This window comes from Mycobacterium sp. NGS11 (genome assembly GCF_059813315.1).
The window spans coordinates 1-57,671 of record NZ_JCALEJ010000013.1 but is presented as its reverse complement, the minus strand read 5'-3'; the positions used below and the strand labels follow the sequence as shown (position 1 = coordinate 57,671).

The window sequence follows — 57,671 nt, the reverse complement described above, 5'->3', positions numbered from 1 at the left end:
GCGGCGCTGCTGCTGTCGTTCGGAGCCTCGATTGCGACCGGCGCGATCGGTGCTGTCGGCCTGCTGAGCACCGACGTCCCGGCCGCCGGCTCGCTGGCATTCGGGGCCGCGCTGGCCTGCACCGGCCTGGTGTTCACCGCCGTCGCCGCGGTGGCCGCCCAGCTGTCGCCGAGCGCCCGGTTCGCCCGCGGGGCGGCCTTCTGCGTGCTGGGCGCCGCGTTCACCCTGCGTGCCGTTGGTGACGCCGGTGCCGGCACGCTGTCGTGGCTGTCTCCCCTCGGTTGGTCGCTTCAGGTCAAACCGTATGCCGGCGATCGCTGGTGGGTGCTGCTGCTGCACCTGGTGACGACGGCCGCGCTGACCGCCCTGGCGTATCGGCTGTTGGCCGGCCGCGACGTCGGCGCCGGGCTTGTCGCGGAACGCCCCGGCCCCGCCACCGCGGCGCCCGCGCTGGGCGACGCCTTCGGGCTGGCGTGGCGGCTCGACCGCGCCGCGCTGCTGCTGTGGACAGTGGGACTGTGCCTGTACGGCCTGCTGATCGGCAGCGTGGTGCACGGGATCGGCGACGAGCTGGGTGACAGTGGCGGGGCGCGCGACATCGTCGCACGGATGGGCGGCACCAGTGCTCTCGAGGAGGCGTTCATTGCCGTGGCGTTCGCGATGATGGGCATGGTGGCCGCCGCGTTCGCCGTCTCGCTCACCCTGCGACTTCACCAGGAGGAGTCGAGCCTGCGGGCCGAAACGGTGCTGGCCGGCGCGGTGTCGCGAACCCGTTGGCTGGCAAGCCATCTGGTGATTGCCCTAGCTGGCTCCGCGGTCGCGATACTGGCCAGCGGAATCACCGCCGGTGTCGTCTATGGCGTCGCGGTCGGCGACGTCGGCGCCGAACTGCCCACCGTCGTTGCAAGCGCGGCCGTCCAGCTGCCCGCGGTGTGGCTCTTGTCGGCCGTCACCGTCTGCGTGTTCGGCATTGCGCCACGCCTGACGCCGGTGGCCTGGGGTGTCCTGATCGTCTTCATCTCCCTATACCTGATCGGGTCGTTGGCCGGGTTCTCCCAGTGGTTGCTCGACGCGGAGCCCTTCGCGCACATACCGCGGATCGGCGCCGATTTCACCGTCGTACCCCTGCTCTGGCTGTCGGCCATCGACATAGGGCTGATGACGCTGGGGGCCATGGCTTTTCGACGCCGCGATCTACGCAACTAGGAGCATGATGAAAACCGGCATCCGTATAGCGGCGTCATCGGTGTGGGGCATCCTCTCGCTGGCCCTGATCCTGCTACTGCCAGCCGGCACGCTGCACTACTGGCAGGCGTGGCTCTTTGTCGCCGTGTTCACGGCTGCGACGCTGATCCCCACCGTTTACCTGGCCCGGACCAATCCCGCGGCCCTGCAACGCCGCATGCGCGCGGGTCCGCGGGCGGAACCCCGGAAGGCGCAGAAGTTCATCATCACCGGCTCGTTTCTCGGCCTTTTCGCGACGATGGTGTTCAGCGCTCTCGATCATCGGTTCGGCTGGTCGTCGGTGCCTCCCCTGGTGTCATTGCTCGGCGACGTGCTGGTGGCGGCGGGCCTCGGCATCGCCATGCTGGTGATCGCCCAAAACAGTTATGCCGCAGCCACAGTCACGGTGGAAGCCGGCCAGACGGTCGCTTCCCGGGGCCTCTATCAGTTCGTCCGCCACCCGATGTACGTCGGGAACGTGACCATGATGATCGGTATCCCCTTGGCGCTGGGCTCTTATTGGGGTTTGCTCTTCGTCCCCGCGGGCGCCCTGGTGCTGGCGCTGCGCATCCTCGACGAGGAAAAGCTGCTCGTCCGGGAACTACCCGGATACCGCGAATACGCGCGGCGCGTGCGCTACCGGCTGGTGCCCTACCTCTGGTAGCCGCCGGATCAGCCGCCGAAGGCGTTCGCGCGCTGCGCTACGCGCTGCAAATCAACGTCTTTCGCGCCCGGATCAAATCGCATCGCCGGTGCGTTAGATCCAGACGCCCTTGCCCACCGCGACCACACCGCCGGCGCTGATCGCGAAGCGCTCCCGGTCCCTTTCCAGATCCACACCCACCATCTCGCCCGGCCCCACGACGACGTTCTTGTCCAGGATCGCGTGGCGCACCACCGCGCCGCGGCCGACCCGGGCGCCGGGCATGATCACGCTGCCCTCCACGATCGCTCCGTCGTCGACCACCACGTTGGACGAGAGCACTGAGTTGCGCACCGAGGCCGCCGAGATGATGCTGCCCGCGCCCACCACCGACTCCTGCGCGGAACCGCCGTTGACGAACTTGGCCGGCGCCAGGTTCTCCGACTCGCCGCGGATCGGCCAGCGCTTGTTGTACAGGTTGAACACGGGATGCACCGACACCAGGTCCATGTGGGCGTCGTAGAACGCGTCCAGCGTTCCCACGTCCCGCCAGTAGGCGCGGTCACGATCGGTGGCGCCGGGCACCTCGTTGTCGCTGAAGTCGTACACCGCGGCCATCCCGTCGTCGACCAGTCGCGGGATGATGTCGCCGCCCATGTCGTGGTCGGAGTGGTCGTCGTCGGCGTCCGCGCGGATCGCGTCGATGAGCACCTTGGTGGTGAAGATGTAATTGCCCATCGATACGAACGTCTGCTCGGGGTCGTCCGGGGTCCCCGGCGGATCCAATGGCTTTTCGATGAAATTGCGGATGCGGCCCGACTCGTCGGAGTCGATGCAGCCGAACGCGGTCGCTTCGCTGCGCGGCACCCGGATGCCGGCCACCGTCGCGCCGGCGCCGCTGTCGATGTGGAACCGGACCATCTGCTCGGGGTCCATCCGGTACACGTGGTCGGCACCGAAAACCACGATGTAGTCGGGGTCTTCGTCATAGATCAGGTTCAGCGATTGGTAGATCGCATCGGCCGAGCCGGTGTACCAGCGCGGGCCGAGCCGCTGCTGCGCGGGCACGGGAGTGATGTACTCGCCGGCCAGACCGGACAACCGCCAGTTCTGCGAGATGTGACGGTCCAGTGAATGCGACTTGTACTGGGTGAGAACGCAGATACGCAGATACCGGGCATTGACGAGGTTGGACAGGACGAAGTCGATCAGTCGGTAGGCCCCGCCGAAGGGAACTGCGGGCTTGGCGCGGTCCGCCGTCAGCGGGTACAGCCGCTTGCCCTCACCGCCGGCCAGGACGATGCCCAGCACGTGTGGCGCTTCCCTCATGGTTTCAAACCTATCGGCCGTTGCGGAGGGCTGCCAGGGGGACGGGGTGATTGGCGACGTTCTGTGGGGCTGTCCGTCAAGGTATTTGGCTGCGCACACCGCGGAGAGCGCCCCACGGTGTGGCGAACCCGACTCGCGGCGGGCCCGGTCGCCGAACTACCGTTCGGGTATGCGGGTGGCCATGATGACGCGCGAGTACCCACCGGAGGTGTATGGCGGAGCGGGAGTACACGTCACCGAACTCGTCGCCCAGCTGCGCCGGCTCTGCGCGGTCGACGTGCACTGCATGGGAGCACCGCGTCCGGGCGTTCCGGGAGTGCACGTTTATGAGCCCGACGCGCGGCTGCGGGGCGCGAACCAGGCGGTGTCGACTCTGTCGGCCGACCTGATGATGGCCGATGCGGCGAAGGGGGCCAGCGTGGTGCATTCACACACCTGGTACACCGGCATGGCCGGGCATCTGGCCTCCCTTGTCTACGGCGTCCCGCACGTCTTGACCGCGCATTCGCTCGAGCCGCTGCGCCCGTGGAAGGCCGAGCAACTCGGTGGGGGTTACCGGATCTCGAGCTGGGTCGAGCAGACCGCGGTGCTGGCCGCGGACGCCGTCATCGCGGTCAGCGCCGCGATGCGCGAGGACGTTCTGCGTGTCTATCCCGCACTGGATCCCAGCGCCGTGCACGTCATCCGCAACGGCGTCGACACCGACGTCTGGTACCCGGCCGGGCCGGTTCGAACCGGATCGATGCTGAGTGAACTCGGCGTCGATCCGGCCCGGCCCATCGTGGTGTTCGTGGGCAGGATCACGCGACAGAAGGGACTGGCGCACCTGGTGGCGGCCGCCCACCGATTCAGCCCGGAGGCGCAGGTGGTGTTGTGCGCCGGCGCTCCCGATACCCCGGAGATCGCCGCCGAGATTCGCGACGCGGTGGCCGCCCTGGCCGCCGGCCGCACGGGGGTGTTCTGGATCCGGGAGATGCTGCCCATCGGGGATCTGCGCGAAATCCTCTCGGCGGCATCGGTTTTCGTGTGCCCTTCGGTGTACGAGCCGTTGGGCATCGTGAATCTGGAGGCGATGGCCTGCTCGACGGCGGTGGTGGCCTCCGATGTCGGTGGGATTCCGGAGGTGGTCGCCGACGGGGTCACCGGGACGCTGGTGCATTACGGTCCCGACGACCCGCGGGACTATCAGGCCGGATTGGCCGATGCGGTCAACGAGTTGATCGCCGACGAGGAGAAAGCGCAACGCTACGGCGAGGCAGGACGCCAGCGCTGCGTCGAAGAGTTCTCCTGGGCCCACGTCGCCGAGCAGACCGTGGAGATCTATCGGAAGGTGTGTGCATAGCGCCGCCGGCGGCAGGCCCTAGGTGGAGCTTGTGACACCCTTGAGTTCGTCACCGAGGGCAGCGGCTTCGTCGGGCGTCAGCTCGACGACAAGTCGACCGCCTCCCTCAAGTGGTACTCGCATCACGATGCCGCGCCCCTCCTTGGTTGCTTCCAGAGGACCGTCTCCGGTCCGGGGCTTCATCGCCGCCATCGAGTGCTCCCTCCGGGTTCGAGCTGGCCCGCCCGTGCGGACCTGGTCGGCGCCGAGCATGCCCCGCCAGCGAAATTCAAGCCATGCCCGGCATCGAACTGCCTTATCACCCCCCCATTGTTCCCTATCCAGGTCGCCACTTGAACAAAGACCCGCATCTGTGTGCTCAACGGGCGGTTGCGGGCACCCAGCAATCACGAATGTGATCGTCGACCATCCCGGTCGCCTGCATCAGCGCATAGGCGGTGGTCGGGCCGACGAACCGGAACCCGCGCCGCTTGAGCTCACGGGCCATGGCCCTCGATTCGTCGGTGGCCGAGGGGATTTGGGACGGGTCGGCCGGGCGTGACCGCGGCGATGGCGCAAACGACCACAGCAGGTCCGCCAGATCCGCCGGACCGCCCAGCTCGGCGGCCGCGCGCGCGTTGGCGATCGTCGACTCGATCTTGGCGCGGTTGCGGACGATTCCCGGATCCGCCATCAGCCGCTCCACATCCGCATCGGAGTATTCAGCGACCGTGGTGATGTCGAAGTGGGCGAACGCGCGCCGGAAGTTCTCCCTTTTTCGCAGGATGATCAGCCAGGACAGGCCGCTTTGAAAGGCCTCCAGGCTCATCCGCTCGAACAACGACACGCCGTCGCGCACCGGTTGGCCCCATTCGCGGTCGTGGTAGTCGCGATAGAGCTCGAAATCGGGTCCGGGCCGCGCGGTCGCCCAACCGCAGCGAACCAGTTTGTCTTCATTCACACTGAATCCTGACGATCCTCGCCGTCGTCTGGTTCCCCCGATTCGTCCTCGGTCTGGTGTCCCGCGCTCGACGCGTGCACAGCTTCGAGTTGTCCGCGCAGCGCCTCGAGCTCGCGCGCGAGCCGATCCAGCACCCAATCCACCTCACTGGTCTTGTAACCGCGCAGGACCTGGGTGAACTTGACGGCGTCGACGTCGGAGCCGGTCACCCCGAACGCGGGGAGGACGGTGGCCGTCGTCCCCCGCGGCAGGGGCGGCAGCTGCTCGCCGCGACCGAACAACAGGCTGGCGGCGCCGAACAGGACGACCGCCACCAGCACCAGGACCACCAGGTACAGCAACACCAACGCCACGTGACCGATATTGCCCTACGCCGCCGACAGGGCGGCGGTCAGCGTGACCTCGCGCGCGGCTAACGCGGCCTGATCGCCTGCATCGGCGGTCGGTCCGCCAGCGACACCGGCGACGTGTGCTGTGTGTAGCCGTAGCCCTCGGGGCCGTCGGCGGTGAACTGCGTCAGCCCTACGCCCGAATCCGGGATCCCGCAACGCGACAGCAGGGTCGCGATGACCTGTCGGCTCATCACGCCAAGCTCGGCCAGCGGCCGGTTGCGGTGCGCGCGGACCCCCAGGTTGGCCTGGGCGATCGCGTCCAGCCCCAACCGGTCGAACGTGTCCACCAGCAGGCCGATCTCCACGCCGTAGCCCGGGGCGAACGGCACCGAGGTCAGCAGCTCGCGGGTGGCCGCGTATTCGCCGCCGAGCGGTTGCACGATGCAGCCCAGTTCCGGACGCAGGGCCGCGAGCAGCGGCCGGGCCACCAACTCGGTCACCCGCCCACCGCCGGTGGCACTCGCGTCGGTCGGCACGTCGCCGAGATCGGCGAGCTCGCTGCCGCGCAACGGCCGCCGATAGAAGCTCTTGACCAGGTGGATGCGGTCGTCGGTGAGCAGCGGAGCGACCAGCCAGGGCACGAACATCGGGTGCGGATCGATCAGGTCGGAGTCGACGAACACCACGATGTCGCCGCGGGTGGCCGCCAGCGAGCGCCACAGCGCCTCGCCCTTGCCGGGCCGGATCGACACTTCGGGCAGCGCCTGCTCGCGGCTGACGACGCGGGCGCCTGCGGCGACGGCGCGGATCTCGGTGTCGTCGGTGGAGCCGGAGTCCAGCACGATCAGCTCGTCGACCAGCCCATCGACCAGCGGTGAGATGCTCTCGATCACCGACTCGATGGTTTCTTCCTCGTCGAGGGCCGGCAGCACCACCGAGATGGTTCGCCCTGCCTTCGCGGCCTCCAGCTCGGCGATGGTCCAGCTCGGCCGGTTCCAGCTGCGGTCGGCTAGCCAGACGTCGCCGGGGCGTGCGGCGAGCATGCCGGCGTCGGCGACATGGCCGGCGACGAGGTCAGATGTCGTCATGCCAGGCCCCGCACGGTGCGCGCCGGCGGCCGGGTGCCCTGGATCGAGGCGACCATTTCCAGCACCCGCCGGGTGGCCGCGACCTCGTGTACCCGAAACATCCGGGCGCCGGCGGCCGCCGCCAGCGCGGTGGCCGCCAACGTCCCCTCGAGCCGCTCGGTCAATTCCACCCCCAGAGTCTCCCCGACGAAGTCCTTATTGCTCAAAGCCATCAGCACGGGCCACCCGGTCTCGACAAGATCGCTCACGTGGCGCAACAGCAGCAGCCCGTGGAAGGTGTTCTTGCCGAAGTCGTGGGTGGGGTCGATCAACACCCGGTCGCGGGCCACTCCGCACGCCACCGCCCGCTCGGCGGCCGCGGTGACCTGGGCGATGACGTCGTCGACCACGCCGCGTGTGGTGATTCCGTAACTCACCCGGAAGGGGCGCGTGCGCGGCAGCGCGTTGCCGGTGTGCGAGCACACCAGGCCCGCCCCGAACTCGGCGGCCACCTCCGGCAGCGCCGGGTCGATGCCGCCCCAGGTGTCGTTGATCAGATCCGCCCCGGCCGCGCAGGCCACCTTGGCCACCTCGGAACGCCAGGTATCGGCGCTGATCAGCTGGTCCGGGTAGGCGTCGCGCAGCCATTCGATGAACGGCACCAGCCGCGCGATCTCGGTGTCGGCATCGACCTCTTGACCGGGGCCGGCCTTGACACCGCCGACGTCGATGACGTCGGCACCGTCGGCGACGGCCCGGTGCACGGCCGCCCTGGCAGCCTCGTCGCTGAAGGTCGCGCCCTTGTCGTAGAACGAGTCCGGGGTGCGGTTGATGATCGCCATGATCAGCGCACGATCGCCCGCGACCGGGCGGCCGCACAGAGTTGGACGGCCGGCTGACGCCGGCGGTGTCGAGTGCACACGTATATGGTGCCCGGTCGCCGCGTCGCGCGCGGCCCGGGGGATCGAGTGTGCGGCCAGGGCGCGCTGTCGCGGCGTGTCGTCGCCGCGAGCGCACGCGCGACGTCAGCGCAGGGGTCGCGCCCTACGGACGCTTGCCCTCGGCTACCTCGTCGGGGTACTCGTCGTAAAAGGGCACGTAGCCCTTATCGCGCCCGGCCAGCACGTACAGCGGGTCCTTCACGTCGGAACCGTAGGCCTGCTCGCGCAGCTCCACCTTGCGGCTCTTGAAGGTCGTGGTCTGCTCGATGGACTCCACCACCCGCACGAACAGCGGCAGCGCGTAGGCAGGGAGCTGGTCGTACACGGCGCGGGCCAGCGACTGCCCGTCGAACTCGGCGCCCCCGCGCAGTTTGACCGCGGCCATGCCGGCGCGCCCGCCGGTGCGCGGAACCTCGACCCCGAAGACCGTGCAGTCCTCGACGGAGTCGTCGGACGCCAGCGCCGCCTCGACCTGCGTGGTGGCGACGTTCTCGCCCTTCCATCGGAAGGTGTCGCCGAGCCGGTCGACGAACGCGGCGTGGCCCATGCCCTGCGGGCTCATCACATCGCCGGTGTTGAACCAGCAGTCGCCCTCACGAAAGGCGTTGCGCACCAACTTCTTTTCGCTCGACTCCTGGTCGGTGTAGCCGTCGAAGGGCTGCAGCCGGTTGACCGGGCTGAGCAACAAACCGGGCTCGCCGGCCGGCACGCGGCGCACCCGCCCGTTGTCGTCGCGCAGCGGGGCACCGGTGTCGGGGTCGTACTCGACGTAGGCCAGCGGCATCGGGAAGACGCCGGTGGAGCGGGGCACGTTGAAGACGTTGATGAACGCCGCGTTGCCCTCGCTGGAGGCGTAGAACTCGCAGACGCGCGCGATGCCGAATCGCTCGGTGAATTCGTCCCAGATCTCCGGGCGCAGCCCGTTTCCGGCGATCACGCGCACCTTGTGCGCGCGGTCGGTGGGTTTGGCCGGCTGGTTGAGCAGGTACCGGCACACCTCGCCGATGTAGATGAACGCGGTGGCCTCGTTGGCGATCACGTCGTCCCAGAACTTCGACGCCGAGAACGACTTGCCCAGCGCCAGCGTCGCCCCCGAATTGATCACCGACGACAACGCCACCGTCAGCGCGTTGTTGTGGTAGAGCGGCAGGCAGCAGTAGAGGGTGTCGGAACTCTTGAGCCGCAATCCGATACCGCCGAACGCCGCGAGCGCCTTGAGCCACCGCAGGTGCGTCATGACGCTGGCCTTGGGGAATCCCGTTGTGCCCGAAGTGAAGATGTAGAACGCGGTGTCCCTGGCGTGCACGGCCGACGCCGAGGCGGGGTTGGTGGCGGGCGCGCTCAGCGCGAACCGCTCCAAGTCCTCGACGGTCAGCGTCTCGGTTCTGCCCGAGCCGCCGCACTCGGCCACGGCGCTGACCAGATCGGTCTCGGCGATGAGCACCTTGGCGTCCAGCAGACCGAGGCTGTGCGCGAGCACCTCGCCGCGTTGGTGGTAGTTGAGCATGCCGGCGACCGCGCCGCACTTGACCGCGGCCAGCATGGCCAACACGGTGTTGGGCGAGTTGCGCAGCATGATGGCGACGACATCGCCCTGACCGACGCCGCGCGCGGCCAGCACGGCGGCGTATCGGTTGGCGGCGGCGTTGGCGTCGCGGTAGGTCAGTTGCTGATCGCCCATCCGCAGGAAGATCCGGTCGCCGTAGCGGGCGGCCCGGTCGGCGAACACCGTGCCGATCGACTTCTTGGAGCCCGGCTGGGCCAGCAGCCCGGTCATCGCGCCACGCGCGATCACCGGCAGGTCGGCCAGCACGGCCGGCGCCCGGAATGCGATGTCGGTCAGTTTGACCGCCGTGCGCGCTCCACCGTCACGATCGGACACGTGATCCCCTCGATTCGTTTCCAAAGGCAAGCTCGGCGGACAGCCTAGTAGGGGTGGCAAACCCGTCGGCGGCCTCAGCCCGGTGCGCAGGCTTGCAGCGCCGCACTCACCTTGTCGACCAGCACCAACCGGTCCATCGCCGCCTGGGAGACATAGCCGCTGTTCAGCAAACCGCACAACCAGGTCCACAGCCCTTCGTAGTGGCCGAAGGGATCCAGCAGCACGATGGGTTTGTCGTGCAGACCGAGGAAGGCCGTCGTCCATGCGTCGAGCAACTCGTCGAGGGTGCCGATGCCACCGGGCAGCGCGATGAACGCGTCGGCGCGGTCTTCCATGGCCTGCTTGCGTTCGTGCATGGTGTCGCTGACGATCAGCTCGTCGGATTCCACGTCGGCGATCTCGCGGCGCATCAAGACCTTCGGGATGACGCCGACGGTTCGGCCGCCCCGGGCGCGCGCCGCGCTCGCCACCGCGCCCATCGCCGACACCCGGCCCCCGCCCCACACCAGCGTCCAGCCGCGCTCGGCGATCGCCTCACCGAGTTCCGCTGCGACTGAGAGCAGTTCGGGATGTTCGGGGCCTGATGCGCAGTACACGCACACCGACCACTCGGCTGATGCATCGCGTTGGCCGGGCATATCCGCCAAAGGTAGACCAACCGCATCCGGGCCGTCATATCTGGGGCTTTCGCCTTGCCGCCCGGCTCTCGCACCATAAAATTCGGCGGTGCCGATTCGATGGAACGTCCCCCGACATGCGACGGCCTCAGAGCGGCTGGATGCGGCTCTGGCCGACGGGGCCCGGGGGGCGGTGGTGCTGGGGCCCGACGGCGTCGGCAAATCCACCCTGGCCCGGGTGGCCGCCGAGCGTTTCGCGGATCGGCACCCGAACACGCTCGTCCGTTGGGTCACCGGCACCCCGACCGAACGCGCGGTCCCGTTCGGGGCGTTCAGCCATCTGGTGCAGATCTCCGACATCGGCAAGCCGGCCGCACTGCTGCGGGCCGCCCGGGCGTCGCTGGGCGGTGACGACCTGTTGCTCGTCGTCGACGACGCCCACCACCTCGACGTGCTGTCGGCCACGCTGGTCTACCAGCTGGCCCGCGACGGCGCGGGACGGCTCATCGTCACCGCCCGCGCCGATCCCGCTCCCGAAGCGATCGCGGCGCTGTGGAACGACGGGCTGCTGACCCGGGTCGACATCGAGCCGCCCGCCGGGGCGACCGCGCCGGCGGAGATCGATACCTTCCTCGACGAGCTTCCCGCCGCGGCGCGCTCGGTCCTGGAGTATCTGGCCGTCGCGGAGCCGCTGACGGCCGCCGACTTGACCGCACTCGCCGGCGACGGCGCGGTGCACGACGCGGTGACGTGGGGTGCCGCGGAGACCCGGGCGCGGGGCGGATCCTCCGACGACCCGGTCGTCTACACGGCCCACCCGCTGTTCGCCGAGCGGATGCGGGCCGCGCTCGACCCCGACGAGGCCCGGCAACGACGCACCGACCTCGTCCGGCTGCTGTCGCAGCGACCGTCCGAGCACCTCAGCGACCGGTTGCGGCTGGTGTCGCTGGCGCTGGACAGCGACACTCCCCCGCGCGTGACCGACGTCGTCGCCGCCGCCCAGCAGGCGCTGCGGCTGGGCGACCTGACGCTGGGCGAACGACTGGCCCGTTGGGCGCTGCTGCGGTCCGGCGGGTTATCGGCGCGGCTTGCGCTGGCGCATGCCCTGGGCTGGCAGGGCCGTGGCCGCGAAGCCGATTCGGTGCTGGCCGAGGTCGATTCCACCGCGCTGACCGAAGCGGCGCTGATGGACTGGGCCCTGCTGCGCGCGGCCAACCAGTTCTGGATGCTGAGCGAACCGGAGCGCGCCACCGCGTTCCTGCGGACGGTGCGCAACCGAGTCACCGACATCGGCCCGCGGACCACCCTCGACGCGCTCAGCGCGACCTTCGCGATGAACGCCGGCAATGTCGGGCATGCCGTAAAAGTCGCCGCCGAGGTCCTCGCGTCGCCGGCGGCCGATGACCAGGCGGTGGCCTGGGCGGCCAGCGCGGCCGCGTTGTGCGCGGCACGCGAGGGTCGATTCGACGACGTCGAGCCGCTGGCGCAGCGCGCCTTGACCGCCGAACACCCTGGGCTGCTGCGCTTCACGATCGGACTGGGCCAGACCACCGCTCTGTTGATGGCCGGGCGGCACGAGCAAGCCCGCCACGTCGCGCAGCAGTTCACCGACTTCGCCGAACTGCAACAGCCGGGCCGCGCCATCGGCGAGGTGCTGTTGGCGCATGCGCTCATCGCCGGTGGCGATTTCGCCGCTGCGGCAGCATTATTGGTCCCGGCAGCCGCCACCCTGGAGCGCACCGGTTACTCGTGGGGGCCGCTGTCGCTCACCCTGCTTGCCACCGCGCTGGCCCAGCAGGGCGACACCGCGGCCGCGGCAAAGGCATTGAGCAGGGCCGAATCTCGGCACGGAACCAAGTCGGCCCTGTTCGCGCCGGAGCTCGGTGTGGCGCGGGCATGGCGGCTGGCCCTGGTACGGGACACGCACGGCGCGGTGACCGCCGCGCGTGACGCCGCCCGGATGGCCGAACGCGGCGGGCAGCGGGGTGCGGCGGTGCGGGTCTGGCACGAGGCCGTGCGGCTGGGCGACATCCGGGCCGCCGATCCCCTGGCTCGGCTCTGTGGTGAGATCGATTGTGTCGCAGGCAGACTCGCGTTGTCCCATGCCCGCGCGCTGGCCGCCGGCGACGACGCGGGGCTGCGGGCCGTGTCGGAGGAGCTGACGTCGATCGGCATGCACGCGGCCGCCGCCGACGCCGCCGCCCAGGCGCAGCGGTGTGCGGCGGGGGAGGCTCAGCCGCTCAGGTAGCCGCGCAGCACGTCCACCGCGGCGGTGATGTCGGCGACCGCGACCCGCTCGTCGCGCTTGTGCGCCAGGTTGGGATCACCGGGCCCGAAATTGACCGCCGGTATGCCCAATGCGGCGAACCGCGCCACGTCGGTCCAGCCGTATTTGGCCCGGACATTGCCACCCGCCGCTTCGACCAGGGCCTTGGCGGCGGGCTGGGAAAGTCCGGGCAGCGCGCCCGCCGCCGCATCGGTCTGTTCGATGTGCACGTCGAGCCCGGCGAGCACGTCGTGCACGTGTTGCAGCGCGTCGGGCAGCGAACGGTCGGGCGCGAAACGGAAGTTGACCGTCACCGCGGCCGCGTCGGGAATGACGTTGCCCGCCACGCCGCCGTCGATGCGCACCGCCGACAGGCCCTCACGGTAGACGCAGCCGTCGATGTCGACGCTGCGCGCCTGGTACGCGGCAAGCCGCTCGAGCACGGCGCCGAGCTTGTGAATGGCGTTGTCTCCCAACCAGGATCGCGCCGAATGGGCGCGGGTCCCGGTGGCGCTGACCACCACGCGCAGCGTGCCCTGGCAGCCGGCCTCGATGTAGCCGCCGGTCGGCTCACCCAGGATGGCCACGTCGGCGGACAGCCAGTCCGGCAGCTCGCGTTCGATGCGGCCCAATCCGTTTGCGGCGGCCTCGATTTCCTCGCAGTCGTACATCACCAGCGTCAGATCGTGCACCGGGTCGGCCACGGTGGCGGCGAGATGCAGAAAGACCGCGTCGCCGGATTTCATGTCCGCCGTGCCGCAGCCGTACAGGTCGCCGCCCTCGCGCCGGCTGGGCAGGTTTGCGGCCACCGGCACGGTGTCCAGGTGCCCCGCGAGCAGCACCCGCGACGGCCGCTGGTAGTGCGTGCGCGCCAGCACGGCGTCGCCGTTGCGCATGATCTCGAACCCGGAGGTCTGGGCCCGCAGCGCGGCCTCGACCTCGTCGGCCAGCCGCGCTTCGTCCCGCGATTCGCTGGGGATGTCCACCAGCGCCGCGGTCAGCGCGATCGGATCGCCGCGTAAGTCCAGCACGGTCTTTAGGGTAGGCGATCGCAAGCGCGGGCTAGACGAGCAACTGCGTGGGCATCACCTTGGGCTTGACGCCGTAGCGCGGCCCCACGCCGTAGCCGCCCCGCCCCGCCGAGGCGACCGCCGGCATGCCGGACGCCCACGTGGTGTGCGCGTCTTCGGTGGGTGCGGTCCACCCAGTGCCCGCGACCGTCGCGGCGGGGACCCGAGGCGTGGCCGCCGACCATGTGGCCGGCGTCGACAATCCGCCGACCGGGGACGCCGAGCCCATGCTCGCCAGCACCGGTGCGGCACCGACGCCCGCGGTGCTGACCGGCGCCGGGGCACTGACCAGGGCGCCGGAGCCGATCACGCCGCCCAGGTCGCCGGCCACGCTGGCGGAAGCCGCCGCGTCGAGGGTGTGGTTGTACAAGATGTTGGACACCATCGTGTTGAACACGTTCCACGACACCACGTCGAATCCGGCGTTGCCGATATTGGACACCAGCGGGTCGCCCAGCACGCTGTCCAGGGCGCTCGCGCCCGGCGCGGCGGGTGCGGCCGGCGCCGCGAACGACTGCACGGCGTTGGGCACATTGGAGACGACCGAGCGCAGCCCACTGGTCTGCGCGGCCGTGGCCGCCGTCTGCGCGTCGAGCCCACCCGGGCTGTTGGTGGGCGCGGGCGATGTCAACGGGCTCAACTTGGCCGCGGCCGCCGACGCCGCGGCGTAGCCGTACATCGCGGCGGCGTCTTGGGACCACATCTCGCCGTACTGCGCCTCGGTGGCCGCGATGGCTGGGGTGTTCTGTCCCAGAACGTTGGTCGCGACGAGGGCCGCCAGCTGGGCCCGGTTGGCCGCGACCAGCGGTGGCGGCACCGTCATCGCAAAGGCCGCCTCGTATGCGGCCGCGGATGCCATGGCTTGGGCGGCCGCCTGTTGCAGCTGCGCGGCGGTGGTGTGCATCCACATCACGTACGGCGCGGCGGCGGTGGCCATCGCGGTCGACGACGGTCCGATCCACTCCTCGCCGGTCAGATTCGCAATCGCCGCCTGGCTGGCCGAGGCGGTCGTGCTCAGCTCGTCGGCCAGGCTGCTGAAAGCCGCGGCCGCGGCCATCATCGGACCGGCGCCCGCGCCGGTGTACATGCGCAGGGAATTGATTTCTGGGGGCAGTGCTCCGAAGTCGAAAGTCATTGTCGTGCTCCTGTTCTTGCTGACGTTGCGGGTTGTTAGACGGCCGGCGTGGGCATCACGGTGGGCTTGACGCCGTAGCGGGGCGCGCCGAGGCCGTAGCCGCCGCGTCCGGCGGTGGCCATCGACGGCACGCCACCCGGAATGGCGCTCACCGTCGTCGCCTGGGGCGCGGCGCTGGTGAACCCGGCGCCGGTCAGCGTCACCGGGGTGGAGCTGACCTCGGGGACACCACTTGCCGCCCAGCTCGGTGGTACCGACAATGCGCCGATCGAGGGTCCGCGGCCCATGCTCGCCAGCAACGGCGCCCCACCAATGGCTGCCGGCGCCGCCGGGGCGGGCGCGCTTGCCGGGGTTGCTGACGTGAGCCCGCCGGTGAAGTTGGGGATACCGGCCGCGCCGGGGACGGGAGCGAATTGCCCCTCGCCCAAGGTGATGAAGTCCGAGGCGGCGGCACCGGTGTTCTGACCCCACTCGATGAGGGTGCCGGCCGCGGCATCCCCGGGGGGTGGGTCGGCGGCAGCTGCCGGTGCGGCGGGCAGCGCCGCGGCGCTGGTGGTGACTTTGTTCGCGGCTTCCGTCGTTCCATACGAGCCGGCGTTGCTGTCCAGGTTGTTCACCAGCGTCTGGTGAACAGCCTTCGCCTGGGCGCTGACCTGCTGGTACCACGCGCCGTAGGCGGAGAATTGCGCCGCCTGCAAAGCGGACACCTCGTCGGCGGCCGCGGGAGCGATGCTCGTGGTGGGAGCCGCGGCCGCGGCGTCCTGGGCGGCCATCGAAGAGCCGAGGCCTTCGAGGGTGCTCGCCGCGAACAACAGCGCCTCGGGCCGTGTGGTGACAAAGGACATGTTCTTCTCCTCGCGCAATCGGGCGGCCACGACGGGCCGGCGACAAAGGGGCCTGCGGCTAGGCCGGTAACGACCCCGGAAGCTGCGTACCCGATACGCCGAAATTCACGCCTTGACCTGCTGAGACCGGCCACTGCCGAGCGTCCCCCGCCGCGGGCGACGCATCCCGCGGTGACGAATTATCTTGCGCGCGTGGGTCTTTGGACGCAGGCCGGGGTGACTGCGCGGCCCCCGGCTTCGCCCTTGCGCAGGGCGGGCGGGGCCCGATGCCGGCCCACGAAGTAACCTTTGCGCCGTGACAAGAGCAGCAGGCGCCGAAGGAATAGGCCTGGCGACGCTGGCCGCCGACGGATCGATCCTCGACACGTGGTTTCCCGCACCGGAACTGACCACCGCGGGCACCAGCGCGACGTCGCGGCTGGCGCTGTCCGATGTTCCCCCGGAGCTGACCGCGCTGATCGGGCGCGACGACGACCGCGGCACCGAGACCATCGCCGTGCGCACGGTCATCGGCTCGCTGGATGACGTGGCCGCCGACGCCTACGACGCCTACCTGCGATTGCATCTGCTCTCGCACCGATTGGTGGCGCCGCACGGGCTGAACGCCGGCGGCTTGTTCGGGGTATTGACGAATGTGGTCTGGACTAATCGCGGACCGTGCGCCGTCGAGGGTTTCGAGGCGGTCCGGGCCCGGCTGCGGCGCCACGGGCCGGTGACGGTCTACGGCGTCGACAAGTTCCCGCGCATGGTCGATTACGTCCTGCCGACCGGTGTGCGCATCGCCGACGCCGACCGGGTGCGCCTGGGCGCGCATCTGGCGCCGGGCACGACGGTGATGCACGAGGGCTTCGTCAACTACAACGCCGGCACCCTGGGGGCGTCCATGGTGGAGGGACGGATCTCCGCCGGCGTGGTGGTGGGCGACGGCTCCGACATCGGTGGTGGGGCCTCGATCATGGGGACGCTGTCCGGCGGTGGGACCGAGGTGATTTCGATCGGCAAGCGCTGCCTGCTCGGCGCCAACGCGGGCCTGGGCATCTCGTTGGGCGACGACTGCGTCGTCGAGGCCGGCCTGTACGTCACCGCGGGCACCAAAGTCGTTACGCCCGAAGGCAAAACGATGAAGGCGCTCGAGCTGTCCGGCGGCAACAACCTGTTGTTCCGCCGCAATTCGGTGAGCGGGGCGGTGGAAGTCGTGGCCCGCGGCCGTCAGGGCATCGCCCTCAACGAGGACCTGCACGCCAACTGAGGGTGCCCCTATAGGTCGGCGGGCACCCGCTCGGCGGCCGGGGCGGCGCCGAGCGCGGTTCCTTTGGTCTCGGGCAGCAGAGCGACGCACACGAGGCTGGTCGTTACCAGGGTCGCCATCATGAGCCCGATCGCCCAGCCGCCGTAGGTCGCCAACAAGGTGCCCGCCAACAGCGGCGGCACCGCGGCGCCGAGGATGCCGGCCAGGTTCATCGCCACCGCCACGCCGCTGTAGCGGTAGCGCGTGGCGAACAGCTCGGGGACGAAGGCCCCGGTGGGACCGTTGGCCATCGCCGCGCAGGCGAACATGCCGAGGACGGCCACCGCGTACGTGGCGGGGCTGCCGGTATCCATCAGCGGGATGACCACGAAGGACCACGGCAGACACGCCGCCAGCCCACACAGCATCACCCGGCGACGCCCGACGCGGTCGGACAGCCAGGCCCCGAACGAGACGAACACGATGCTGGTCAGCCCGGCCAGCGCGCCCACACCCCAGATGAAGCTGCGCGAATAGCCCAAGTGGGAGTGGGCGTACATGACGAGGAAGGTGTTGCCCAAATAGACGAAGCCCATGCCGCCCAGGAAGCAGCCCGCGACCAGCACGATCTCGCGGCGCTGCAGCCGCACCAGCTCGGCCAGTGGCGCTTTGGGCACCAGGTTGCGGGCCTTCTCCTCGACGAACAGCGGGGTCTCCTCGATGTTGAGCCGCACATAGAGGGCGATGCCGATCAGTCCGCTGCTGATCAGGAAGGGCACCCGCCAGCCCCATTCCAGGAACGCGGGGCTGCTCTCCCCCATGGTGAGGCTGACGGCGAGGAACGTCACGCTGGCCAGCACGCCGGCCGTGCCGCCGCCCAGCGAGGTGAACATGCCCCACCAGCCGCGTTTTCCGGGGGGCGCGTATTCGGCGCTCAGCAGCACCGACCCGGCCCATTCGCCGCCGACGGCGAAGCCCTGCAGCAACCGCAGCACGACAAGGATCAAGGGCGCCGCGACCCCGATTGACGCCGTGGTGGGGACCAGGCCCACGCAGACGGTCGACGCGCCCATGATGAGCAGGGTGGCGACCAGCGTCTTCTTGCGGCCCAGCCGGTCGCCGAAGTATCCGAAGACGGCCGCTCCCAATGGGCGGGACAGAAACGCCGTCGCGAACGTCGCCATCGAGGCGATGGTGGCCACCGTCGGCCCGAGGTGCGGGAAGAAGACCGCGGGAAACACCAGTGCGGCCGCGGTTCCGTAGATCAGGAAGTCGTAGAACTCGATGGCCGAGCCCACCAGGCAGGCCGCCGCGATCCGCCGCATGGGGGTCCGCCCGGCGGCGGCCGCGGACCGCGCCGGCTCACCCATGGTGGCGGCTCGCCGTCCGGTTGCGTCGATACACGGATACGACGGTAGGTGAAGCTTCGCGGGCACGCTCGGCCCTGAAGCTGGCAAATTGCTGCGTGTCTCGATGCTGACCGGGCGCCGCCCTGTTGAGCGCCCGCTCAGCCGTCGGTCAGCAGCTGCTTCTTGAGGACCTTGCCCATGGCGTTGCGCGGCAGCGCGTCGACGATGCGCACCTCGCGCGGCCGCTTGTGCACCGAAAGCTCTTGGGCGACATAGTCGATCAGCTCGTCGCCGTCGGCCGACCCGACGACGTAGGCGACGATGCGCTGGCCCAGGTCCGCGTCGGGCATTCCGATGACGGCGGCCTCCTGCACGCCGGGGTGGCCGAGCAGCGCCGTTTCGATCTCGCCCGCCCCGATGCGGTAACCGCCGGACTTGATCAAGTCGACCGACTCGCGTCCGACGATGCGGTGCATCCCGCCGGCGTCGATCACCGCGACGTCGCCGGTGCGGTACCAGCCGTCGGTGTCGAACGCCTCGGCGGTGGCTTCCGGCCGGTTCAGGTAGCCGTCGAACATCATCGGCCCGCGCACGTGCAGCTTCCCGACGGTCTCGCCGTCGTGCGGCACCGGGCCGCCGTCGTCGTCCACCACCCGGGTCTGCACACCGGACAGCGGCAGGCCCACCCACCCCGGGCGTCGCTCGCCGTCGGCGCGCGTGGACACCGTGATCAGCGATTCCGACGCGCCGTAGCGTTCGATGGGTTGATGCCCGGTGAGCCCGGCCAGCCGGTCGAACACCGGCACCGGCAGCGGCGCGCTGCCGGAGACCAGTAGCCGCGCGGGGCGCAACGCCCGGGCGGCGGGCTCGTCGGCCCCCACCCGCGACCACACCGTGGGCACCCCGAAAAACAGCGTGCCCCGGTGCTCGGTCGCCGCCTGCGCGTAGCCCGCCGGCGTCGGCTTGCCGGTGTGGATGAAGCGATTGCCGATCCGCAGCGAGCCGAGCAGGCCAAGCACCAGGCCGTGCACGTGGAACAGCGGCAGGCCGTGCACCAAGACGTCGTCGGCCGTCCATTGCCAGGCTTCCGCCAGGGCATCGAGGTCGGCCGCGATCGCCCGTCGGCTCAGCACCACGCCTTTGGGTAGCCCGGTGGTGCCCGAGGTGTAGATGATCATCGCGGTGGCGTCCGGCGACGGCTCGGCATAGCGGTGCCAGGAGCGGGCGTGCAGCCGGACCGGGATGTGCGGCAGGCCTTCCGGCTCGTCCGGCACCGGGCCCAGCCACGCCTGCACAGCCGAGTCGGTGAGGATGTGCCGGCGTTCGGCGGCGCCGACGTCGGCGGGCACCGGGACGAACGGCACCCCGGCGATCAGGCACCCGGTGACGGCCAGCACGGTCGCGGCGCTCGGGGCGGCGAGGATGGCAACCCTGCCCGCACCGCCCGCCCGCTCGGCCACCGAGGTGGCGGCGCCGACGAGGTCGCTACGGCTGAACACGGTTCCGTCGATGCGCACCGCGTCGGCGATATCGGTGGCGGTGAGCGCCGCGGGATTCAGGGACGCCAGCAGCACGTGAGCAGGCTACCCCGCTGCCGAGAGGGTCAGCCTCGCTCGTCCCAGATCTTCGTCAGGGTGGACAGGATCTCCTCGCCGCGGCCCAGGCCGCCGAGGTGGCTTTCGCCGGGGAGCACGATGAGCTCGCAGTCGGGCAGCCGGTGCACGACGTGCTCGCCGTGCGCGAACGGCACGATGTGGTCGCTGTCGCCGTGCCACCACCGCACCGGGACCTTGACCTCCTCGAGCCGGAATCCCCAGTCCTGGGTGAACAGGATGATGTCGTTGAACGGGGCCGCCAGCTGCTTGCGGCTCCCGTTGAGCAGGTCGTCGAGGAACATGGCCGCGAACTCGGGCCGGGTCAGCAGGCGCCGGTCGCCCTCGGGCGATATCGCGGCATAGAGATAGAGCGCGGGGTTGGCGACCGGACGGATGGACCGGATCACCAGGCTCGCGCCGATGCGCAGCGGGTCACCGCCCAGCCGCAGCAGCGGGGCCACCCGCTTGCCCAGGTTCATCAGGCCGCTGGTGATCCCCTCGTCGCCCAGGAAAGGCGCGACGCCACCGAGCACGCCGAGGGCTATTACCCGGTCCGGCAGCACCGCGGCGGACGCGAGCGCGTACGGGCCGCCGCCGGACAGGCCGATGACCGCCATCTTGTCGATGCCGAGGATGTCCGCGATGGTGCGCAGGTCGTCGCCGAACGCGCGGATGTTCTCGTATCGGTGCGGCGTCGACGAGCCGATCCCGGGCCGGTCCAGGCCGATCAGCCGGATCTTGTGCCGTTCGGCGTACAGGCGGGCCTCGACAGGGATCTGCCGACGGGCGCCGGGGGTGCCGTGCAGCCAGAAGAACGCGCGGCCCTGCGGGTCACCGAACTCGGCGAAGCCGATCTGGCGGTCCTCACCTACGGCGACGTTTCCTTCGAGCTTGGGGCGGGCGATCTCGATCATGTCGAGCAGCTTGACATGTCAGGTGTGGTTCACCCAAGCGGGCCCAATCGCTGGCGCGCGGGTCACCTTACGCGGGAACCCCGATGGCCATCGGTTCCATGTACTGATGCAATCCGCCGATGCCGCCGCCCTCGCGGCCCAGCCCGCTGAGCTTGAAGCCACCGAACGGCGCCCCACCGGGACTGACGCCGTTGACGGCGATCTGGCCGGTACGGATGCGGCGGGCCACGCCGACGGCGCGGTCCACGTCTTCGCCCCACACCGCACCGGAGAGCCCGTACTGCGAGTTGTTGGCGATGGCGACGGCGTCGTCATCGTCCCGGTAGCGCAGGACGGTCAACACCGGCCCGAACACTTCCTCTTGCGCGATAGTCGAATTCGGCTCCACATCGGACAGGATCGTCGGTTCGACGTAATAGCCGACGTCCAAGCCGGCGGGCCGGCCGCCGCCGGTCACCAGCTTCGCGCCGTCGCTGCGCGCTCCGGCGACGTGCGCCTCGACCCGGTCGCGTTGCGCCGCGCTGATCAGCGGACCCATCTGCACGTCGGGATCGGTGGGGTCGCCCACCTTGACCTCACGGGCCAACGCCGCAAGGCGATCGACGATGTCGTCGTGCAGCGAATCAGGCAACAGCAGCCGGCTGTGCAGAATGCAGGCCTGTCCGGCGTGCAGCGAACAGGATTCGAACAGCATCTGCTGCAGCATCTCGTCGCTGATGTGCGCGTCGTCGAGGACGATGCTGGGAGATTTGCCGCCCAGTTCCAACAGGATTCGCTTCATGGTGTCCCCGGCGGCGGACATGACCTGGCGTCCGACGACCGAGCTGCCGGTGAAGCTCACCATGTCGATGCGCGGATCGGTGGTCAGCAGCTTGGCCGCCTCGACACCCGAGGGCGTGACCACGTTGACCACCCCGGGCGGGATGTCGGTGTGCTCGTCGATGAGCCGTGCCAGCGCCAGCCCCGCCAGCGGTGTCAGCGGAGAGGGCTTGAGCACGACCGTATTGCCCGCGGCCAGAGCGTGATTCAGCTTCATCACGTTCAGGCAGTGCGGAAAGTTCCACGGCGTCAGCACCGAAACGACACCCAGCGGAGCATGCCGGAGCAACGTGGTCCCGGCGCTGATGCCGCTGACCTCTTGGTCGACCAGCTGGGTGGCGAGCTGAGCGGCATGCATGGACATGAACCCGGCACCGTCGATCTGCATCATGCGCTCGTTCGAAACGCAGCCCCACTCCGCCTGGGCCAGCGCGAAGAAGTCGTCGGCGTGCTTGGTCAGCGCCTCGCCCAGCTGGTTCAGGCACGCGGCGCGCTGCTCGGCGGACGTGGTGCCCCACGGTCCGCTGTCGAAGGCGCGCCGCGCGGCCGCTATCGCGTCGCCAACCTGCGCGACGCTCGCGTTTGGTGCGGAGGCGATGACGGCCTCGGTGGACGGGGACACGTCGTCGTAGCGGCCGTCCTGCGGCTCCACCCAATCGCCGTCGATGTAGAGCTGGTAGGTCTGGACAAGAGCGGGCGAATCGGCCATGTGCTTCCTCCGGTCATCTGATCACTTGGTGTACTCGCCCCGGCAGCCGCCGTCAATCATCATTCGCGCGAATTCCCCGCTGTCGCCGTGCTTTGCTGTCGTATTGACAGCGCGCGACGGCGCAGAGTACACACATTTCGTCGAGACAGATCGCATCAATCTGTCGGATCACCTGTCCTGCGAGAGGGGCTTTGCCAAGTGGCCGACTCAGAAACCGTCAGCGCCAAGGTGCGGGCCCTCGTCGGGCAGCCGACCGGCGGTACCGAAAAACCCTCGCTGGCACCGGACCCGGTGAACCAGCCGATGATCCGGCACTGGGCGTACGCGATGGCCGACATGAACCCGGTATACCTCGACCCGGAGTTCGCGGCGTCGTCACGGTTCGGCGGCATCGTGTCGCCGCCGGTGATGCTGCAGACGTGGACCATGCCGTCGCCCAAGCTGGAAGGAATCGGCGAACGGGGCGGGGCTCCAGTTGAAATCCACAGCAATCCAACGGCGTTCCTCGATGAGGCCGGCTACACCAGCACCGTCGCGACCAATTCGGAGTTCGAGATCGAGCGGTACCCCCGACTGGGCGACGTGATCAGTGCGACGACGGTCTACGAGGCGGTCTCCGACGAGAAGAAGACGGCGCTGGGCACCGGCTTCTTCCTCACCTGGCTGACCACCTACACCGACCAGAACGGTGAAGTGTTGGGGCGGCAGCGGTTTCGGGTGCTGCGATTCAGGCCGGCGAACTGATGGCGGCTCGTCTCGCGCCGGCGATCACCCCGGACACCGAATTCTTCTGGAATGGGTTGCGGGAGAATAAACTTCTGATCCAGCGCTGCGGTGGCTGTGGGAAGCTGCGGCATCCGCCGCGCCCGATGTGCCCGCACTGCCGTTCGCTGGAGTGGACGACGATCGAATCCTCCGGCCGCGGAACGGTCTACAGCTACGTGATGCCGCACGAGCCCAAGTTTCCGTTCTTCGAGTACCCCTACGTCGTCGTGCTGGTGGAGCTCGAAGAGGGCGTCCGTCTGGTGTCCAACCTGACCGGCGTCGATCCTTCCGATGTGACGCCAGGGTTGCCGGTCGAGGTCTACTACCAGGCGTTCGACGACGGCCTCGTCCTGCACCAATTTCGGCGCGGCGGCCAGGCGTCGTCATGAATTTCGGCTCCACCCTCGGTCCGGCTTCGGCCCAGCCGGCCCACCCCGGCGCAACCTACTCGGAAGGACCCGCATGACGCCAACCGCCGGCCGCACTTTGCAATGGCAGGACATTTCGGTCGGTGACGAGGTCACGCCGCTCGAAATCCCGATCACCACAACGATGATTGTCGCCGGCGCGATCGCCACCCGCGACTTCATGCCGGTGCACCACGACCGCGACTACGCCAAGCAGCAGGGCTCGCCCAACCTGTTCATGAACATCCTGACCACCAACGGCTACTGCGTCCGCTTCCTCACCGACTGGGCCGGCCCCGAGGCGATGGTGAAGAACCTGTCGATTCGCCTTGGGGTGCCGTGCTTCCCCGACGACCCGCTGCGGTTCACGGGCGGCGTCACCGGCAAGATCGAAGGGTCGGACGGCGAAAACTTCGTGGAGGTGTCATTCGCCGGCGCCAACAGCCTGGGCGACCACGTGTCCGGCACCGCGGTGCTCAGCCTGCTCGACGGGTCGGGCGCATGAGCCGGACGCGTCCGGGCAGCCTTCCCGGAAGTTGCGCCATCGTCGGGATCGGCCAGACGGAGTTCTCGAAGGAATCGGGGCGTAGCGAGCTGCAATTGGCTTGCGAGGCGGTCAGCTCCGCACTCGACGATGCCGGCCTGGCCCCCGGCGACGTCGACGGCATGGTCACGTTCACCATGGATGCCAGCGACGAGATCGACATCGCCCGCAACGTGGGCATCGGCGACCTCAGCTTCTTCTCCCGCGTGCACCACGGCGGCGGTGCGGCCGCGGGCACCGTCGTACACGCGGCGATGGCCGTCGCCACCGGCGTCGCCGACGTCGTGGTCTGCTGGCGCGCGTTCAACGAGCGGTCGGGCTTCCGGTTCGGTGGCAGCGGTCGCAGCATGGCCGAAACACCCTTGTTCATGGCGCATTACGCGCCGTTCGGGCTGCTCACCCCCGCGGCCTGGGTCGCCGTGCACGCGCAGCGCTACATGTCGACGTACGGTGTCACCAACGAAGACTTCGGCAGGATCGCTGTCGTCGACCGCAAGCACGCGGCGACCAACCCCGACGCGTGGTTTTACCAGCGCCCGATCACCCTGGAAGACCACCAGAATTCGCGCTGGATCGTCGAACCCGTGCTCCGCCTGTTGGATTGCTGCCAGGAGAGCGACGGCGGCGTCGCGCTGGTCATCACCAGCGCCGAGCGCGCCCGCGACCTGCGGCAGCCGCCGGCCATCATCGCCGCCGCCGCCCAGGGCGCGGCCCATAACGGCGAGATGATGACGAGCTACTACCGCGATGACATCACCGGGCTGCCCGAGATGGGTGTGGTGGCCCGTCAGCTGTGGCGCGACTCGGGGTGCAAGCCGCAAGACATCCAAACCGCCTTCATCTACGACCATTTCACGCCGTTCGTGTTCGTCCAACTCGAGGAACTCGGATTCTGCGGGCGCGGCGAGGCCAAGGACTTCGCCACCATCGAGCGGCTGTCGCTGGGCGGAGAGTTCCCCATCAACACCAACGGCGGCCTGCTCGGCGAGGCCTACATCCACGGCATGAACGGCATCACCGAGGGGGTGCGCCAGGTGCGCGGCACCTCGCACAACCAGGTCGGCAACGTCGAACACGTGCTGGTCACCTCCGGAACCGGCGTGCCGACTAGCGGTCTGATTCTCACACCGGCCGGCTGAGGGAGAGTTGATTCCGTGGCTCGCGCTCCTGACCGCCCGCGACGGCGTTGAGCTTGAGCGCGAGCGTCGAGCGTGCATCCTCGGCGGGCTTCATCGGCGTGTCGCCTACCGGTGTGCACGCTCAACGCCGCTGCGCCAGCGCCCGCAGGAAGAACGCGAGATTGGCCGGCCGCTCGGCCAGCCGTCGCATGAAGTAGCCGTACCACTGGGTGCCGAAGGGGACGTACACCCGCAGCTGGTTACCGGCCGCGACGAGACTCCGCTGCTCGTCGTCGCGGATGCCATAGAGCATTTGATATTCGAATTCGCCGCTGCGGCGGCCTGATTCGCGCGCCATCTCCGGCACCGCGCTGATGATCTCCGGATCGTGGGAGGCCACCATCGGGTAGCCGGACCCGGTCATCAGCACTCGCAGGCAGGCCAGGTAGGAGTCGTTGACCTCGGCGGGCGCGCGGTGAGCCAGCGAGGCGGGTTCGTCGTAGGCGCCCTTGCACAGCCTGACCCGGGCGCCGGAGTCGGCGAACTCTTCGCAGTCGTCCAGGGCGCGCCGCAGGTAGGCCTGCAGAACCACGCCCAGCCAAGGAAATTCGGTGCGCAGGTCGCGCACGATGCGCAGCGTCGAATCGGTGGTGGCGTGGTTCTCGGCATCGACGGTGACCCACACAGCCGCGCGCTGGGCGGCCGCGCAGATCGACCAGGCGTTCTCCCGCGCGATCTTGTGCCCGTCGCGTCCCAGCGACTGCCCCAGCGCCGACAGCTTGACCGAGACTTCCAAAGGCCGGACTACGCCGCTCGTGGGACCGAGCCCATCCAGCGCCTCGATCAGGTCCAGGTAGACCCGCACCGCCGCGTCGGCGCCGTCGGGGTCGGCGACGTCCTCGCCTAGATAGTCGACGCTGACGAAGCGACCCGAATCACGCAGGGCCGCCGTGCAATTCAGGGCCGAGTCAATCGTCTCCCCGGGGATGAACCGGTGCACCACTTTCCGGGTGACCGCCAGCCGTTCGGCGGTGCGGCGCAAGCCATCGCGGCGGCTCGCGGCCATGATCGCCGGGCGCAGCGTGGCGGCGAACAGCCCGGCCATCAGTCGGCGCCCATATGCGGATAGGTGTGGTCGGTTGCGGGGATGAAGGTCTCCTTGATGGTGCGAGCCGACGTCCAGCGCAACATGTTCAGCATCGATCCGGCTTTGTCATTGGTGCCCGAGCCACGCGACCCCCCGAACGGCTGGCGCCCGACGACCGCGCCGGATGGCTTGTCGTTGATGTAGAAGTTGCCGGCCGCGAACCGCAGCCGATGCTGGGCGGTGAGCACGGCGTCGCGGTCCTCGGCGATGACCGCGCCGGTCAACGCGTAGCGAGACCCGGTGTCGACGACGCCGAGGATCCGGTCGTAATCGTCGTCGGGGTACACGTGCACCGACAGCAGCGGGCCGAAGTATTCCGTCGCGAACGACTCGTCGCCCGGATCGTCGGACAGTAATACCGTGGGCCGGACGAAATAGCCTTCGCTGTCGTCGTATTCGCCACCGACGGCGATGGTGACGTGCGGCGCGCCCTTGGCCCGTTCGATGGCGTCGACGTTCTTGATGAAGGCGCGCCGGTCGATCAGCGCCCCCCCGAAGTTGGTCAGATCGGTGACGTCGCCGTAGCGCAACGCCGCGGTCTTGCCCAAAAAGTCGTCACCCATGCGGCGCCACACCGACTGCGGTATGAAGGCCCGCGACGCCGCCGAGCACTTCTGGCCCTGGTAGTCGAAAGCACCGCGGATCAGCGCCGTGCACAACACGTCCGAGCGCGCAGAGGCGTGTGCGACGACGAAGTCTTTGCCGCCGGTCTCGCCGACCAGCCGCGGATAGCTGTGATAGCGGCCGATATTGGCGCCCACCCGCTGCCATAGCTGCTGAAACGTCGCCGTCGACCCGGTGAAGTGGATTCCCGCCAGCCGCGAGTCGTCCAGCGCCACATCGGACACGGCGAAGCCGTCTCCGGTCACCAGGTTGATCACCCCGGGCGGCAATCCGGCCGCCTCGAGCAATCGCATGGTCAGGTAGGCCGACAACGTCTGGGTGATCGACGGCTTCCACACCACGGTGTTGCCCATCAGCGCCGGAGCGGTCGGCAGATTGCCCGCGATCGAGGTGAAGTTGAACGGCGTGATCGCGTACACGAAGCCGTCCAGCGGCCGGTATTCGCTGCGATTCCATTCCCCCGGCCCGCTGATCGGCTGCTGCGCCAGGATCTGCCGCGCGAACGCCACGTTGAAGCGCCAGAAGTCGATCTGCTCGCAGGGCGCGTCGATCTCGGCCTGGTAGACCGACTTGGATTGGCCGAGCATGGTCGCGGCGGCGATCTTCTCCCGCCACGGCCCGGCCAGTAGGTCGGCGGCGCGCAGGAATATCGCGGCACGCTCGTCGAACGGCATTGCCGCCCAATCGGATTTCGCAGCGGTTGCGGCTTCGATGGCGGCGGTCGCATCCGCGTGCCCGGCGTTGGTGAGGGTGCCCAGCGTCGCGGCGTGCCGGTGGGGCTGGACGACGTCGATGCGCTCGCCGTCGCCCATGCGGTGTTTGCCGCCGATGACATGCGGGAGGTCGATCGGGTGGTCGGCCAGAGCGGCCAGTTCGGCGTTGAGGCGGGTGCGCTCCGGGGAGTGCGGTGCGTATTCGTGGACCGGCTCGTTGGCCGGCATCGGGACCTGGGTTATCGCGTCCATGCCGCAAGGATCCCCGCGGCGGGCGCGCAGTGAATTAGCCGATCGGACAAGATGAGCCGCTAGCGGTAGTAAGATCGGACAACATGTCCGGCGTGGGGCTGGGACAGCTGCTACTTGCGTTGGACGCGACCCTGGTGAGCCTGGTTGACGCGCCCCGGGGCCTGGACCTGCCGGTGGCGTCGGTGGCGCTGATCGACTCCGACGACGTGCGGCTCGGGCTGGCGGCCGCGGCGAGTTCCGCCGACGTCTTTTTCCTGTTGGGTGTCGTCGGCGACGAGGCCCTGCGGTGGATGGACAGGCAGACGCGCGAACACGTGCCGGTGGCCATCTTCGTCAAGGAACCCTCGAATGCCTTGGTGGCCAAGGCGGTTGCGGCCGGCTCGGCTGTGGTGGCCGCCGACCCGCAGGCCCGCTGGGAGCGGCTCTATCAGCTGGTCAACCACGTCCTGGAGCATCACGGTGACCGCGCGGACGCGACGGACGACTCGGGTACCGACCTGTTCGGGTTGGCGCAGTCGCTCGCCGACCGCATCCACGGCATGGTCAGCATCGAAAACGCCCAATCGCACGTCCTGGCCTATTCGGCCTCCAACGACGAAGCCGACGAATTGCGCCGCCTCTCCATCCTGGGCCGGGCGGGTCCGCCCGAGCACCTCGAGTGGATCGCCCAGTGGGGCATTTTCGATGCGCTGCGGTCGGGAGGTGACGTGGTCCGCGTCGCCGAGCGGCCCGAGCTGGGACTGCGACCGCGACTGGCCGTAGGGGTCTACCAGCCCCCGCCCGACGCGCGGCGATCCCCGGTGTTCGCCGGCACCATCTGGGTACAGCAGGGCTCGCAACCGCTCGCCGACGACGCTGAGGAAATGGTGCGCGGTGCCGCCGTGCTGGCTGCCCGCATCATGTCGCGGTTGGCGGCCCGACCATCGACGCACGCCCGCCGGGTGCAGCAACTTCTCGGCCTCGCCGATGCGGATGCGGATGCGCATGTCGACGCGGCCGCCATCGGCCGTGAACTCGGTCTTGCCGCCGGCGGCGATGCGGCCGTGATCGGATGGGACGTGGCGGACGGCTCGCCGCGCCAGGCTCGGCTCGCTGACGTCATTGCGCTGAGCGCCAGCGCTTTTCGTCACGACGCCCAGGTCGCCTCGCACGGTGCGCGAACGTATGTGCTCCTTCCGCAGACGCACAACCGGGCCGTCACCTCATGGGTGCGCGGCACCATCGGCGCCATGCGCGCCGAACTCGGGGTGCAGCTGAGGGCGGCGATCGCCGCACCGATCGCCGGCCTTGCGCGGGCCGCCGCCGCGCGCATCGAAGTCGACCGCGTGTTGGACAGCGCAGAGCGGCATCCGATTTCGTTCGGACAGGTCACGTCACTGGCCGAAGCGCGTACCGCCGTGCTGCTCGACGAAATCGTGACCCTGGTCGGTAGCGACGAGCGGTTGATCGATCCTCGGATCGCGGCGTTGCGCGCTGACGATCCGGTGCTGGCCGAGACGCTGCGGATCTATCTGGATGCCTTCGGCGACATCACCGCGGCCGCGCAATCGTTGCGAGTGCACCCGAACACGGTTCGCTACCGGGTGCGCCGGATCGAGAAGTTGTTGTCGGCGTCGCTGGCCGATCCCGAGGTGCGGCTGCTCTTTTCGCTGAGTTTGCGGGTGCTGGAGAGCGGCTAACGCGGTCGGCGACGGCCCCTATTGGCTGTTCGCCGTCTCGGATTCCTCGAGAAAGTGACCCACCACATCCGGGCCGGTGGAGTGCATCTTGATGGAAAGCTCCAGCAGCCTGTCCTTGGCCTGCTTCGGGAGCAGTTCGATCGAGCGGGTGGTCGCCGAGTCGTACTTCGCCCCGGGAAAGCGCTGCAGCAGAACGTCTTTCTGCTCCTCGGTGGCGTAGATCTCGAGCAGCTTCATGCCGGCGAACGCCTCGATCGCCCGGTCCGCCATTCCCGCATTGGCCAGCGCTTCCAGGCGTTCCTCGTTGATCCAGACGTTGACCTTGATCCTCTTACCACCCGCGCTCATGAGTTCTCCAATTGGTTCAGCGTAAAGACCGGCAGTCTGTCTTTCAGATACTCCTCGGTGACGAACGGCGAACCCTGGCCGTACTTGGCGGCGCTGTCCATCACCACTTCGAACACCTCGTGCCGCATCACCTTTTGGGTCGGCTTGACCTCGTCGGTCAGGATGCTGCGAATCAGGCTGCCGCTGAAGCTTTGTGACTTTTCGTCGTGGCCGCACAGCGCCGAGTTGGTGACCTCCTGGCAGACCGGGCAGTACCAGTTCTCCCGCAAGAACACCGGTTTGATCCCCAGCTCGCCGCGGTGCTGCTTGAGGATGTTCTGGGAATCGTACGGGTGGTAGAAATCCCCGACGCCGGCGTGGTCGCGGCCGAACATGTGATGCGTGCAGCCGAGGTTCGTCCGCAAGATCGCATGGAAGATGGCCTCCCGGGGCCCCGCATAGCGCATGTCCCACAGCGTGAACGACACCAGGTGGACGTCCTCGCGGAAATACCCGCTGGTCCGCAATGCGTTCTGCGCCAACAGGATTGCCTCGTCGATGTAGTCTCCTACACGTTTCTGGCCGATGATGGCATTGACCAGCACACCGGTGTTCAGGTTGTCGACGGGCTGGTCCTCGTTGGCCGCCAGCCACGCCTGCTTCATCAAGGCCTCGTGGCCGGTGTGCGGAACGTTTCGGGTCTGATGGGCGACCGCACGCTTCCAATCCTTTTTCGCCAGCGCATCCTTGTGCTGCCGCGGAGTCAACCAGAAGCTCTTGAACGGCTCGTTGAACACCGGCTCATTGATGAGCGTGATGTCACCGCCGATGAAGCGATTCGCGTAAGCCAGGGTCTTCTTGACTCCCGGGTGCCGCGGATCGGTGGTCCCGTAGGTCTTTTCGGCCATCCGCTCCAAGTCGTACTCGTAGATCTCGGAGACCTCGAAGATCGCCATCGGGGCATCGAGATATTCGAGCACGACGCGTTCGCCCTCTTTCACCCCGAACTTTTCGACGTCTTGCGCGGACAGATCGAAGACGATCGGGATGCTCCACAGCGTGCCGTCGGGCAGTTGAAAGTCGTCCAGCGTGCCATCCACTTCGCGCCGGCCCATGAACCCCGACAGCGGGGTGAAGAACCCGTACGACAGGCTGATCACTTCGTGCGCGGTGGCTTTGGAGATCGGGATGCGCGCCAGCCCATCGATCTGACTCGCCGCATTCTCCGTGGACACCCGTTCCACGATCGGCTTCCCGTTATGACCCTGATAGCTCATGAAAATGACCTCGTTTCGGTAATCAGCGACCGGACGACGCCGTCACTGCCGGACTGTCCGCTACGCGTCTCGGCGGACCGGGCCCGAGATGACACCGACCCGCTCGAGGTGGGCGATGACCTCCTCGGCCAGCGTGTCCGCGTCCTTGCTGCCGCCTTCGAGCCTCAGTTCCGGTCGCGCCGGTGCCTCATAGGGGTCGTCGATTCCGGTGAATCCCTTGATCTCGCCGGCCCGGGCTTTCTTGTAGAGCCCTTTCGGATCACGCTGCTCGCAGATCTCGATCGGGGTGTCGATGAAGATCTCCTGAAAATCACCGTCGTGCAAGGTGGCCCGAATGGCGTCACGATCGCGAACGTAAGGGCTGATGAAGGCCGTCAAAGCGATGACGCCCGATTCGCAGAACAGCTTCGCGACGGCGCCGATCCGGCGAATGTTCTCCTCGCGATCCTGGGCGGAGAATCCCAGACCGAACCGCTTCGCGAACTCGGGCCCATGGCGCTCTTCGAGCAGTTCCGGGCCGGCATTGAGCCCATAGCGGACGTTGTCTCCGTCCAGCAAGAAGCTGCGGATGCCGCGCTCGTAGAGCTTCTGCTCGACGACGTTGGCCACCGTGCTCTTGCCGCTGCCGCTCAAACCGGTGAACCAGATGACGCAGCCCTTGTGCCCATTGAGGCCCTCGCGCTCGGCGCGGCTTATCTGATGTTCGTGCCAGGTGATGTTGTTGGCCATCTCCAGCTCCTGTTCACGACGTTTCGGCCGCGTAGACGCGTGCGCACGAGCGGGAACCGACCGTCTCGACAGACGATGACGAAACCCTTACGGCCACTTACCATCCTTCGCATCGCATCGATCCTGGCCACCCACTTACCCATATTGTTTATCAATCAATCCGGATCAGAACCAGTCCACAAGTAAAGATGGCCAAATTAAGCCGGTTTCTCCTCGCGACCATCCTGCGGGAAACCGCTTAGGGGCCGCGGAGCTAGGTGTCGCTGGTTTGTCCGGAATCCTCGGACTCGGTGTCCTTCGCCGGATCCTCGATGACGTGATAAGTCGGATCGATCAACGACATAGGCCGGTTGCCGGATTGCTTGGGCTTGCCCGTGATCCGCAGAACCTGACCGGGCGCGATGTCGGCCCCACCGTGCCCGGAGCGGAAGGTGACGCCGATTTCGCCGCTGTTGTCGCCTACGACGACGTGGCGGCGAGTCCGCCTGCCTTCGTTGATGTCTTCGATTTGATTCACCCGTCCTTCAAACGTGGCGCGCTGCCCGGGTATCAGACCCGATACGGTGATCAGCGCGGGCCCGCGGTCGGGGTGTTCATACGCTTCCACAACCTGGTCTTCGTCTTGGCTGATCCAGGCCTCCATCTTGTCGAGCTCGCGCGCGACCCGTTGCTCGAAGTTGTGCGGGTAAGCCTGCTGGATCCGCGTTTGCACGTCGTAAGGCACGATCGTCGCCGCGGCGTCCGGAATCAGGCTGACCGCGCGGGAGACTTTGTCCGCCGTGCGGTCGTGCAGAAGGCGACCCAGCAATGGTGCGTACGTGCGGCGCGGTAGTAACACCGTGACGTTGGTGTTCCGATGCTCATCGCGAGCCTTGGCGACCAACACCTGCGCCGCCCGGGTGATCCGCCGGTCTGGGCAGTCCACCACTCGCAACGGGGTGTCGAGTTCGAAGTGGTCCCAGCGCTTTCGCAGCTGCGCCGCGTGGGCCGGGTCGACCATGAAATGCACCGCGATCAACTCGTCGGCCCGCAGTCCCCTGCCGTAGCGCAGCGCCTCGATCACCGCCAGGTCAACGGAGTTCACAAACACGAAGACCTTGTGCCGCGCGTATTTCACCAATTCCGGACGGTCGGTGCGGAACATCTCGAGAATCGCTGCCTCGGCACGGTATTCGCGATTGAGTCGCATCAGCACGAACACCAGCAAGGGGAACACGACGACCACCAGCCACGCACCCTCGGTGAATTTCGCGACCGCGAAGATGCCCACCACGATCGTCGACAGAATCGCCGCGGACAGGTTGATCGCCAGCCGGCGCCGCCAACCCCGCTCCCGATGCGTGAGGTGGTGTTTGGTCATGCCGTAGCCGGCCATCGAAAAGCCGGTGAACACGCCGATCGCATAAAAAGGCACCAGCGCGTTCACCGAACCGCCCGTCACCAGCAACAGAAGCACGGACAGGCCGGTCAGCGCGATGATCCCGTTGGAGAACACGAGTCGGTGCCCACGTTTCATCAGCTGGCGTGGCAGGAACCGATCTTCCGCAACGAAACTGGCCAGAGCCGGAAATCCGTTGAAACTGGTATTCGCCCCGGTGAACAAGATGGCGGCGGTAGACGCCTGAACCAGCGTGAAGAAGACGTCGCCGAGCACGCCGTGCCCGAACACCGCTCGCCCGATCTGCGACAAGACCGACGGATATTCTTCCAGATATGGGGTGGCATGGGTGACGTACGCGAGGAAGGCGACACCACCGAGTAAGAAACCCAGAATGGCTGCCATCGCGGTAAGCACCCGACGTGCGTTGCGCCCCTGCGGCTTTCGGAACACGTCGACGGTATTCGAGATCGCCTCGACCCCCGTCAACGACGAACCCCCATTGGCGAACGAGCGCAACAGCGTCAACACCGTGGCGCCCATCACCAGGCCACCGCCCTGATGGACCGGCACCGTCCCGGCCAGGTGTGCCGGGTCGTATACCGGCAGATCGCCGAATAGCGCTCGCACCACCCCAACGATGATCGTCAAGCCGACCATGGCGGCGAAAAAGTAGGTCGCGAACGCGAACTGCCATCCCGCTTCCTTGAGCCCGCGCAGGTTCAAGTAGCAGATCATCACCACCACCCCGACGGTGATTTGCAGACTATGCGGGCCAAGCGCAGGGATGGCGGACACCACCGCAACCGTCCCGGCCGCCGACTGCACAGCCACGGTGACGACATAATCGATCAACAGTGCCGCGGCCGCGACCTGCGCGACCCGGGGCCCGAAATTCTCCCGTGCGACGATGTACGACCCACCCGCTCGGGTGTAGGCCATCACGACCTGACGATAAGACGCGGCGACCAAGACCAAGATCAGCAAGATGACGCCGGTGATGGGAAGCAACAACACGAATGCCGCAAGACCTGCATGCGGCAGCAATTCGATCAAGACCTGTTCGGGGCCATAGGCCGTCGACGAGATCGCGTCCGGCGACAGCGCCCCCAGCGCCACCGGATTCGAAAGCTTTTCCGATGCTAAGTCTTCGGTGATCAGCGGCTTCCCAAGGAACACCCGTTTCGCGATGTCCCCTACCGAGAGCGGGATGCGCAGCTTGCCGGTCGAACTGGTCACGACCACCGTCCTTACCCCGAGAACGTGAAATGCCTCCGATGCATTGTGCACGCAAGGGCGGGCTCTGGATGCCCAGGTGGTGGAGTCGGCTAGGAGAGCCGCTGCACGGCGGCGGCGATCCGCTCATCCGTGGCCGTCAGCGCAACCCGCACGTGCTGCGCACCGCGCGGCCCGTAGAAATCACCCGGCGCCGCCAAGATGCCGCGCTGCGCCAGCCAGGCAACGCTGGCATGGCATGGCTCGCCGCGCGTGGCCCACAGGTAGAGGCCGGCTTCAGAATGGTCGATGGCGAAGCCGGCCGAACGCAGGGCGGGCAGCAGGGCCGCGCGGCGCCGTTCGTAGCGCTCCCGCTGCGCCAGTTCGTGAGCGTCGTCGTCCAGTGCGGCAACCATGGCCGCCTGCACCGGCGTCGGCACCATCATCCCGGCGTGCTTGCGCACGGCCAGCAGTTCGGCGATCACCTCGGGGTCTCCGGCGACGAAGCCGGCCCGGTACCCGGCCAGCGACGAGCTCTTCGACAAAGAGTGGATCGCGATCAGGCCCGTGTGGTCGCCTTCGCACACCGAAGGGTGCAGGATCGACAGCGGCTGGTCGTCCCAGCCCAACCCCAGATAGCACTCGTCGGAGGCCACCAGGCAGCCCCTGTCGCGGGCCCATCCGACCACTTTGCGCAAGTGATCGACGCCCAGGACGCGGCCGGTCGGATTGCTCGGCGAGTTCAGGTAGTACAGCGACGGCGATTGCGGGCCCAGCTGGGTCAGGGAATCCGCGCGCAGCACCCGCGCCCCGGCCAGGCGGGCCCCGACGTCGTACGTGGGATATGCCAGCTCGGGCACCACGATCACGTCCGCGGGCCCCAGGCCCAGCAGCGTGGGCAGCCACGCGATCAGCTCCTTGCTGCCCACCACCGGAAGCACGGCCTCCTCGGTCAGCCCGGTGATGCCGAACCGGCGGTCCAGCGCGGCGACCGCCGATTCGCGCAGCCGGGCGGTGCCTGCGGTGGCGGGATACCCCGACGCCGATGCGGCGGTGGTCAGCGCCTCCTGGATCACGGGGGCAACGGGGTCGACCGGGGTGCCGACGGAAAGGTCGACGATCCCATCCGGATGCGCACTGGCCTGCGCTTTCGCATCGGCCAGGGTGTCCCAGGGGAACTCGGGCAGAGACGCCGACACCGCCGGCCGGCCCTTTTTGAGCTGGTGGGGCACCGGGCCGCTCAGTCGCCTTCGCCCTGGGGTGGCAGATCCTTGACCACTTGCGGGTCGTTCTCGGTCATGCCCACCTTGGCCGCGCCGCCGGGCGACCCCAGCTCGGCGAAGAAGTCGGCGTTGATCTGCGTGTACTGGCTCCACTGGTCCGGCACATCGTCTTCGTAGTAGATCGCTTCGACGGGGCAGACCGGCTCGCACGCCCCGCAGTCGACGCACTCGTCGGGGTGGATGTAGAGCATCCGAGCGCCTTCATAGATGCAGTCGACCGGGCACTCCTCGATACAGGCTTTGTCCTTGATGTCGACACAGGGTTCGGCGATCGTGTAGGTCACAGACGTCTCCTCCAGGTACTCCGGCTGAAATGTGGGCTGCTGTTCAGCTCGCACCGGCGTGTACGACCGCCTCCGGTGAAGCTTTCGGTTACTGATACTAGACGTTGCAGATACAGGTCAACCATTCGGCGCGCCTGTCGGTTCACCGATTTAAGACCGTCAGTCTCGGACCCTGCGAGGCGACCCCGTTTCGCTGAGCGCGAACGCCGTGAACAAGCGCTGAGCTGCACAGAGTAACGGCCCAGCGGCGGCCTGCGATATCCGTTGCGTCACAAGCACCCTCGCGGGGCCTGGTAATCTCGGGCGAGAGCCGGCAACCGCTTGGCAGATGTCACCGCCGTAGCGCGGCGCATTAATTGGGGAAGGGTTCCACACATGAGGCTGTCGTTGAGCAAATTAGGCGTTGCGGTTGGCAGCGCAGCGGTGGCGTTGACCGCCGCGGCCGGGGTCGCATCGGCCGACCCGGTCACCGATACCACCTGCAACTACGGGCAGGTCATGGCCGCGCTGAACGCGACGGACCCGGCCACCGCCCAGCAGTTCAACCAATCGCCGGTCGCCCAGAGCTACCTGCGCAAGTTCCTCGCCGCGCCGCCGGCGAAGCGCGTGCAGATGGAGCAGGAGATCCAGGCAATGCCGCAGGCCGCGGCGTTCATGGGCACGATCCAGCAAGTCGCCACCGTCTGTAACAACTACTAGGCCGACCGAGCGCGGACTGCTCAGTAACCGCTGAGCAGTCCGCGCACCCGTCCTAGTTCTTCGGCGCCGGCGCGGCTGCGGATGCGTGACGGATCGGCCGGCCTGCGGCCCCACAGCAGCAGCACGCGCGCGGCGGCGTCGGTTTCCAGGGTGGCCAGGCCTTCCGGCTCGGCAAGGCCGATGCTGACCTGATCCGGCTCGGCGGCCAGGACCACATCGTCGGTGCCGTCGGCTCGCAGGCGAGCCTCGATGCGCTCACCCGGACCCAGCAGCTTGGCCCCTTTCACCAACAATGGCCTGCCGACGGCCACGACGCTGTGGGTGGTCATCCACGGCTCGGCCAGCCGGGCCTGGGCGGCCGGCTCGTCGCCGGTGATATCCCAGCTGTGCAGGACGAGTTCTTCGCGCATGTGCTCGGCGAACCAGGGCACTTTCATGGTGCGCCCCGTCCAGGCGACGTCGGTGTCGGCGGGCACGCCTTCGGCCGCCACCGCGACCTCGTTGAGCGTGGCCATCCTGTCGGTCAGCGCGTCCCACAGATCCGCGTCGTTCAAGGCGCGCAACGGGCCCTCGCGCTCCTCGAAGCTGCGGGTGGCCACGGGCTGACCGTCCAGGTGCGCGCCGAGCACCCGCGCGAGTTCTTCGGCGTTTCCGGCCTGATGTACCACGATGTCGCGCACGGTCCAGGCCTCGCACCACGTGCCGGCGTCGGGCCCGCGCCCGCGTACCGCATCCACGAACGGTGCCCACTCGGGAAATCGGTCGTCGTCGATTCGTCGCTTCACGGCCTCGGGTATACCCGCCGCCTGTGACAAGAAAGCGAACTACGCGGCCATGGGCGTGTAGTCCGTGGTGCGCTGCCGCGCCGGGCGGCCGATGCCCGCGGCGATCGCGGTCAGCTCCGCCACCGTCTTGGACGAGCCGTGTTCGGAACCGGCCATCCGCGAGATGGTCTCCTCCATCAACGTGCCGCCCAGGTCGTTGGCACCGCCGTTGAGCATCACCTGCGTGCGCTCGACGCCGAGCTTGACCCAGCTGGTCTGGATTTGAGAAATGCGGCCGTGCAACATGATTCGCGCCAGCGCATGCACCGCTCGGTTGTCACGATGGGTGGGCCCGGGGCGCGACGCGCCGGCCAGATACAGCGGTGAGCTCTGATGCACGAACGGCAGCGGTACGAACTCGGTGAAACCGCCGGTGCGGTCCTGGATGTCGCGCAACACGTTGAGGTGGCCCACCCAGTGCCGCGGGCTGTCGACGTGGCCGTACATCATGGTCGACGACGACCGCAGCCCGACTTCGTGTGCGGTGCTGACGATTTCGATCCACAGCGACGTCGGCAACTTGCCCTTGGTGAGCACCCAGCGCACTTCGTCGTCCAAGATCTCGGCGGCGGTGCCGGGGATGGTGTCCAAGCCGGCTTCGCGCAGGCTGATCAGCCACTCACGAATGCTCATCCCGCTCTTGGTGACACCGTTGGCGATCTCCATCGGGGAGAACGCGTGCACGTGCATCGAGGGAACCCGCGCTTTGACGGCGCGGACCAGGTCGGCGTAGCCCGTCACCGGGAGCTCGGGGTCGATGCCGCCCTGCATGCACACCTCGGTGGCGCCTTGGACGTGGGCCTCCCACGCGCGATCGGCGACCTCGTCGGTGGACAGCGAGTAGGCGTCGGCGTCGCCCTTGCGCTGGGCGAACGCGCAGAACCGGCACCCGGTGTAGCAGATGTTGGTGAAGTTGATGTTGCGGTTCACCACGAAGGTCACGTCATCGCCGACGGTCTCGCGGCGCAGCGTATCGGCAAGGGCGGCAACCGCTTCCAGGGCCGGACCGTCGGCGGTCGCCAGCGACAGGTATTCGGCGTCGGAGCAGCCGGCCGGGTCGCGCTCGGCCGAGCGCAGCGCCGCGAGCACGTCGGTGTCCAGGCGTTCGGGCGCTTTCGCGCCTTGGGCGGCCAGTTCGTGAACGTGGGCACGGATCGATTCCCAGTCGCCGAAGGCGCTGTCGATGTCGCTGCGGGTTTCGGTGTTGCGGCCCTCGCTGTCGATCGCCGCGTTGAGGTCGACCCGGCCCGAGGAGCCGACGTCGTCGGGCTCCTGCCAGGGCATGCCTACCGGGTTGACGTCGCGGGCCAGTCCGGTCACGGGATCGGCCAGCGCGCTCACGTGTCCCTGCACGCGCGGGTCGATCCAGGCCGAGCCGGCCTGAACATATCTGGGTTGCGCGGTCAGCCGCTGCACCAGCTCGTAGCCGGCCGCGGCGGTGACGGCGGCCAGGTCTTCCAGGGCCGGCCACGGCCGCTCGGGGTTGACGTGGTCGGGCGTCAACGGTGAAACCCCGCCCCAGTCATCGACTCCGGCACCGATCAGCGCCAGACACTCGTCGCGCGACACCAGGTTCGGCGGCGCCTGGATGCGCATTCCCGGCCCGAGCACCAACCGCGCGACCGCCACCGTCGCCAGGTAATCCTCGATGCCGGCATCGGGGACGGCGGCCATCGCGGTGTGTTCCTTGGCCCGGAAGTTCTGCACGATGACTTCCTGCACGTGGCCGAACTCCTTGTGCGACTTGCGGATCGCATGCAAGGTGTCGGCTCGCTCGGCGAGGGTCTCGCCGATGCCGACCAGCAGGCCGGTGGTGAACGGAATCGACAACCGACCCGCGTCGGTCAGCGCGCGCAGGCGCACGGCCGGGTCCTTGTCCGGGCTGCCGTAGTGCGCAAGACCTTTCGTCTCGAACAACCGCCGCGATGTCGTCTCGAGCATCATGCCCATCGACGGCGCCACCGGCTTGAGCCGCGCCATCTCCGACCAACTCATCACGCCTGGGTTCAGGTGCGGCAACAGCCCGGTCTCTTCGAGCACCCGGATCGCCATCGCCCGCACATAGGACAGCGTGGAGTCGTAGCCACGCTCCTCGAGCCACTCGCGCGCTTCCGGCCAGCGATCCTCGGGCCGATCGCCGAGGGTGAATAACGCTTCCTTGCAACCGAGTTCGGCACCGCGCTTGGCGATGTCGAGAATTTCGTCCGGCTCGAGATACATGCCGGCCCCCTGGGCGCGCAGCTTGCCCGGGACGGTGACGAAGGTGCAGTAATGACAACTGTCCCGGCACAGATGAGTGACGGGGATAAAAACCTTGCGCGAGTAGGTGATCGGCAGCCCGCCGCCCGGGCCGCGCCGGCCGGCCGACTCTAGGCCCGCGTCGCGCACCCGCGCCGCGCTGGCACACAGATCCGCAAGGTCCGCCCCGCGCGCGGTCATCGCGACCGCCGCCTCATCGATGTTCAGCGCAACGCCATCCCGAGCCCGTCGCAGTACCCGTCGCAGCGCCGAAGCGCTGACCTCAGCGGAGGCCTTACCCGGGACCACCGGGTTGGGCAGAGCGGTAGGCTCGTCGCCCGGAGTCAACAGCACCTTCGTGTAACTTCCCCACGATCGAATTTCATCCGTGCGTCCCAACATAAATCGTGGCACCCGCTGGCGGGTCCCGTCTGGGCAACAGTCAACAGTAGCGGCACGCCCGCGTGGGCACGCGGGCGACATCCCGGCCGAACGTCAGGCGCCCTGGCCGCGCCGCCATAGCACCCATACGGGTGGTACGACGCCCAAGACCAGCAGCAATAAGGCCCCGTACGCCATCAAGCCGCGACCGCCCAGGATGACGTCATCGGCCGGGCCGCCCATGCTGATCACCGCCACCGTCAGGAGCCACGTCCACAACGGCAGGGCCGCCGCGCGGGGTGAGCCGGTCCAGCGACCGGCGGCCCACACCAGCGCCGCGTTGACCAGTCCGGAGACCAGTCCGCTGACGGGGAAGGGAACCGTACCGAGGTAGAGCGGCAGCAGCAGAGCTCCGGCGAGTGCGGAGAGCACCCCGTCGACCGCCAAGAGGGCCAACACGACGAAACGGATCGCGGGGTCGGTGGCACCGCTGTCGTCGACGGACGCGACGCGTGGCTTGGTTTCGGTCAGGTCGGGACGCTGTCGATGTTGGACAAGATGGAGCCGATAACCCACTGAAAGTTGTCCAGCCGGTCCTGCCAGTGCTGCTGGTTAGGGTCCAGGTCGGGGTCCATGCGAATTCCTTCCGTGGCTGCCTGTTTGGCAGCTTACCGCGTCGAGGCAGCCGGGAGACCAAGCCCCGCGAGCAGGTCCGTTTCCCAACCGCGCTCGTCGCGCTCTCCCGCGGCACCGGCGGCGAGCACGTAATGCTCGTCCCCCGATATCGGTATCGCCACGTTGTTCGATAGCGCGCAGGCCCGACCGGTCGGCCCGACCACCACCTGGGTGGCGTGCGCGGCCAGCGCCGCCCGCTTGGCCGCCAGCGCCTCCGGTCCGGTCTCGATGACGGCGTCGATGTCGTCGTCGGCGTAGCCGAAGGTGAACTCCTCTTTGGGCGGGATCGACCACTCCGGCCGCAGATCCGCGGGCGTCAGCGCCGAGATGGCCGCCTCGAATGCGCGGCTCGCGAAGACCGACCAGTACAACTTCGGTGCGGCCCAGGCCTCGCCGGGGAAGTCGGCGGCGCCGGGTCCCGGGCCGGCCGCCGCCACGGCGGCCACCGTGATCCGGTGCGCGTGCACGTGATCGGGATGGCCGTAGCCGCCGCCACGGTCGTACGTCACGACGACGTGCGGGCGCTGCTCGCGAATGACGGCCACCAGCGCGCCGACGGCCTCGCGCTCGTCGGCATCGATGAATCGTTGCCGGTGCCGCGCCGGCGTGCCCCGCATGCCCGAATCGCGCCATCGGCCGGCGCCGCCGAGATAGCGGGGTTCGTCGATGCCCAGCGCCCGCAGCGCGGCGGTCAATTCGCCGATCCGGTAGCCGCCGAGCTGGTCCGCGCGATCGACGGCGAGTCCGGCCCAACGATCGCCGATCACCTCGCCCTCCTCGCCCAGCGTGCAGGTGACGACGCGGACGTCGGCCCCGCGGGCGGCGTAGTGGGCGATGGTGGCGCCGGTGCCGAGGCTTTCGTCGTCGGGATGCGCGTGGACGAACAGCAGCCGCGGCGTCTCAGGCATGGACGGCACCCTACCGTCAGCGGCCACGATCGCGGCGGCCCGGCGGCTACCCGTCGGTAAGCGGCGGATAGGAACGCGCACGGCTACTATCAAGGCGTGCCCCAGCTCACGGACGAAGACCAGACCACCAACCGAAGCCGCCGGCGAGGTGAGGTCCTGGAACGCGCCCTGTACGAGGCCACCCTCGCCGAGCTGACCGAAGTCGGTTACGGGGGCCTGACCATGGAGGGAATCGCGGCGCGCGCCCACACCGGCAAGGCCGCGCTCTACCGGCGCTGGGACACCAAATGCGAGCTGGTGCATGCCGCTTTGGTTTTCGCGCTGCCGCCGCTGCCCGAACTGCGTTCCGGCCGGTCGGCCAGGGAGAACCTGCTGGCGATGTTTTCCGCCCAGCGTGACCTGCTGGCCGGGAAGACCGGCTTCCCGGGGCTGGACGTCATCCATCAGCTGTTGCATGAACCCGAGATGCGGGCCATCTTCGCCGATGCGGTGGTGCGGCCGCGGATGAAAATCGTGGAATCGATCCTGCAGGCCGCCATCGAAGACGGCGACCTCGATCCGAAGGTCGTCACTCCACTCACCGCACGCATCGGGTCGGCCCTGATCAACCAGCACTTCCTGCTGAACGGAGCACCACCGAACCGGCGTGAGCTGGCGCTGATCGTCGACACCGTGATCCCGCCGCGGGCCGCGGGCCCCGCAGGCTGACCCGCGAGTTACGGCCCGGTCTTGACCCATTGGCCGGCATCGCCGACGATGCCGACCGGAACCGCACCGGACAAGCTGACGTTCTGCACGCTGGGACCGGCCCCGACGATCGTGGTGTCCTGCAGGATCGGCAGCACGGTCGACATGTTCCACAAGCGCGGCTCGACCGCGGTGATCACGTCGTTGATGTTCTTGGTGCCGTTGAGGGCGGCGTCGATGTTGGACTGGATGCTGCGATCGCAGATCCCGGTCAGGTTCGACGGCGCCTGCACCAGGGCGCCGGGATCGGCCGGACGGCTGGGGGGCGGCGTCGTCGTCGGCGTGGTCGACGTGGCGGTCGGCCCGGTGGATGGCGTGGGACCGGCGGTGGGCGACGGCGAGGGCGCCGGCCCGTTGGAAACGGGCACCTGGGTCGATTCCAGTGCGCGACAGCCGTACCGGGACGCGAGCCGGGTCGCCAGGTTTCCGCCGGCCTGATGCCAGCCGACGATCGCGTCCACGCGGTTGTCGTTCAGCGCGTCGTGATACAGGGTGACCGGGTCCAGGGCCAGCACGGTCGCGGCGATGCCGACGTTGCGCAACCGGTCGGCGGCGGTGTTGGCCACCGCGACCGAGGTCGGGTCATTCGCCGCGACCCCGATGACCAGTGAGAGCTCTTGGCCGTCCTTGCTGATCCGGCCGCGGATGACCTCGGGCGGCCCGGTGTTGGGCGGGGCGGGCGCGGGTGACGCCGAGGAGTTGGGTTCCACCTTGTAGCCGGCCCCCTCGAGCAGCGCCAACGCAGCAGGCGTCGACATCGCCGGTGGGGCGGTGGGCTCGTATCCCGGGTCGCTCGGCGCACGGATCTGGGCCTGGTCCAGGGTGACGGTGTTGTCGCTGCCCGCGCCGACCGCGGCGAGCAGGTCCACGTCCAGCAGCCCCAAGATCGCCTTACGGACTTGCGTGTCAGCCAATTTGGGCTCGTTGGCCCGCAGCGTGAGCTGCATGACGCGCGGCGTCACGATGCGGGCGGTCCGGACATCGGGAATGGCGGACAGCTGCGCGAAGGCCGCCGACCCGCCGTGCACCTGCGCCACCTGGGTGTCGCCGTTGCGCACGGAATCGGCCAGCGCGGCCGGCGCTCCGGCGCGCCGGAACAGGATGAGCGCGGGTTTGGCCGGTGGCCCCCAGTAGCGGTCGTTGCGCGCCACCAGGATCTCGTCGCGCTGCGGGTCGATGCTCTCCACGCGGAACTGCCCGCCGGTGACCGGAAGCGCCCGGGCCAGCCCGGCCGCGAAACCCCCGGGCACGTCCTTGACGATGTGCGCCGGAAGGATGTTGCTGAACAACTCCTTCCACGCCGGATATGGTTCGGCGAAGGTGACCACCGCCTGCTTGCCGCCCTCGAGGGACTGCACGCCGGTGATGAGGTCATAGCCGGCCGGGTCGACCACGCCCGGCTGGCTGACCATCTGGTGCCACAGGTACCAGAAGTCGTCGGCCGCGATCGGCGCGTTGTCCGTCCACTGCGCCTCGGGCCGGATCTTGTAGGTGACCGTGAACGGGTTCTGACTGGTCACCTCGGCGGACACCAATAGGGTCGGGTCCATCTCCCAGCGCGAGCCGGTCGGCATGTTGGTGTCGGGGACCGGCCGAAACGCGCTCGGCAGCACCAGAGCGCTGATCGCCGCGTTCACCGGGGACAGGTCGGACAGCAGATGCGGATTGAAGCCCGCCCCGATCGAGTCGATGCCCATGATGATCTCGCTGACCCGGGGCGGCGGCGGCACCGAGTTGTGCGGCGTATCGGTGCTCTGCGGCGCCGGCGGCGGGTTGACGGTGCAGGCCGAGAGGACGAGTCCGACCAGCAAGATCAGGCCGGCGAGCACCATCAACCAACGGCGGACTCGTCTCGGCACGCTGCTCAGGGTATCGAGCAGCCGCGCAGCGGGCCGTCCGGCCACGCGGTGTTAACCCCGTGCCTTGGCGCGCGATCGGGTGCGAGCCCGCGCCGTGGCGTCCAGCTCGACCTTGCGCACCCGCACGATCTCCGGGGTCACCTCGACGCATTCGTCTTGCGCGCAGAACTCCATGGCCTGCTCGAGATCGAGCTCGAGCGGCCTGGCCAACGTTTCGATGACATCGGCGGTCGACGACCGCATGTTCGTCAGCTTCTTCTCGCGGGTGACGTTGATGTCGAGATCCTCTGCGCGCGGGTTGATCCCGACGACCATCCCCTCGTAGGTGTCCTGGCCGGGTTCGACGAAGAACTGGCCGCGGTCGGCGAGCTGGATCATGGCGAACGGTGTGATGGTGCCCGCGCGGTCGGACACCAGCGACCCGGTGTGGCGGGCCCGGATCTCCCCCGCCCACGGCCGGTAGCCGTCGAACACGGCGTTGGCGATGCCGGTGCCGCGGGTCAGGGTGAGGAAGTCGGTGCGGAAACCGATCAGGCCGCGGCTGGGCACGACGAAGTCCATCCGGACCCAGCCCGCCGCGTGGTTGGTCATCTCTTCCATGCGGCCCTTGCGGGCGGCCATCAGCTGGGTGATGGCGCCGACGAACTCCTCGGGGCAGTCGATGGTCATCGCCTCGAAGGGCTCGTGCAGCTTGCCGTCGATCGTCTGGGTGACGACCTGCGGCTTGCCGACCGTGAGCTCGAAACCCTCGCGGCGCATCTGCTCGACGAGCACCGCCAGCGCGAGCTCGCCGCGGCCCTGTACCTCCCAGGCGTCGGGCCGGTCGATATCGACGACCTTGATGGAGACATTGCCGACGAGTTCGGCGTCGAGCCGCGACTTCACCATGCGAGCGGTCAACTTGTGCCCCTTCACCTTGCCCGCCAGCGGCGAGGTGTTGGTGCCGATGGTCACGGAGATGGCGGGCTCGTCGACGGTGATGCGCGGCAGCGCGTGCGCGTGGTCCGGGTCGGCCAGCGTGTCGCCGATCATGATCTCCGGAATGCCCGCGACCGCGACGATGTCGCCGGCGATCGCCTCGTCGGTGGGGGTACGTTCCACGCCCTCGGTCACCAGCAGTTCGGTGATCTTCGCGTTCGTGATGACGGGATGCCCGTCCACCTCGCGCATCCAGGCCACCTGCTGGCCCTTGCGGATCCGGCCCTTGTAGATGCGGATCAGCGCGAGCCGGCCGAGGAAGGCCGAGGCGTCGAGGTTGGTGACCAGCGCCTGCAACGGCGCCTCGGGATCGCCCTGCGGCGGCGGGATGTGCTCGAGCAGCACGTCGAACAGCGGATCGAGGTTGTCGCCCTCGGGGTTCTCACCGTTGGCCGGTTCCGTCGTGCTGGCGATGCCCGCCCGTCCCGACGCGTACAGCGTCGGCAGGTCGAGGGCGGCCTCGGCGGCCTTCTGGGCGTCCTCGTCGAGGTCCGATGCGACGTCGAGCAGCAGGTCGTGGCTCTCCGAGACGACCTCGGAAATCCGGGCGTCCGGCCGGTCCGTCTTGTTGACCACCAGGATCACCGGGAGGTGGGCGGACAGGGCCTTGCGCAGCACGAAACGGGTCTGCGGCAGCGGGCCCTCGGAGGCGTCGACCAGCAGCAGCACCCCGTCGACCATGGAGAGTCCGCGCTCCACCTCGCCGCCGAAGTCGGCGTGGCCCGGGGTGTCGATGACGTTGATGACGGTCGTCGTTCCGTCCGCGTGCTTGCGATGCACGGCCGTGTTCTTGGCCAGGATCGTGATGCCCTTTTCTTTCTCCAGATCCCCGGAGTCCATGAGGCGTTCGACAGCGTCGTCGCCGCGGTGGTGCAGCGCGCCCGACTGCCGCAGCATCGCGTCAACCAGGGTGGTCTTTCCGTGGTCGACGTGGGCGACGATGGCGACGTTGCGAAATAGCACGTCGGTGATTGTGGCAGCGGGCGCCCGGGATAGCGAACCGGCTGGTGGCCGGGCGCCCTTAGCGGGCGGCTACGGCGTTTGGTGTGCGGTGGCGGCGGGCCGGGTCGGCGTGTCGTCGCCCTGGCCGCACAACCAAAGCGCAGGCCGAACGCTTACCAGCCCCGCCGGCGCGGTGCGGTACCGACGAGTTCGCCCTTGGCCGCGGCCTCGCGGCTGCGATAGACGATGTAGGGCCGGAACAGGTAGACGACCGGGGCGCTGAAGACGTGCACCAGCCGGGTGAACGGCCACAGCGTGAACAGCACCATGCCGATCAGAGCGTGCAGCTGGTAGTCCAGCGGCGCGTTGATCATCACCTCACCGTGCGGCTGGAATATCCAGATCCGGCGGAACCACATACCGACGGTGTAGCGGTAGTGGAATTCGCCGCCGTGCGGGCCGGTGCCGATCAGGTCGCAGTACAAGCCCACCACGATGGCCAGCAGCAGCACCACGTACATCACCTTGTCGCTGCGGCTGGTCGCCATGGTGACCGCCGGGCGGGTGAACCTGCGGTAGATCAGCAACCCGATGCCGATCAGCGTCGCGATGCCGGCGATCGACCCGGCGATGACCGCCTGCAGGTGGTAGAAGTGGTCGCTCATCTTCATCATCTGGGTGACCTTCGGCGGGACGAAGAGCCCCATCACGTGTCCGGCGAACACCGCCAGGATGCCGAAATGGAAGATGGGGCTGGCGATGCTCAGCAGTCGCGACTCATAGATCTGGGAGGACCGCGACGTCCAGCCGAACTTGTCATAGCGGTAGCGCCACCAGGTGCCCACGATCAGCACCGACAGCGTGACGTAGGGCGCGATGTCCCAGAACAGGACGTTGCTAAACACTCGGCGTTCCTTTCCGGGGTGGCACGGTCAGGGTAAACGGTTGCAGCCCAACGGCTTCCGCCGGAGGTCCGGCTTTCGCCAGCCGATCGGCGCGACGCGCTTCCTGATCTGTTGCGGCGGGCAGGGTCTCGCAGACCGCCGCCACGGTCGGCTCGTAGACCGACTTGGCGTCGGCCAGCGCGCCGCGCAGCACTTCGATGGGCACCCGGTGCTGGTTCAGCAGTCGCCGACCGGCCTCGGGATCCACGGTGGCGGCGAATTCGAGCACCACGGTCAGATGATCGGGCGCCTCGCCGCCCGGCGGCGCCACACCGGCCTCGCGGTAGGCAGTGGCGAACGCCAGCATCTCCCGTCCCCGGTTGCGGGTGTCCCCCGCGGTCCAGTAGGTCAGGTACATCGTGGCGCGCCGGCGCATGTCGAAGGTGGCGACGTAGTCCATCGCGGCGGCCATCGGCTCGCGGGTCCGCAGCGACGCCACCGTCTGCCCGAGCAGCGACGCGGAACCCCCGATATGGCTGAGCAACTCGTCGACGACGTCCAGTCGCTCGCTCAATCCGTCGTCCGGGTAGGCCAGCAGCAGCGACGCCGCCTGCCACACCAGACGATCCTGTATCGCCCGGCTGCTGGAGCGCTCACGGAGCGCCGAAAGCAATTTCATCGGTGCTGCTCTTCGGGAAACATTCCGGCCGGCACCTGGCCGCCGTCCCAGTTGAGCAGGTTCACCCGCGTCGATCGCCGGCTGTTGGCCGGATCGTCGCCGCGCTGCTTGAGGGTGTGGAAGGTCTCCACCGACACCACCGGATCCGACTCGTACATGCCGGGGCCACCCTCACCCGTCAACGAGCAGCCCATCTCCTCGAGGTCGCGCGCCTGCGGCGCAAACGCGGTCGGAATGACGTAGCGCTCTTCGTATTTCGCGATGGCGAGCAGCCGGTACATTTCGTAGATCTCCTCTTCGGTCAGCCCGACCGAATGGGGGATGTGCGGCTGGGTCTCGCGGCCGAGGTTGATGTCACGCATGTAGGAACGCATCGCCGCCAGCCGCCGCAGCACGCCCTCGACCACAGCGGTATCGCCGGCGGTGAACAGTTCGGCCAGGTACTGCATCGGGATGCGCAGCGCGTCCAGCGCGCCGAACAGGTTGCCGATATCTTCCCCGTCGTGCCCGTCGCGGCTGACCGCGTCGACCACCGGCGAGAGCGGCGGGATGTACCAAACCATCGGCATGGTGCGGTATTCCGGGTGCAGCGGCAGCGCCACCTGGTAGGTGTGGATCAGCGCGTACACCGGCGAACGCTGCGCGGCCTCGATCCACTCGTCCGGAATGCCCTCCGCCCGCGCGCCGGCGATGACCTCCGGATCGTTTGGGTCCAGCAGGATTTCGCACTGCGCCGGGTAGAGATCGGTCTCCTTTTCCACCGAGGCGGCTTGCAGCACCTTGTCGACGTCGTAGAGCACCACGCCCAGGTAGCGCAGCCGGCCCACACACGTCTCCGAGCAGATGGTCGGCAAGCCGACCTCCATGCGGGGATAGCACAGCGTGCACTTTTCGGCCTTGCCCGTCTTGTGGTTGAAATAGACCTTCTTGTAAGGACATCCGGATACACACATCCGCCAGCCGCGGCAGCGGTCCTGGTCGACCAGGACGATGCCGTCCTCGCTGCGCTTGTACATCGCACCCGACGGGCAAGACGCCACGCAGGATGGGTTGAGGCAGTGCTCGCAGATGCGGGGCAGGTAGAACATGAAGGTTTCTTCGAGCGAGAGCTTGACCTCTTCACTGACCTTCTTCAGGATCGGGTCTTCGGCCAGGATCTCCGGCGACCCGGCCAGGTTGTCGTCCCAGTTCGGTCCCCACGAAATCTTCGTCGGCTCACCGGTTATCAGACTCTTGGGTGCGGCGGTGGGAAAGGTGTCGCCCGCGGGCGCCGTGGTCAGGTTCTCGTAGTCGTAGGTCCAGGGCTCGTAGTAGTCGCCGATCAGGGGCAACTTCGGATTGGCGAAGATCCGCAGCAGCTTGTGCAGGCGGCCACCGTCGCGCAGCCGCAGCCGGCCCTTCTTGTCGCGGATCCAGCCGCCGCCCCATCGCTCCTGGTCCTCGTAGGTGCGCGGATACCCTTGTCCGGGGCGGGTTTCGACGTTGTTGAACCAGACGTATTCGGTGCCGGGCCGGTTGGTCCACGCCTGCTTGCAGGTCACCGAACAGGTGTGACAACCGATGCACTTGTCGAGGTTCATCACCATCGCCAACTGCGCCATGACCTTCATCGCGCTCCCCCCTGCCGCGTCGCGTCGGTGCGCATCAGTACCGCACCTCCTGGCTGCGACGGCGCACGACGGTAACCTCGTCGCGCTGGTTACCGGTCGGCCCCAGGTAGTTGAACGCGAACGCGTGCTGGCCGTAGCCACCGGCCAAGTGGCTGGGCTTGATCCGCACCCGCGTCAGCGCGTTGTGGTTACCGCCGCGCTTGTTGTTGGTTTCGGAGCGCGGCGTGTCCACGGTGCGCTCCTGGACGTGGTAGACGAAGACCACGCCGTCGGGCATCCGGTGCGAGACGATCGCCCGGCACACATAGATGCCGTTCACATTCACCGCCTCGACCCAATCATTGTCGCGCACTTGAATTTTGGCGGCGTCGCCTGGGCTCATCCACATCGTCGGGCCACCTCGCGACAACGAGAGCATGTACAGGTTGTCCTGGTAGGTGGAGTGGAACGACCACTTCGAGTGCGGGGTCAGATAACGCACGGTGAGCCCGATGCCGTCCTCGCATGGGCCGAGCGTGGGCTGGCCGAACAGGCGCGCCATGTCCAGCGGCGGCCGGAACACGGGCAGGTGCTCGCCGAGCTCTTCGACCCAGTCGTGCGCGAGATAGAAATGCATCCGTCCGGTGAGGGTGTGGAACGGCTTGAGGTTCTCGATGTTGATGGTGAACGGCGCGTAGCGACGGCCGCCCGTCTCGCTGCCCGACCATTCCGGGCTGGTGACCACCGGAACCGGCCGCGCCTGCGTATCGGCGTAGCTGATGCGCTTGTCTTCGCTGCCCTCGGCCAGATGCACCAGCCGTTGACCGGTGCGCTTCTCCAGTTCGTGGAAACCCTCGACCGCCAGCCTGCCGTTGGTCGTTCCGGACAGCAACAGCAGCACGTCGGCCATCCGCGAGGCGCTGGTGATGGCCGGACGTCCCGCGGCCACACCCGATTTCAGCACCCCGAACTTGGCGGCGAGCTCCTCGACCTCCCGGAAGGGGTGCACAGTGACGCCCTTGGTGGTCAAGCCGAATTTGTCGACGAGCGGGCCCAGGGTCCGCCACTTGTCGTAGACGGCGGTGTAGTCGCGTTCCACCACGGTGAGCTTGCCCATGGTGCGGCCGGGCACCGGCGTCGCGCCGGAGTGCAGCCAATCCTGTTCGGTGCCATCGGGATAGGCCATCGCATCCGGGGTGTCGTGCTGCAGCGCGCTGAGCACCACATCGGTGCGGGTGCCCAGGTGATCCTTGGCCATGGCGCTGAAGGCGCGGGCGATCGCACCGAAAGCATCGAAGTCCGAACGGGTTTCCCACGGCGGATCGGTAGCGGCGCTGAAGGCGTGCACATAGGGGTGCATGTCGGTGCTGGAAATGTCGGCCTTCTCGTACCAGGTCGCCGCCGGCAGCACGATGTCGGACACCAGCGTTGTCGAGGTCATCCGGAAGTCGATCGACATCATCAAGTCGAGCTTGCCCTCGGGGATGTCGCCCTCACACGTCACACCGGTGGGCCGCACGCCGTCCTCCGGCGGCAGCGCCGAAGCGTTGGAATCGGTGCCTAACAGGTGGCGCAGGAAGTATTCGCCGCCTTTGCCCGACGAGCCGATCAGGTTGGCGCGCCAAACGGTAAGCACCCGTGGCCAATTCACCGGGTTGTCGGGGTCCGTCACGGCAAGCTTCAGCTTGCGCTGGCCCAGTTGTTCGGCGACGTAGTCGGTGACGTCGCGATCGGCGGCGCGCGCCTCGTCGGCGACGTCCAGGCTGGACCGGTCGAACTGGGGGTAATACGGGCTCCATCCCATGGCCACCGCGGACGCCAGCAGGTCCATGGTGTGCTTGCCCGCGAACCTACCTCGCCCCACCGGGCTGGCCAGCTTGTCCGCCCCGTATCCGTCGTAGCGCCATTGGTCGGTGTGTGCGTACCAATACGAGGCGCCGGGCACCTGTCGCGGCGGGCGCACCCAGTCGGTGGCCATTGCCATCGTCTGGAAGCCGGTGAGCGGCCGGACCTTTTCCTGGCCTACGTAATGCGCCCAGCCGCCGCCGTTGCGGCCCATCGATCCGGTCAGCATCAGCAGCGCCAGCACCGCACGGTAGATCGCGTCGCTGTGGAACCAGTGGCAGATGCCGCCGCCCATGATGATCATCGAGCGGCCGCCGGATTCCTCGGCGCTGTGCGCGAATTCCCTTGCCACGCGGATGGCCTGGGCGGCCGACACGCCGGTGATCGCTTCCTGCCACGCCGGCGTGTTCTGCTGGGTGGCGTCGTCGTAGCCGGTGGGCCATTCGCCGGGCAGCCCGGGCCGCGCGACACCGTATTGGGCGAGCATCAGGTCGAAGACGGTGCACACCAGGTGTTTACCGATACGGCGTACCGGGACACCGCGCGCCACGGTTGTGCCCTCGCCGTCGACGGTGTCGAAGCTGGGCAGGTGCACCAGCGCGGTGCTGAGGTCCCCGTTGGCGCCGTGTGCGTCTCGCACACTGAGCGTCGGTACCAGGTCGCCGAGATCCAGGTTCCACTTCCCGACCCCGGATTCGCCGTACCGGAAACCCAGCGAACCGTGCGGCACCACAACCGAATCGGTCGTTTCGTCCAGCACCGCGGGTTTGAGCGCCGCGTTCTCCGAGCTCTTGAAGGCCTCGCCCAAATCCGCTGCCGTCAGGTTCTTCCCCGGCACCAGCATGTCGCCGCGTTCTTCCAACTTGATCAAAAACGGTAGGTCGGTGTAGCGGCGGGAGTAGTCGATGAAGAACGGAACCTGCTTGCGCACATAGCATTCCGAGAGAATGACGTGGCCCATCGCCATGGCCAGCGCCCCGTCGGTCCCGGCTGCACAGGGCATCCACTCATCGGCGAACTTGGTGTTGTCGGCGTAGTCCGGGCTGACGGTCACCACCTTGGTGCCGCGGTAGCGCGCCTCAGCCATCCAGTGCGCGTCGGGCGTGCGGGTGATCGGGACGTTGGAGCCCCACATCATCAAATACGCCGCGTCCCACCAATCCCCGGATTCGGGCACATCGGTCTGGTCGCCGAACACCTGCGGCGAGGCCACCGGGAGGTCGGCATACCAGTCATAGAACGACGTCATGGGGGCGCCGATCAGCTCGAAGAACCGCGAACCGGCGGTGTAGGACACCATCGACATCGCCGGGATCGGCGAGAATCCGGCGACGCGATCCGGTCCGTACGTCTTGATCGTGTGCACGTGGGCGGCGGCGATCAGTTCGGTGGCCTCGGCCCAGGTGACCCGAACCAGCCCGCCCTTCCCACGCGCCTGCTGATAGCGGCGACGACGTTCCGGATCGGCCTGGATGTCGGCCCATGCCAGCACCGGGTCGCCCAGCCGCGCCTTGGCCTCCCGATACATTTCGACCAGCACGCCCCGGGCGTACGGGTAGCGCACGCGGGTCGGCGAGTAGCTGTACCACGAAAACGACGCACCTCGCGGACAGCCGCGGGGCTCGTACTCCGGCCGGTCCGGACCCACCGACGGGTAGTCGGTCTGCTGGGTCTCCCAGGTGATGATCCCGTCTTTGACGTAGATCTTCCACGAGCACGACCCGGTGCAGTTCACCCCGTGCGTCGAGCGCACCACCTTGTCATGGCTCCACCGATCGCGGTAGAACACGTCGGCTTCGCGGCCGCCCTCGCGCGTGACCGTGCGCAGGTCGGCCGAGATCTCGCCCGGCGTGAAAAAGCGCCCACTGCGCTCCAAGAGCTCCTCGAGCGCTCCGCCGATGTGAGGTGTGACAGTCAAGAAGTACTCCTCCTAGTCGGTGTCGCGCCTCGCCGCCAGGCCGTTTGTTCGGCTCCGTACGCGTTGTGCTCGGCAACCGGCCTTGTGAACCACGCGCCCGCACCAGCCCGGATCGCCTCAACGCGGCTTCGCAGGCCCGCGGGCTGGAGGGCAATACAGCACCAGCATAGGTCTGGATCGGGGGCGAGATCAGGTCCGCCGCGCGACGAAAAAGGCATCGTGAGCATCGGTTTTTGCGCACCGGCGAGCGAACCGGCCCGGCCCGGTGGCCGCGTCGGCATGGTCTTAACCAGCATTCGGCTCGCTATCGGCACGCACATTCAGGGCAGCTTCGTGTGGCGTCGTTATTACAAGTCATATTGTTCTATTCAGTTCACCGCGAGGACCTGCAACGCGGCTGTACATAAGCTGCCGGAAGTCTGTGGACTTGTTATGAGGTAGCCGTCAAAGGGCCCGGGCCAGGTCTGCCAACCAGCGGCGATCGGCCGGCACCCAGTCGAGATCGTGCAGCTCAGCCGCCGTGATCCAGCGCAACGCCCGGTGGTCGCGGGCGTCGGGTTCGCCCCGGATCAGGCGCACGCGGTAGGCCCGCAGCGTGAACCGGCCGTCCACCGCGATGTCGTCGCCCAGCCTGTCGCCCACGGCGACGTCGACGGCCGCCAGGCCCAGCTCTTCGGCCAGCTCGCGGGCCAGCGCGTCGCGCTCCGTTTCCCCCGGCGCCACCTTGCCTCCGGGCAGTTCCCAGCGACCGGCCAGCTCCGGCGGTCGGTCGCGTTGTGCCACCAAGACCTTGGCGTCGCAGATCAGGGCGGCGGCGACGACGATCTGGGTCGGCATGGCCAGTGACGGTATACCGTCGGGGCCCTCAGCCGGGCACGACGCCCGTGCCTCGCGACGGCCGACATCAGCCTCAATGCCATCAAACCGGCGTGATGTGGATCGAAATCCCTTGCAGCACAGTGGCTCTCTTACAGTTTGAGGGCGACCGTGGGATACTCGGTCCCAGTCGTTCACCATCTCTAATGGGCACTTCCCGGAATGGGGGTTGGCAATGAGCACCGAATCCGCAACGACGTTCCGCCGCACCTTCAGGGGCTATGACCCGGCCGCGGTCGATGCCTACATCCAAGTGTTGCTCGCCAAGCAGAAGTTCCTCGTCGACGAACTTCAGAACTGCCGGGCCCAGCGGAACGAATCCAGCGATGAAGCGGCCGCGCTGCGGATTGAAGTCGCCTGCCTCACGGATGAGGTCGCCCTGCTCTCGGACACCTCGCCGTCGCCCTACGCGATGCAACATCGGATGGCGAAGTTGCTGCGGCGTGCGCTCGATGAGATCTCCCAGATGCAGAGCGAGTCGCGCGCCGAGGTAGACGCGCTGATCGCCCAGGCGGAGGCCGAGACCGAGGCCGCCCAGCGAGAGCACCGGGAGTTGCTGGCGGACATCGCCGCGCAGCGAAAGGCGGTCGAGACGGAGTGCGCGGCAACCAGGAGAGAGTTCGACGCCGAACTCGCCCGGATGCGGGCTGACGCCCAAACGGCCATCGATGAGGCTTGGCAGCAAGCCCAGCACGAGCGCGAACAACTCCTCGCCGAGGCAAAACAGCGGGCTCGTCATTCCGATGAGCAGGCCAGGGCGGCGCTGGCGGAGTCGAATCAGCAACGGATCATGATCCTGGAAGAGCTGATGGGCGTCGCCCGCGACCTTCAGCGGGTTCCGGACATCCTCGAGTCGGCGTACCAGGAACGAAACAACCCGCCGGAGGAAAGCGTCGTGGTGCAGCTGGACCAGAAAAATCAGACGCCGGGTCCCGCTGTCGCCTCGTAGCCGACCACTCGGCTGGCGACGTCGCAATCCGGGGGTCTGTGCCTAACCCTTGATCGGCAGCGAAATCGTCTCCCCGGCATGGCCGGTTGACGGTATACCGTCGAGGCATGGCTGTGTTAACGGATGAGCAAGTCGACGCCGCACTGCCGGATCTCACCGGATGGGAGCGCGCCGACGGCGCCCTGCGCCGCTCGATCAAATTTCCGAGTTTTCTCGCCGGCATCGACGCCGTGCGCCGGGTGGGCGAGCACGCGGAGAGCAAGGACCATCACCCCGACATCGATATTCGTTGGCGGACAGTGACTTTCGTTCTCGTCACGCACTCCGAGGGCGGCATCACCGAAAACGACATCGACATGGCCCGCGACATCAACGGCATCGTCGACGACTAGCGCGTCGAACCCTGACGCTCGGCGCCGGTGGTCACGCTGGCGTGACGCTCGGCGCGCTCCCGGGCCCTCGGCTGCCGGTTGCCGCGATCCAGATCAACGTCGCCACCGCCGCCACGATGTACACCAGCCCGGCCCAGGCCAGATACCACGGCCGGCTTATCTGCCAGATGGTCGGCTGGGCGAAGCTCAGCAGCCACGGCACACCGATCAGGGTGAGCGCCAGCCAGCCCCAGCCGACGATGCGCGCTCCCCTTCGCTCGCGCGCCGGGCCGTGGATCGCCCAGATCATCAGCGGTACCAGCCACACCCAGTGATGGGTCCAGGAGATCGGTGAGAGCAGCAACCCGAACAACTCCACGACAAGCAGCCTGCCCAACCGGTCCGAGGGGTCCAGGGCGCGCCAGGCCAGCACGGCCAGCACGGCTGTGACGGCGACGGCGACCAGCAGCGGTGGACCGAATCCGACGTCGTGGCCCAGGATTCGCGAGATTCCGCCGCGCCAGGACTGATTGAACGAGGTGGCGATGGGTCCCACCCGGTGGGCATCGCCCAGCAGCTCGGTGAAGTAGTACCGGGCCTGGTCGCCGACGACCAAAGCCGAGATCCCAATCGTGGCAACGAAAACGACCGCGGAAAACACCGCGGCGGCCCACCGTCGCGCGCCGACCAGATAGACGCCGGTGATCGCGGGGGTCAACTTGATTCCCGCCGCCACACCGACCAGCAGCCCCGACAGCCACCATCGCGGGGTGCACACGGCCCACAGCACCGCGGCCATCAGCAACACGTTCACCTGGCCGTAATCGAATGTGCTGCGCAGCGGCTCGATCCAGATGGCGACCGCCGTCCACACCATCGCGACGCGCCGGCCGGCGGCGCCGGCCGCGGCGCCCATCAACCGCTGACTGAGCCGGATCGCCCCGTACAGCGCGGCCATGGTCGCGACCTGCCACAGGAAGGCAACGAGGCCGAACGGCAGCAGGTGCAGTGGGTAGAACACGACCGCCGCGAACGGCGGGTAGGTGAACGGCAGCGGGAAGTCCGGCGTCTGGTCGGCGTAGACGTAGCTGTACAAGGTGCCCGGGTGGTCGATCGCGGCGGATCCGCCGAGGTACACGTGCAGGTCGACGAAGTTCGCGCCGTTGGGAGCCAGATACGTCCAGGCCAACCGCGCGGCGATGCTCGCGATGAGCAGCATCGGCGCGGCCACCTGAAGGGCGCCCGTCAACCGCTGGGGCTTGCATGCCGCCGGAGCGGCCGAGGTGGTGTCTATCCGCCCGACTTTAGCGAGCGGGCAACGCGTCGCAGCGCCATCGGGTCGCACGCGCACCGATAAAGGGCCGTTGGCCGCTTATTCGACGCGTTCGGTCACCGATCTCACTCGTATCCGTAACGAGTCTATAAATGCCACACGTGTCACTTGAGTCCCATCTGCATCAAAGTAGCTTCAGCGACGGGACCTGTAATCGATCAATCAGGGAGAGTCATGCCAACCATCTGGACTTACATGCGTGCAGCCGCCGTCGTGGTCGGCTCGTCCGCAGCGCTATTGACGGGCGGTATCGCCCACGCCGACCCCGTGCCCGCCCCGGCCGTGCCGAACATTCCGCAGCAGCTGATCAGTTCGGCGGCCAATGCACCGCAAATCCTGCAGAACCTCGCGACCGCACTCGGCGCCACGCCGCCGGCGGCTCCGGCCACCCCGGGCATCAGCTTCCCGGGTGTTCCGGCAGCCACCTCGCCGGCAACCGCGGCGGCTCCGGCGGCGGGTCTTCCGTCGATTCCCGGACTGACCGCGCCGGCGAGCCCCACCACCCCGGCGTCGTCACCGGCGGCCAGCCCCCTCGTTCCGGGACTGGCGCAGTCGGCGGCCCCCGCCGCGCCATCGACGGCGACCGGCGGCATTCCGGGGATGCTCCAGGGCCTCACGGGTGCGCAGCCCGCGGCTGCGGGCCCCGCCGCCCCGGCCGCTCCGTCGATCCCGGGCCTGCCCGCGATCCCGGGGCTGTCGTCACCGGCGGCACCGGCCACTCCGCCCGCCCCGCAACTACCGCAGGCGCAGGTCAACATGCCGGCGATGCCGGCCGGCCTGCCGGTCAGTGTGCCTCCGAAAGTGACGCTCCCGCAGGACCTGCCGGCGCTCGCTTCGGGTCAGGCTCCTGCCGCGCCCGGGGCACCCGCGCCGGCGCCCAGCCCGGCAGGACCGGCAGCGCCGCTGCTTGCCGCCCTGCCCTGATCAGTTCGTAAACGGCTAAACCACTACTGAGAACCGAGGACACCGTGGCAACCACTTGGAATC

General features: G+C 68.2%; 50 protein-coding genes (1 of these 50 running past the window's edge). 15 read left to right on the top strand and 35 right to left on the bottom strand.

Annotated features, from left to right (window positions below; all coding sequences use genetic code 11):
- Positions 1-1,206: the 3' portion of an ABC transporter permease gene (locus AC5Y4T_RS16260; protein WP_499921525.1), read on the top strand. The gene continues 438 nt to the left of window position 1, outside the view; the window shows 1,206 of its 1,644 coding nt (coding positions 439-1,644); the start codon falls outside the window, past its left edge; its stop codon occupies positions 1,204-1,206.
- Positions 1,207-1,213: 7 nt separating this feature from the next.
- Positions 1,214-1,888: a methyltransferase family protein gene (locus AC5Y4T_RS16255; RefSeq protein WP_499921526.1), complete on the top strand. Its 675-nt coding sequence runs from the start codon at positions 1,214-1,216 to the stop codon at positions 1,886-1,888.
- Positions 1,889-1,981: 93 nt separating this feature from the next.
- Here AC5Y4T_RS16255 and glgC read toward each other — a convergent pair whose 3' ends face one another.
- A complete protein-coding gene (glgC, locus tag AC5Y4T_RS16250; RefSeq protein ID WP_499921527.1) occupies positions 1,982-3,196 on the bottom strand; it encodes a glucose-1-phosphate adenylyltransferase in 1,215 nt (404 codons plus the stop codon).
- Positions 3,197-3,365: 169 nt separating this feature from the next.
- Here glgC and glgA point away from each other — a divergent pair, with 169 nt between their 5' ends.
- Positions 3,366-4,538, top strand: coding sequence for a glycogen synthase (gene glgA, locus AC5Y4T_RS16245; RefSeq protein WP_499954331.1), 1,173 nt, complete (start codon positions 3,366-3,368; stop codon positions 4,536-4,538).
- Between the two features lie 18 nt (positions 4,539-4,556).
- On the opposite strand, the gene AC5Y4T_RS16240 is transcribed toward glgA, so the two are convergent.
- The 7 genes from AC5Y4T_RS16240 to log all read right to left on the bottom strand — a co-directional run bounded on the left by AC5Y4T_RS16240 (position 4,557) and on the right by log (position 10,338).
- Complete coding sequence (locus AC5Y4T_RS16240) at positions 4,557-4,730, bottom strand: DUF3117 domain-containing protein (RefSeq protein WP_066995255.1); 174 nt, start codon at positions 4,728-4,730, stop codon at positions 4,557-4,559.
- Positions 4,731-4,896: 166 nt separating this feature from the next.
- Complete coding sequence (locus AC5Y4T_RS16235) at positions 4,897-5,478, bottom strand: DNA-3-methyladenine glycosylase I (RefSeq protein ID WP_499950599.1); 582 nt, start codon at positions 5,476-5,478, stop codon at positions 4,897-4,899.
- On the bottom strand, positions 5,475-5,831 hold the full coding sequence (locus AC5Y4T_RS16230) for a DivIVA domain-containing protein (protein WP_499921531.1): 357 nt from the start codon (positions 5,829-5,831) through the stop codon (positions 5,475-5,477). The genes AC5Y4T_RS16235 and AC5Y4T_RS16230 overlap by 4 nt, the downstream gene beginning before the upstream one ends.
- A gap of 59 nt (positions 5,832-5,890) precedes the next feature.
- Positions 5,891-6,898 carry a glucosyl-3-phosphoglycerate synthase gene (locus AC5Y4T_RS16225; protein ID WP_499954329.1) on the bottom strand — a complete coding sequence of 336 codons (1,008 nt, stop codon included), beginning with the start codon at positions 6,896-6,898 and terminating at the stop codon, positions 5,891-5,893.
- Entirely contained in the window at positions 6,895-7,719 is an 825-nt protein-coding gene (gene folP, locus AC5Y4T_RS16220) for a dihydropteroate synthase (RefSeq protein WP_499921534.1), read from the bottom strand. Before folP ends, AC5Y4T_RS16225 begins: the two co-directional genes overlap by 4 nt.
- Positions 7,720-7,921: 202 nt before the next feature.
- Positions 7,922-9,700, bottom strand: a complete 1,779-nt coding sequence (gene fadD6 / locus AC5Y4T_RS16215) for a long-chain-acyl-CoA synthetase FadD6 (protein WP_499954327.1) — start codon at positions 9,698-9,700, stop codon at positions 7,922-7,924.
- 74 nt (positions 9,701-9,774) lie between these two features.
- Positions 9,775-10,338, bottom strand: coding sequence for a cytokinin riboside 5'-monophosphate phosphoribohydrolase (log, locus tag AC5Y4T_RS16210; protein WP_499954325.1), 564 nt, complete (start codon positions 10,336-10,338; stop codon positions 9,775-9,777).
- A gap of 88 nt (positions 10,339-10,426) precedes the next feature.
- Here log and AC5Y4T_RS16205 point away from each other — a divergent pair, with 88 nt between their 5' ends.
- Entirely contained in the window at positions 10,427-12,565 is a 2,139-nt protein-coding gene (locus AC5Y4T_RS16205; protein ID WP_499954323.1) for an AAA family ATPase, read from the top strand.
- Here the strand turns inward: AC5Y4T_RS16205 and dapE are convergent.
- The 3 genes from dapE to AC5Y4T_RS16190 are packed head-to-tail and all read right to left on the bottom strand — an operon-like array spanning position 12,550 to position 15,633.
- Complete coding sequence (gene dapE, locus AC5Y4T_RS16200) at positions 12,550-13,614, bottom strand: succinyl-diaminopimelate desuccinylase (RefSeq protein ID WP_499954321.1); 1,065 nt, start codon at positions 13,612-13,614, stop codon at positions 12,550-12,552. The genes AC5Y4T_RS16205 and dapE overlap by 16 nt on opposite strands.
- A 31-nt stretch (positions 13,615-13,645) precedes the next feature.
- Entirely contained in the window at positions 13,646-14,788 is a 1,143-nt protein-coding gene (locus AC5Y4T_RS16195; RefSeq protein WP_499954319.1) for a PPE family protein, read from the bottom strand.
- Positions 14,789-14,823: 35 nt separating this feature from the next.
- Positions 14,824-15,633 (bottom strand): PPE family protein, SVP subgroup, encoded by an 810-nt coding sequence (locus AC5Y4T_RS16190; RefSeq protein ID WP_499954317.1) that lies wholly within the window; start codon positions 15,631-15,633, stop codon positions 14,824-14,826.
- A gap of 295 nt (positions 15,634-15,928) precedes the next feature.
- Here AC5Y4T_RS16190 and dapD point away from each other — a divergent pair, with 295 nt between their 5' ends.
- Positions 15,929-16,882, top strand: coding sequence for a 2,3,4,5-tetrahydropyridine-2,6-dicarboxylate N-succinyltransferase (dapD, locus tag AC5Y4T_RS16185; protein WP_499954315.1), 954 nt, complete (start codon positions 15,929-15,931; stop codon positions 16,880-16,882).
- A gap of 8 nt (positions 16,883-16,890) precedes the next feature.
- On the opposite strand, the gene AC5Y4T_RS16180 is transcribed toward dapD, so the two are convergent.
- The 4 genes from AC5Y4T_RS16180 to AC5Y4T_RS16165 form a co-directional block, all read right to left on the bottom strand.
- Positions 16,891-18,231, bottom strand: coding sequence for an MFS transporter (locus tag AC5Y4T_RS16180; RefSeq protein ID WP_499954313.1), 1,341 nt, complete (start codon positions 18,229-18,231; stop codon positions 16,891-16,893).
- A gap of 137 nt (positions 18,232-18,368) precedes the next feature.
- Positions 18,369-19,784, bottom strand: a complete 1,416-nt coding sequence (locus AC5Y4T_RS16175) for an acyl-CoA synthetase (RefSeq protein ID WP_499954311.1) — start codon at positions 19,782-19,784, stop codon at positions 18,369-18,371.
- Positions 19,785-19,813: 29 nt separating this feature from the next.
- Positions 19,814-20,719 (bottom strand): alpha/beta fold hydrolase, encoded by a 906-nt coding sequence (locus tag AC5Y4T_RS16170; protein WP_499950590.1) that lies wholly within the window; start codon positions 20,717-20,719, stop codon positions 19,814-19,816.
- 67 nt (positions 20,720-20,786) lie between these two features.
- The gene (locus AC5Y4T_RS16165; RefSeq protein ID WP_499954309.1) at positions 20,787-22,247 is read right to left on the bottom strand and encodes an aldehyde dehydrogenase family protein; all 1,461 of its coding nucleotides are present in this window, start codon (positions 22,245-22,247) and stop codon (positions 20,787-20,789) included.
- Positions 22,248-22,445: 198 nt separating this feature from the next.
- On the opposite strand from AC5Y4T_RS16165, the gene AC5Y4T_RS16160 reads away from it, so the two are divergent.
- The 4 genes from AC5Y4T_RS16160 (at position 22,446) to AC5Y4T_RS16145 (ending at position 25,102) form a co-directional block, all read left to right on the top strand.
- The gene (locus tag AC5Y4T_RS16160; protein ID WP_499954307.1) at positions 22,446-22,991 is read left to right on the top strand and encodes an FAS1-like dehydratase domain-containing protein; all 546 of its coding nucleotides are present in this window, start codon (positions 22,446-22,448) and stop codon (positions 22,989-22,991) included.
- Entirely contained in the window at positions 22,991-23,401 is a 411-nt protein-coding gene (locus AC5Y4T_RS16155) for a Zn-ribbon domain-containing OB-fold protein (RefSeq protein WP_499950588.1), read from the top strand. The genes AC5Y4T_RS16160 and AC5Y4T_RS16155 overlap by 1 nt, the downstream gene beginning before the upstream one ends.
- Positions 23,402-23,474: 73 nt before the next feature.
- A complete protein-coding gene (locus tag AC5Y4T_RS16150) occupies positions 23,475-23,924 on the top strand; it encodes a MaoC family dehydratase (protein WP_499954305.1) in 450 nt (149 codons plus the stop codon).
- The gene (locus AC5Y4T_RS16145; RefSeq protein ID WP_499954303.1) at positions 23,921-25,102 is read left to right on the top strand and encodes a lipid-transfer protein; all 1,182 of its coding nucleotides are present in this window, start codon (positions 23,921-23,923) and stop codon (positions 25,100-25,102) included. Before AC5Y4T_RS16150 ends, AC5Y4T_RS16145 begins: the two co-directional genes overlap by 4 nt.
- 121 nt (positions 25,103-25,223) lie before the next feature.
- Here the strand turns inward: AC5Y4T_RS16145 and AC5Y4T_RS16140 are convergent, their stop codons facing one another.
- Both AC5Y4T_RS16140 and pruA read right to left on the bottom strand, forming a co-directional pair.
- Positions 25,224-26,186 carry a proline dehydrogenase family protein gene (locus tag AC5Y4T_RS16140; RefSeq protein ID WP_499954301.1) on the bottom strand — a complete coding sequence of 321 codons (963 nt, stop codon included), beginning with the start codon at positions 26,184-26,186 and terminating at the stop codon, positions 25,224-25,226.
- On the bottom strand, positions 26,186-27,817 hold the full coding sequence (gene pruA, locus AC5Y4T_RS16135; protein WP_499954299.1) for an L-glutamate gamma-semialdehyde dehydrogenase: 1,632 nt from the start codon (positions 27,815-27,817) through the stop codon (positions 26,186-26,188). The genes AC5Y4T_RS16140 and pruA overlap by 1 nt, the downstream gene beginning before the upstream one ends.
- Before the next feature lie 83 nt (positions 27,818-27,900).
- On the opposite strand from pruA, the gene AC5Y4T_RS16130 reads away from it, so the two are divergent.
- On the top strand, positions 27,901-29,496 hold the full coding sequence (locus tag AC5Y4T_RS16130) for a PucR family transcriptional regulator (RefSeq protein ID WP_499954297.1): 1,596 nt from the start codon (positions 27,901-27,903) through the stop codon (positions 29,494-29,496).
- Positions 29,497-29,514: 18 nt separating this feature from the next.
- Here AC5Y4T_RS16130 and AC5Y4T_RS16125 read toward each other — a convergent pair whose 3' ends face one another.
- The 6 genes from AC5Y4T_RS16125 to fdxA all read right to left on the bottom strand — a co-directional run bounded on the left by AC5Y4T_RS16125 (position 29,515) and on the right by fdxA (position 35,989).
- Complete coding sequence (locus tag AC5Y4T_RS16125; RefSeq protein WP_499921561.1) at positions 29,515-29,844, bottom strand: DUF6955 family protein; 330 nt, start codon at positions 29,842-29,844, stop codon at positions 29,515-29,517.
- On the bottom strand, positions 29,841-31,100 hold the full coding sequence (gene sat, locus AC5Y4T_RS16120) for a sulfate adenylyltransferase (protein WP_499954295.1): 1,260 nt from the start codon (positions 31,098-31,100) through the stop codon (positions 29,841-29,843). The genes AC5Y4T_RS16125 and sat overlap by 4 nt, the downstream gene beginning before the upstream one ends.
- 60 nt (positions 31,101-31,160) lie before the next feature.
- Positions 31,161-31,829 carry an adenylyl-sulfate kinase gene (cysC, locus tag AC5Y4T_RS16115; protein ID WP_499921563.1) on the bottom strand — a complete coding sequence of 223 codons (669 nt, stop codon included), beginning with the start codon at positions 31,827-31,829 and terminating at the stop codon, positions 31,161-31,163.
- A 253-nt stretch (positions 31,830-32,082) separates the two neighbouring features.
- On the bottom strand, positions 32,083-34,446 hold the full coding sequence (locus AC5Y4T_RS16110) for an amino acid permease (RefSeq protein ID WP_499950581.1): 2,364 nt from the start codon (positions 34,444-34,446) through the stop codon (positions 32,083-32,085).
- 89 nt (positions 34,447-34,535) lie between these two features.
- The gene (gene dapC, locus AC5Y4T_RS16105; RefSeq protein WP_499950580.1) at positions 34,536-35,621 is read right to left on the bottom strand and encodes a succinyldiaminopimelate transaminase; all 1,086 of its coding nucleotides are present in this window, start codon (positions 35,619-35,621) and stop codon (positions 34,536-34,538) included.
- A 41-nt stretch (positions 35,622-35,662) separates the two neighbouring features.
- A complete protein-coding gene (gene fdxA, locus AC5Y4T_RS16100; RefSeq protein WP_007773662.1) occupies positions 35,663-35,989 on the bottom strand; it encodes a ferredoxin in 327 nt (108 codons plus the stop codon).
- A gap of 375 nt (positions 35,990-36,364) precedes the next feature.
- On the opposite strand from fdxA, the gene AC5Y4T_RS16095 reads away from it, so the two are divergent.
- Positions 36,365-36,688, top strand: a complete 324-nt coding sequence (locus AC5Y4T_RS16095; RefSeq protein WP_499921566.1) for a hemophore-related protein — start codon at positions 36,365-36,367, stop codon at positions 36,686-36,688.
- A gap of 20 nt (positions 36,689-36,708) precedes the next feature.
- Here AC5Y4T_RS16095 and AC5Y4T_RS16090 read toward each other — a convergent pair whose 3' ends face one another.
- The 4 genes from AC5Y4T_RS16090 to mshB all read right to left on the bottom strand — a co-directional run bounded on the left by AC5Y4T_RS16090 (position 36,709) and on the right by mshB (position 41,714).
- Positions 36,709-37,473, bottom strand: coding sequence for a maleylpyruvate isomerase N-terminal domain-containing protein (locus AC5Y4T_RS16090; RefSeq protein ID WP_499954293.1), 765 nt, complete (start codon positions 37,471-37,473; stop codon positions 36,709-36,711).
- Positions 37,474-37,512: 39 nt separating this feature from the next.
- Positions 37,513-40,152 carry a bifunctional FO biosynthesis protein CofGH gene (locus AC5Y4T_RS16085; RefSeq protein WP_499954291.1) on the bottom strand — a complete coding sequence of 880 codons (2,640 nt, stop codon included), beginning with the start codon at positions 40,150-40,152 and terminating at the stop codon, positions 37,513-37,515.
- Positions 40,153-40,245: 93 nt separating this feature from the next.
- Positions 40,246-40,707: a hypothetical protein gene (locus AC5Y4T_RS16080; RefSeq protein ID WP_499921570.1), complete on the bottom strand. Its 462-nt coding sequence runs from the start codon at positions 40,705-40,707 to the stop codon at positions 40,246-40,248.
- A gap of 92 nt (positions 40,708-40,799) precedes the next feature.
- Entirely contained in the window at positions 40,800-41,714 is a 915-nt protein-coding gene (mshB, locus tag AC5Y4T_RS16075) for an N-acetyl-1-D-myo-inositol-2-amino-2-deoxy-alpha-D-glucopyranoside deacetylase (RefSeq protein ID WP_499954289.1), read from the bottom strand.
- Between the two features lie 96 nt (positions 41,715-41,810).
- Here mshB and AC5Y4T_RS16070 point away from each other — a divergent pair, with 96 nt between their 5' ends.
- The gene (locus AC5Y4T_RS16070) at positions 41,811-42,422 is read left to right on the top strand and encodes a TetR/AcrR family transcriptional regulator (protein WP_499921572.1); all 612 of its coding nucleotides are present in this window, start codon (positions 41,811-41,813) and stop codon (positions 42,420-42,422) included.
- A gap of 8 nt (positions 42,423-42,430) precedes the next feature.
- Here AC5Y4T_RS16070 and AC5Y4T_RS16065 read toward each other — a convergent pair whose 3' ends face one another.
- The 7 genes from AC5Y4T_RS16065 to AC5Y4T_RS16035 form a co-directional block, all read right to left on the bottom strand.
- A complete protein-coding gene (locus AC5Y4T_RS16065; RefSeq protein WP_499954335.1) occupies positions 42,431-44,293 on the bottom strand; it encodes an ABC transporter family substrate-binding protein in 1,863 nt (620 codons plus the stop codon).
- Between the two features lie 78 nt (positions 44,294-44,371).
- The gene (gene typA, locus AC5Y4T_RS16060) at positions 44,372-46,261 is read right to left on the bottom strand and encodes a translational GTPase TypA (RefSeq protein ID WP_499954287.1); all 1,890 of its coding nucleotides are present in this window, start codon (positions 46,259-46,261) and stop codon (positions 44,372-44,374) included.
- Between the two features lie 152 nt (positions 46,262-46,413).
- The gene (narI, locus tag AC5Y4T_RS16055; protein ID WP_499921575.1) at positions 46,414-47,145 is read right to left on the bottom strand and encodes a respiratory nitrate reductase subunit gamma; all 732 of its coding nucleotides are present in this window, start codon (positions 47,143-47,145) and stop codon (positions 46,414-46,416) included.
- Positions 47,138-47,803, bottom strand: a complete 666-nt coding sequence (gene narJ / locus AC5Y4T_RS16050) for a nitrate reductase molybdenum cofactor assembly chaperone (RefSeq protein ID WP_499954285.1) — start codon at positions 47,801-47,803, stop codon at positions 47,138-47,140. The genes narI and narJ overlap by 8 nt, the downstream gene beginning before the upstream one ends.
- Positions 47,800-49,413, bottom strand: a complete 1,614-nt coding sequence (gene narH, locus AC5Y4T_RS16045; RefSeq protein ID WP_499954283.1) for a nitrate reductase subunit beta — start codon at positions 49,411-49,413, stop codon at positions 47,800-47,802. Before narH ends, narJ begins: the two co-directional genes overlap by 4 nt.
- A gap of 34 nt (positions 49,414-49,447) precedes the next feature.
- Positions 49,448-53,155: a nitrate reductase subunit alpha gene (locus AC5Y4T_RS16040; protein WP_499954281.1), complete on the bottom strand. Its 3,708-nt coding sequence runs from the start codon at positions 53,153-53,155 to the stop codon at positions 49,448-49,450.
- Between the two features lie 444 nt (positions 53,156-53,599).
- Positions 53,600-53,992: a (deoxy)nucleoside triphosphate pyrophosphohydrolase gene (locus tag AC5Y4T_RS16035; RefSeq protein ID WP_499921580.1), complete on the bottom strand. Its 393-nt coding sequence runs from the start codon at positions 53,990-53,992 to the stop codon at positions 53,600-53,602.
- Between the two features lie 214 nt (positions 53,993-54,206).
- On the opposite strand from AC5Y4T_RS16035, the gene AC5Y4T_RS16030 reads away from it, so the two are divergent.
- Positions 54,207-54,980 (top strand): DivIVA domain-containing protein, encoded by a 774-nt coding sequence (locus AC5Y4T_RS16030; protein ID WP_499954279.1) that lies wholly within the window; start codon positions 54,207-54,209, stop codon positions 54,978-54,980.
- Between the two features lie 107 nt (positions 54,981-55,087).
- Positions 55,088-55,372, top strand: a complete 285-nt coding sequence (locus tag AC5Y4T_RS16025) for a 4a-hydroxytetrahydrobiopterin dehydratase (protein WP_499954277.1) — start codon at positions 55,088-55,090, stop codon at positions 55,370-55,372.
- 31 nt (positions 55,373-55,403) lie between these two features.
- On the opposite strand, the gene AC5Y4T_RS16020 is transcribed toward AC5Y4T_RS16025, so the two are convergent.
- Positions 55,404-56,702 carry a mannosyltransferase gene (locus AC5Y4T_RS16020; RefSeq protein WP_499954275.1) on the bottom strand — a complete coding sequence of 433 codons (1,299 nt, stop codon included), beginning with the start codon at positions 56,700-56,702 and terminating at the stop codon, positions 55,404-55,406.
- A gap of 156 nt (positions 56,703-56,858) precedes the next feature.
- Between AC5Y4T_RS16020 and AC5Y4T_RS16015 the strand changes: the two genes are divergently transcribed.
- Positions 56,859-57,608: a hypothetical protein gene (locus AC5Y4T_RS16015; RefSeq protein ID WP_499954273.1), complete on the top strand. Its 750-nt coding sequence runs from the start codon at positions 56,859-56,861 to the stop codon at positions 57,606-57,608.
- Positions 57,609-57,671: the final 63 nt, after the last annotated feature.

Bases quoted from the DNA above. Each gene is read 5' to 3' on its own strand.
- mshB (WP_499954289.1), bottom strand. From the start codon at position 41,714: ATGCCTGAGACGCCGCGGCTGCTGTTCGTCCACGCGCATCCCGACGAC.
- narH (WP_499954283.1), bottom strand. From the start codon at position 49,413: ATGAAGGTCATGGCGCAGTTGGCGATGGTGATGAACCTCGACAAGTGC.
- AC5Y4T_RS16190 (WP_499954317.1), bottom strand. From the start codon at position 15,633: ATGTCCTTTGTCACCACACGGCCCGAGGCGCTGTTGTTCGCGGCGAGC.
- AC5Y4T_RS16015 (WP_499954273.1), top strand. From the start codon at position 56,859: ATGCCAACCATCTGGACTTACATGCGTGCAGCCGCCGTCGTGGTCGGC.
- AC5Y4T_RS16025 (WP_499954277.1), top strand. From the start codon at position 55,088: ATGGCTGTGTTAACGGATGAGCAAGTCGACGCCGCACTGCCGGATCTC.
- AC5Y4T_RS16155 (WP_499950588.1), top strand. From the start codon at position 22,991: ATGGCGGCTCGTCTCGCGCCGGCGATCACCCCGGACACCGAATTCTTC.
- AC5Y4T_RS16095 (WP_499921566.1), top strand. From the start codon at position 36,365: ATGAGGCTGTCGTTGAGCAAATTAGGCGTTGCGGTTGGCAGCGCAGCG.
- AC5Y4T_RS16170 (WP_499950590.1), bottom strand. From the start codon at position 20,719: ATGATCGAGATCGCCCGCCCCAAGCTCGAAGGAAACGTCGCCGTAGGT.
- AC5Y4T_RS16030 (WP_499954279.1), top strand. From the start codon at position 54,207: ATGAGCACCGAATCCGCAACGACGTTCCGCCGCACCTTCAGGGGCTAT.
- AC5Y4T_RS16085 (WP_499954291.1), bottom strand. From the start codon at position 40,152: ATGTTGGGACGCACGGATGAAATTCGATCGTGGGGAAGTTACACGAAG.
- AC5Y4T_RS16150 (WP_499954305.1), top strand. From the start codon at position 23,475: ATGACGCCAACCGCCGGCCGCACTTTGCAATGGCAGGACATTTCGGTC.
- glgA (WP_499954331.1), top strand. From the start codon at position 3,366: ATGCGGGTGGCCATGATGACGCGCGAGTACCCACCGGAGGTGTATGGC.
- AC5Y4T_RS16195 (WP_499954319.1), bottom strand. From the start codon at position 14,788: ATGACTTTCGACTTCGGAGCACTGCCCCCAGAAATCAATTCCCTGCGC.
- cysC (WP_499921563.1), bottom strand. From the start codon at position 31,829: ATGGCCAACAACATCACCTGGCACGAACATCAGATAAGCCGCGCCGAG.
- AC5Y4T_RS16140 (WP_499954301.1), bottom strand. From the start codon at position 26,186: ATGGCCGGGCTGTTCGCCGCCACGCTGCGCCCGGCGATCATGGCCGCG.
- AC5Y4T_RS16065 (WP_499954335.1), bottom strand. From the start codon at position 44,293: ATGGTGCTCGCCGGCCTGATCTTGCTGGTCGGACTCGTCCTCTCGGCC.
- AC5Y4T_RS16165 (WP_499954309.1), bottom strand. From the start codon at position 22,247: ATGGCCGATTCGCCCGCTCTTGTCCAGACCTACCAGCTCTACATCGAC.
- AC5Y4T_RS16125 (WP_499921561.1), bottom strand. From the start codon at position 29,844: ATGAGCGCGGGTGGTAAGAGGATCAAGGTCAACGTCTGGATCAACGAG.
- log (WP_499954325.1), bottom strand. From the start codon at position 10,338: ATGCCCGGCCAACGCGATGCATCAGCCGAGTGGTCGGTGTGCGTGTAC.
- narJ (WP_499954285.1), bottom strand. From the start codon at position 47,803: ATGAAATTGCTTTCGGCGCTCCGTGAGCGCTCCAGCAGCCGGGCGATA.
- AC5Y4T_RS16255 (WP_499921526.1), top strand. From the start codon at position 1,214: ATGAAAACCGGCATCCGTATAGCGGCGTCATCGGTGTGGGGCATCCTC.
- AC5Y4T_RS16145 (WP_499954303.1), top strand. From the start codon at position 23,921: ATGAGCCGGACGCGTCCGGGCAGCCTTCCCGGAAGTTGCGCCATCGTC.
- sat (WP_499954295.1), bottom strand. From the start codon at position 31,100: ATGAGCTATCAGGGTCATAACGGGAAGCCGATCGTGGAACGGGTGTCC.
- AC5Y4T_RS16225 (WP_499954329.1), bottom strand. From the start codon at position 6,898: ATGACGACATCTGACCTCGTCGCCGGCCATGTCGCCGACGCCGGCATG.
- AC5Y4T_RS16180 (WP_499954313.1), bottom strand. From the start codon at position 18,231: ATGGGTGAGCCGGCGCGGTCCGCGGCCGCCGCCGGGCGGACCCCCATG.
- glgC (WP_499921527.1), bottom strand. From the start codon at position 3,196: ATGAGGGAAGCGCCACACGTGCTGGGCATCGTCCTGGCCGGCGGTGAG.
- AC5Y4T_RS16130 (WP_499954297.1), top strand. From the start codon at position 27,901: ATGTCCGGCGTGGGGCTGGGACAGCTGCTACTTGCGTTGGACGCGACC.
- AC5Y4T_RS16035 (WP_499921580.1), bottom strand. From the start codon at position 53,992: ATGCCGACCCAGATCGTCGTCGCCGCCGCCCTGATCTGCGACGCCAAG.
- pruA (WP_499954299.1), bottom strand. From the start codon at position 27,817: ATGGACGCGATAACCCAGGTCCCGATGCCGGCCAACGAGCCGGTCCAC.
- AC5Y4T_RS16240 (WP_066995255.1), bottom strand. From the start codon at position 4,730: ATGGCGGCGATGAAGCCCCGGACCGGAGACGGTCCTCTGGAAGCAACC.
- folP (WP_499921534.1), bottom strand. From the start codon at position 7,719: ATGGCGATCATCAACCGCACCCCGGACTCGTTCTACGACAAGGGCGCG.